Origin of the sequence: Photobacterium ganghwense (assembly GCF_003025595.1) — a bacterium.
Taxonomy (GTDB): domain Bacteria; phylum Pseudomonadota; class Gammaproteobacteria; order Enterobacterales; family Vibrionaceae; genus Photobacterium; species Photobacterium ganghwense.
In genome coordinates this window covers 57,672-115,342 of sequence record NZ_PYMI01000008.1, presented here as the reverse complement: position 1 = coordinate 115,342, position 57,671 = coordinate 57,672, and the positions used below count along the sequence as shown (strand labels likewise).

General features: G+C 46.5%; 54 protein-coding genes and 2 pseudogenes (1 of these 56 only partly in view). 25 read left to right on the top strand and 31 right to left on the bottom strand.

The features are described from left to right. Positions 1 to 146: 146 nt before the first annotated feature. The gene (locus C9I92_RS21815) at positions 147 to 611 is read right to left on the bottom strand and encodes a MamS/MamX family magnetosome protein (RefSeq protein ID WP_047884332.1); all 465 of its coding nucleotides are present in this window, start codon (positions 609 to 611) and stop codon (positions 147 to 149) included. Positions 612 to 803: 192 nt separating this feature from the next. Further along, positions 804 to 1,310, bottom strand: a complete 507-nt coding sequence (locus C9I92_RS21810; RefSeq protein ID WP_047884331.1) for a c-type cytochrome — start codon at positions 1,308 to 1,310, stop codon at positions 804 to 806. 668 nt (positions 1,311 to 1,978) lie between these two features. Between C9I92_RS21810 and C9I92_RS21800 the strand changes: the two genes are divergently transcribed. The 12 genes from C9I92_RS21800 (at position 1,979) to C9I92_RS21740 (ending at position 12,979) form a co-directional block, all read left to right on the top strand. Beyond that, complete coding sequence (locus tag C9I92_RS21800) at positions 1,979 to 2,737, top strand: hypothetical protein (RefSeq protein WP_047884330.1); 759 nt, start codon at positions 1,979 to 1,981, stop codon at positions 2,735 to 2,737. A 38-nt stretch (positions 2,738 to 2,775) separates the two neighbouring features. Continuing rightward, a complete protein-coding gene (locus C9I92_RS21795) occupies positions 2,776 to 3,081 on the top strand; it encodes a hypothetical protein (RefSeq protein ID WP_047884329.1) in 306 nt (101 codons plus the stop codon). A 3-nt stretch (positions 3,082 to 3,084) separates the two neighbouring features. After that, a complete protein-coding gene (locus tag C9I92_RS21790) occupies positions 3,085 to 4,425 on the top strand; it encodes an ATPase domain-containing protein (RefSeq protein ID WP_047884328.1) in 1,341 nt (446 codons plus the stop codon). Between the two features lie 144 nt (positions 4,426 to 4,569). Beyond that, positions 4,570 to 5,688 (top strand): hypothetical protein, encoded by a 1,119-nt coding sequence (locus C9I92_RS21785; RefSeq protein ID WP_211263823.1) that lies wholly within the window; start codon positions 4,570 to 4,572, stop codon positions 5,686 to 5,688. Positions 5,689 to 5,774: 86 nt separating this feature from the next. Next, positions 5,775 to 6,608 carry a hypothetical protein gene (locus tag C9I92_RS21780; RefSeq protein WP_047884327.1) on the top strand — a complete coding sequence of 278 codons (834 nt, stop codon included), beginning with the start codon at positions 5,775 to 5,777 and terminating at the stop codon, positions 6,606 to 6,608. Then, on the top strand, positions 6,593 to 7,087 hold the full coding sequence (locus C9I92_RS21775) for a hypothetical protein (RefSeq protein WP_053061751.1): 495 nt from the start codon (positions 6,593 to 6,595) through the stop codon (positions 7,085 to 7,087). The genes C9I92_RS21780 and C9I92_RS21775 overlap by 16 nt, the downstream gene beginning before the upstream one ends. Before the next feature lie 284 nt (positions 7,088 to 7,371). Continuing rightward, positions 7,372 to 8,073: a helix-turn-helix transcriptional regulator gene (locus C9I92_RS21770; RefSeq protein WP_047884326.1), complete on the top strand. Its 702-nt coding sequence runs from the start codon at positions 7,372 to 7,374 to the stop codon at positions 8,071 to 8,073. 64 nt (positions 8,074 to 8,137) lie between these two features. Then, positions 8,138 to 8,497, top strand: coding sequence for a VOC family protein (locus C9I92_RS21765; RefSeq protein WP_047884325.1), 360 nt, complete (start codon positions 8,138 to 8,140; stop codon positions 8,495 to 8,497). 208 nt (positions 8,498 to 8,705) lie between these two features. Further along, positions 8,706 to 9,806: a PIN domain-containing protein gene (locus tag C9I92_RS21760; protein ID WP_047884807.1), complete on the top strand. Its 1,101-nt coding sequence runs from the start codon at positions 8,706 to 8,708 to the stop codon at positions 9,804 to 9,806. A 1-nt stretch (position 9,807) separates the two neighbouring features. Further along, positions 9,808 to 10,767, top strand: coding sequence for a bacteriophage abortive infection AbiH family protein (locus tag C9I92_RS21755; protein WP_047884324.1), 960 nt, complete (start codon positions 9,808 to 9,810; stop codon positions 10,765 to 10,767). A gap of 362 nt (positions 10,768 to 11,129) precedes the next feature. Beyond that, the gene (locus C9I92_RS21750) at positions 11,130 to 11,885 is read left to right on the top strand and encodes an abortive infection family protein (protein ID WP_047884323.1); all 756 of its coding nucleotides are present in this window, start codon (positions 11,130 to 11,132) and stop codon (positions 11,883 to 11,885) included. 134 nt (positions 11,886 to 12,019) lie between these two features. Next, on the top strand, positions 12,020 to 12,979 hold the full coding sequence (locus C9I92_RS21740) for a hypothetical protein (protein WP_047884322.1): 960 nt from the start codon (positions 12,020 to 12,022) through the stop codon (positions 12,977 to 12,979). 533 nt (positions 12,980 to 13,512) lie between these two features. Here C9I92_RS21740 and C9I92_RS21735 read toward each other — a convergent pair. Further along, on the bottom strand, positions 13,513 to 13,815 hold the full coding sequence (locus C9I92_RS21735) for a hypothetical protein (RefSeq protein ID WP_047884321.1): 303 nt from the start codon (positions 13,813 to 13,815) through the stop codon (positions 13,513 to 13,515). A 241-nt stretch (positions 13,816 to 14,056) separates the two neighbouring features. Here C9I92_RS21735 and C9I92_RS21730 point away from each other — a divergent pair, with 241 nt between their 5' ends. After that, the gene (locus C9I92_RS21730; RefSeq protein ID WP_047884320.1) at positions 14,057 to 14,998 is read left to right on the top strand and encodes a universal stress protein; all 942 of its coding nucleotides are present in this window, start codon (positions 14,057 to 14,059) and stop codon (positions 14,996 to 14,998) included. A 510-nt stretch (positions 14,999 to 15,508) separates the two neighbouring features. On the opposite strand, the gene acnA is transcribed toward C9I92_RS21730, so the two are convergent. The 4 genes and pseudogenes from acnA to C9I92_RS21710 form a co-directional block, all read right to left on the bottom strand. Further along, a complete protein-coding gene (gene acnA / locus C9I92_RS21725) occupies positions 15,509 to 18,232 on the bottom strand; it encodes an aconitate hydratase AcnA (RefSeq protein WP_047884319.1) in 2,724 nt (907 codons plus the stop codon). Positions 18,233 to 18,458: 226 nt separating this feature from the next. Further along, positions 18,459 to 18,629 (bottom strand): annotated as a pseudogene (locus C9I92_RS21720) (cold-shock protein). 862 nt (positions 18,630 to 19,491) lie between these two features. Next, positions 19,492 to 20,255 (bottom strand): annotated as a pseudogene (locus tag C9I92_RS21715) (amino acid ABC transporter permease). 255 nt (positions 20,256 to 20,510) lie between these two features. Next, positions 20,511 to 21,248, bottom strand: coding sequence for an amino acid ABC transporter ATP-binding protein (locus C9I92_RS21710; protein WP_047884318.1), 738 nt, complete (start codon positions 21,246 to 21,248; stop codon positions 20,511 to 20,513). A gap of 287 nt (positions 21,249 to 21,535) precedes the next feature. Between C9I92_RS21710 and aroG the strand changes: the two genes are divergently transcribed. Beyond that, on the top strand, positions 21,536 to 22,594 hold the full coding sequence (gene aroG, locus C9I92_RS21705) for a 3-deoxy-7-phosphoheptulonate synthase AroG (protein ID WP_047884317.1): 1,059 nt from the start codon (positions 21,536 to 21,538) through the stop codon (positions 22,592 to 22,594). A 124-nt stretch (positions 22,595 to 22,718) separates the two neighbouring features. On the opposite strand, the gene C9I92_RS21700 is transcribed toward aroG, so the two are convergent. The 15 genes from C9I92_RS21700 to C9I92_RS21630 all read right to left on the bottom strand — a co-directional run bounded on the left by C9I92_RS21700 (position 22,719) and on the right by C9I92_RS21630 (position 37,248). Continuing rightward, positions 22,719 to 23,807: a tetratricopeptide repeat protein gene (locus C9I92_RS21700; RefSeq protein ID WP_047884316.1), complete on the bottom strand. Its 1,089-nt coding sequence runs from the start codon at positions 23,805 to 23,807 to the stop codon at positions 22,719 to 22,721. Positions 23,808 to 23,828: 21 nt separating this feature from the next. Further along, on the bottom strand, positions 23,829 to 24,788 hold the full coding sequence (locus C9I92_RS21695; RefSeq protein ID WP_242551970.1) for a type II secretion system F family protein: 960 nt from the start codon (positions 24,786 to 24,788) through the stop codon (positions 23,829 to 23,831). Positions 24,789 to 24,801: 13 nt separating this feature from the next. Continuing rightward, a complete protein-coding gene (locus C9I92_RS21690) occupies positions 24,802 to 25,773 on the bottom strand; it encodes a type II secretion system F family protein (RefSeq protein WP_047884314.1) in 972 nt (323 codons plus the stop codon). Further along, entirely contained in the window at positions 25,773 to 27,221 is a 1,449-nt protein-coding gene (locus C9I92_RS21685) for a TadA family conjugal transfer-associated ATPase (RefSeq protein ID WP_047884313.1), read from the bottom strand. Before C9I92_RS21685 ends, C9I92_RS21690 begins: the two co-directional genes overlap by 1 nt. A gap of 2 nt (positions 27,222 to 27,223) precedes the next feature. Next, on the bottom strand, positions 27,224 to 28,462 hold the full coding sequence (locus C9I92_RS21680; RefSeq protein ID WP_047884312.1) for an AAA family ATPase: 1,239 nt from the start codon (positions 28,460 to 28,462) through the stop codon (positions 27,224 to 27,226). Between the two features lie 8 nt (positions 28,463 to 28,470). Then, the gene (locus C9I92_RS21675; RefSeq protein ID WP_242551971.1) at positions 28,471 to 29,079 is read right to left on the bottom strand and encodes a TadE/TadG family type IV pilus assembly protein; all 609 of its coding nucleotides are present in this window, start codon (positions 29,077 to 29,079) and stop codon (positions 28,471 to 28,473) included. Beyond that, positions 29,076 to 29,681, bottom strand: a complete 606-nt coding sequence (locus tag C9I92_RS21670; RefSeq protein ID WP_248827366.1) for a TadE/TadG family type IV pilus assembly protein — start codon at positions 29,679 to 29,681, stop codon at positions 29,076 to 29,078. The genes C9I92_RS21675 and C9I92_RS21670 overlap by 4 nt, the downstream gene beginning before the upstream one ends. After that, a complete protein-coding gene (locus C9I92_RS21665; RefSeq protein ID WP_047884311.1) occupies positions 29,681 to 30,991 on the bottom strand; it encodes a VWA domain-containing protein in 1,311 nt (436 codons plus the stop codon). The genes C9I92_RS21670 and C9I92_RS21665 overlap by 1 nt, the downstream gene beginning before the upstream one ends. Positions 30,992 to 31,057: 66 nt before the next feature. Beyond that, complete coding sequence (locus C9I92_RS21660; RefSeq protein ID WP_047884310.1) at positions 31,058 to 31,306, bottom strand: hypothetical protein; 249 nt, start codon at positions 31,304 to 31,306, stop codon at positions 31,058 to 31,060. 43 nt (positions 31,307 to 31,349) lie between these two features. After that, a complete protein-coding gene (locus tag C9I92_RS21655; RefSeq protein WP_047884309.1) occupies positions 31,350 to 32,858 on the bottom strand; it encodes a type II and III secretion system protein family protein in 1,509 nt (502 codons plus the stop codon). Between the two features lie 17 nt (positions 32,859 to 32,875). Further along, positions 32,876 to 33,652, bottom strand: coding sequence for a Flp pilus assembly protein CpaB (cpaB, locus tag C9I92_RS21650; RefSeq protein WP_047884308.1), 777 nt, complete (start codon positions 33,650 to 33,652; stop codon positions 32,876 to 32,878). Then, complete coding sequence (locus tag C9I92_RS21645; RefSeq protein ID WP_047884307.1) at positions 33,639 to 34,979, bottom strand: ATPase AAA; 1,341 nt, start codon at positions 34,977 to 34,979, stop codon at positions 33,639 to 33,641. The genes cpaB and C9I92_RS21645 overlap by 14 nt, the downstream gene beginning before the upstream one ends. Before the next feature lie 31 nt (positions 34,980 to 35,010). After that, positions 35,011 to 35,514, bottom strand: a complete 504-nt coding sequence (locus C9I92_RS21640; protein ID WP_047884306.1) for an A24 family peptidase — start codon at positions 35,512 to 35,514, stop codon at positions 35,011 to 35,013. Between the two features lie 57 nt (positions 35,515 to 35,571). Beyond that, positions 35,572 to 35,760: a Flp family type IVb pilin gene (locus C9I92_RS21635; protein WP_084712496.1), complete on the bottom strand. Its 189-nt coding sequence runs from the start codon at positions 35,758 to 35,760 to the stop codon at positions 35,572 to 35,574. A gap of 957 nt (positions 35,761 to 36,717) precedes the next feature. After that, the gene (locus tag C9I92_RS21630) at positions 36,718 to 37,248 is read right to left on the bottom strand and encodes a DUF4136 domain-containing protein (protein ID WP_047884305.1); all 531 of its coding nucleotides are present in this window, start codon (positions 37,246 to 37,248) and stop codon (positions 36,718 to 36,720) included. A gap of 559 nt (positions 37,249 to 37,807) precedes the next feature. On the opposite strand from C9I92_RS21630, the gene C9I92_RS21620 reads away from it, so the two are divergent. The 4 genes from C9I92_RS21620 to C9I92_RS21605 all read left to right on the top strand — a co-directional run bounded on the left by C9I92_RS21620 (position 37,808) and on the right by C9I92_RS21605 (position 40,216). Beyond that, positions 37,808 to 38,299, top strand: coding sequence for a hypothetical protein (locus tag C9I92_RS21620; RefSeq protein WP_047884804.1), 492 nt, complete (start codon positions 37,808 to 37,810; stop codon positions 38,297 to 38,299). Between the two features lie 121 nt (positions 38,300 to 38,420). Beyond that, positions 38,421 to 39,227, top strand: a complete 807-nt coding sequence (locus C9I92_RS21615; RefSeq protein WP_047884303.1) for a crotonase/enoyl-CoA hydratase family protein — start codon at positions 38,421 to 38,423, stop codon at positions 39,225 to 39,227. A 71-nt stretch (positions 39,228 to 39,298) separates the two neighbouring features. Further along, complete coding sequence (locus C9I92_RS21610; RefSeq protein ID WP_047884302.1) at positions 39,299 to 39,865, top strand: rhomboid family intramembrane serine protease; 567 nt, start codon at positions 39,299 to 39,301, stop codon at positions 39,863 to 39,865. After that, positions 39,866 to 40,216 carry a DUF1840 domain-containing protein gene (locus tag C9I92_RS21605; protein WP_047884301.1) on the top strand — a complete coding sequence of 117 codons (351 nt, stop codon included), beginning with the start codon at positions 39,866 to 39,868 and terminating at the stop codon, positions 40,214 to 40,216. A gap of 78 nt (positions 40,217 to 40,294) precedes the next feature. On the opposite strand, the gene C9I92_RS21600 is transcribed toward C9I92_RS21605, so the two are convergent. The 4 genes from C9I92_RS21600 to C9I92_RS21580 all read right to left on the bottom strand — a co-directional run bounded on the left by C9I92_RS21600 (position 40,295) and on the right by C9I92_RS21580 (position 46,291). Next, positions 40,295 to 40,936, bottom strand: coding sequence for a DJ-1/PfpI family protein (locus tag C9I92_RS21600; RefSeq protein ID WP_047884300.1), 642 nt, complete (start codon positions 40,934 to 40,936; stop codon positions 40,295 to 40,297). Positions 40,937 to 41,308: 372 nt separating this feature from the next. Continuing rightward, positions 41,309 to 43,234, bottom strand: coding sequence for a bifunctional metallophosphatase/5'-nucleotidase (locus tag C9I92_RS21590; RefSeq protein WP_047884298.1), 1,926 nt, complete (start codon positions 43,232 to 43,234; stop codon positions 41,309 to 41,311). A 392-nt stretch (positions 43,235 to 43,626) separates the two neighbouring features. Continuing rightward, positions 43,627 to 44,799 (bottom strand): endonuclease/exonuclease/phosphatase family protein, encoded by a 1,173-nt coding sequence (locus tag C9I92_RS21585; protein ID WP_047884297.1) that lies wholly within the window; start codon positions 44,797 to 44,799, stop codon positions 43,627 to 43,629. A gap of 223 nt (positions 44,800 to 45,022) precedes the next feature. Continuing rightward, complete coding sequence (locus C9I92_RS21580; protein WP_047884296.1) at positions 45,023 to 46,291, bottom strand: O-acetylhomoserine aminocarboxypropyltransferase/cysteine synthase family protein; 1,269 nt, start codon at positions 46,289 to 46,291, stop codon at positions 45,023 to 45,025. Positions 46,292 to 46,948: 657 nt separating this feature from the next. On the opposite strand from C9I92_RS21580, the gene C9I92_RS21575 reads away from it, so the two are divergent. Further along, positions 46,949 to 48,571, top strand: coding sequence for a peptide ABC transporter substrate-binding protein (locus C9I92_RS21575; RefSeq protein WP_047884295.1), 1,623 nt, complete (start codon positions 46,949 to 46,951; stop codon positions 48,569 to 48,571). A 172-nt stretch (positions 48,572 to 48,743) separates the two neighbouring features. Here C9I92_RS21575 and rodA read toward each other — a convergent pair whose 3' ends face one another. Further along, positions 48,744 to 49,829 carry a rod shape-determining protein RodA gene (rodA, locus tag C9I92_RS21570; protein WP_047884294.1) on the bottom strand — a complete coding sequence of 362 codons (1,086 nt, stop codon included), beginning with the start codon at positions 49,827 to 49,829 and terminating at the stop codon, positions 48,744 to 48,746. Between the two features lie 88 nt (positions 49,830 to 49,917). Continuing rightward, the gene (locus C9I92_RS21565; protein WP_146149714.1) at positions 49,918 to 50,394 is read right to left on the bottom strand and encodes a hypothetical protein; all 477 of its coding nucleotides are present in this window, start codon (positions 50,392 to 50,394) and stop codon (positions 49,918 to 49,920) included. Positions 50,395 to 50,802: 408 nt separating this feature from the next. Here C9I92_RS21565 and C9I92_RS21560 point away from each other — a divergent pair, with 408 nt between their 5' ends. Further along, a complete protein-coding gene (locus C9I92_RS21560; protein ID WP_107193922.1) occupies positions 50,803 to 51,267 on the top strand; it encodes an outer membrane lipoprotein in 465 nt (154 codons plus the stop codon). A 320-nt stretch (positions 51,268 to 51,587) separates the two neighbouring features. Beyond that, complete coding sequence (locus tag C9I92_RS21555; protein ID WP_047884291.1) at positions 51,588 to 52,250, top strand: alpha/beta hydrolase; 663 nt, start codon at positions 51,588 to 51,590, stop codon at positions 52,248 to 52,250. Positions 52,251 to 52,533: 283 nt separating this feature from the next. Here the strand turns inward: C9I92_RS21555 and C9I92_RS21550 are convergent, their stop codons facing one another. After that, on the bottom strand, positions 52,534 to 52,956 hold the full coding sequence (locus C9I92_RS21550; RefSeq protein WP_047884290.1) for an Hsp20/alpha crystallin family protein: 423 nt from the start codon (positions 52,954 to 52,956) through the stop codon (positions 52,534 to 52,536). Positions 52,957 to 53,163: 207 nt separating this feature from the next. Beyond that, positions 53,164 to 53,322 carry a hypothetical protein gene (locus C9I92_RS25490; protein WP_157038308.1) on the bottom strand — a complete coding sequence of 53 codons (159 nt, stop codon included), beginning with the start codon at positions 53,320 to 53,322 and terminating at the stop codon, positions 53,164 to 53,166. 79 nt (positions 53,323 to 53,401) lie between these two features. On the opposite strand from C9I92_RS25490, the gene C9I92_RS21545 reads away from it, so the two are divergent. Then, a complete protein-coding gene (locus C9I92_RS21545) occupies positions 53,402 to 53,854 on the top strand; it encodes an AraC family transcriptional regulator (RefSeq protein WP_047884289.1) in 453 nt (150 codons plus the stop codon). A 314-nt stretch (positions 53,855 to 54,168) separates the two neighbouring features. Here the strand turns inward: C9I92_RS21545 and C9I92_RS21540 are convergent, their stop codons facing one another. After that, the gene (locus tag C9I92_RS21540; protein WP_047884288.1) at positions 54,169 to 55,554 is read right to left on the bottom strand and encodes an MATE family efflux transporter; all 1,386 of its coding nucleotides are present in this window, start codon (positions 55,552 to 55,554) and stop codon (positions 54,169 to 54,171) included. 78 nt (positions 55,555 to 55,632) lie between these two features. On the opposite strand from C9I92_RS21540, the gene C9I92_RS21535 reads away from it, so the two are divergent. From C9I92_RS21535 to C9I92_RS21525, 3 genes are all read left to right on the top strand, one after another. After that, on the top strand, positions 55,633 to 56,535 hold the full coding sequence (locus C9I92_RS21535) for an AraC family transcriptional regulator (protein WP_047884287.1): 903 nt from the start codon (positions 55,633 to 55,635) through the stop codon (positions 56,533 to 56,535). A gap of 145 nt (positions 56,536 to 56,680) precedes the next feature. Further along, positions 56,681 to 57,244, top strand: a complete 564-nt coding sequence (locus C9I92_RS21530; protein WP_047884286.1) for a GNAT family N-acetyltransferase — start codon at positions 56,681 to 56,683, stop codon at positions 57,242 to 57,244. A gap of 102 nt (positions 57,245 to 57,346) precedes the next feature. Further along, positions 57,347 to 57,671, top strand: partial view of a GNAT family N-acetyltransferase gene (locus tag C9I92_RS21525; protein ID WP_242551973.1) — the 5' portion only. It continues 215 nt past the right edge of the window; 325 of the gene's 540 nt are visible here — the first part of the coding sequence; its start codon is at positions 57,347 to 57,349; its stop codon lies beyond the right edge, outside the window.

The window sequence follows — 57,671 nt, the reverse complement described above, 5'->3', positions numbered from 1 at the left end:
GTTGCAAGCCCGCAAGCTTATAAGTTTGCGGGCTTTTTGTTTGCCAAATAACCAAAAGACAAGTGAGCGCAGGTCTGATTACGTTCCTGACCACCGCTACGAGGACTGAGGGATTGATAAGCAAACACTTGGATTTTAGCTGTAGGCTACTGTCGTTGTCGCCAACCACTCCAGACAGGAATACCGTCCGAATCCCGAAGTATTAATACTTGGTCTCCCTTGCGAATTTCCGCGGCAATCAACGTTGGCTCATCGTCAAAGGTGATTCGGGATCCTTTAATAGTCACCTTGTCTCCAGGCATGATTTTGACATCCTGTTTCTCAAGATACCAAGCCGGACCTAGATGAACGGAGAGGGTATCCTGACCAGCTTTAACTGTCAGGTGGACCCCTTGTTGTTGCATCTGATGCATCATAGAGATTTTATCCACGGTCACTACTTCACCGCTAGCTTCCTCCATAGTCTGGTTGTTATACATCATCCCGTAAGGTGAGTGGGGACCCCAACCACCGCTCCCATGCCAAGTCATGCCTTGTTGAGCTGATACATCATGGATGGCAGCTAAATTTAGTAACGTCACCAGTGGGATGATCATGATGTGTGTTCTCATCCTAAGCCTCCTTTTTTCAGCAAATGGATGTGTTTCAGGTTGGTCTCGGTAAAACCTTGGCTGATGCTGTGTGTTACCAAGTCTGTAAATGCGGATTAAGCCCTTACAATATTAGTGGGTTTTCCGCATGGTATGTGGTTCATATATGGCAGAATGGTAAAAATATCTAATTTCCACCGAGACGCTGAACCTCTATTGCTCATGCTTTACTGTTTTCAAAGTTCCTTCTGCAAGATAATCAACCAAATCTTCTAAGTCCGATTCACTCATCTGCCAACGGGGCATCGTCGAATCCAACTGCTCTCCGGATGGGTCAACACCTGCTGTGATAGCTCTTTTAAGGCTGGATAGGGTATAAGCATCATGATCATCATCGTGCGTGCCGAATAAGGCATCGCTTGTTAGCGGAGGAGCTGTCAGCCAAAAAAATGGATACATGCGCTGACCTCCTTCACGCCTTATACCATGGCAATCAGCACATGCCGTGAGATGCATCTGCGCATGCATATGACCGCCTCGGTAAATAATCTGGCTGCCTGACTGATTCCGGCCAGTGAAATAAATTTGTTCACCATTGGTTGGATAGGTGCGACTTTTATCGACTGATGTATACATGTGATTGATGGATACATCACAGCCGCTTAGGATGAGAGTCGTTAGTAACCATCCGCAGTGCTGTTTGATAAATTGTCTTGGCATGTTTAGCGATTCCTGATTTTAGGAAGCACACTGTCTCAATTCTCTTGCCTGAAGGGCTTAGCCTGAGATCCGTTTGACATTCAGTGTGACACCGTGGACAGAGTTCACCTCAACCCGTTCTCTAGGTTGCAGCACTTCATCTGAAAGGGCATTCCAACATTCATTGTTCAATGATATCTGATAAAAGCCATTTTGATATCCGATTACCTGACCTACTTGGTGATGGAGTGCTTCGGATCCTGTTTCAATTGGTAAGTGCATCGCTCGATACGTAAGCCAGTAGATGACTGCGGAAACGATAACAATAAAGAAATAGAGCGGTATAGCGAACGAGAATGGGGTCAGCCAGAATAATGGTAGAGCTAAAATAGGAAGGAGCAATATCAGGTGGCACATAACTATCGGCTCACAGAGAAACGTTGTAGAGTTCGATGTCGTTGCAGGCAGAGCTCTATATCACATGAATTGATGATCCTTAGATAGCTTAGTTGGCGATACCCTATTTTTCATGTCTTTAATTTTTCTATGCTCACGGTCTTCGGAAACACCTAAGTAGCTATATGAAGCTAAGGCAGAGTATCCCGCACATTGTATTACTATTTCACTTTTTCTTAGTCGCGGATTCATGTATTTTACTTGTGAGTGATAAGTCAGTGCTTAGTTAGGTTATGTTTCCGCATCAGTTGAAAAACTTAAAAGCCGTTTTTGAGGAAAACGAGCGACTTTTACCACTCATCGACACAACAGCGAGAGACAAGGACGAGATCACTTCAAAAATCGTCGGGATTTCGCGCTGTAAGGACGATGGTGAGCTTTTCTTTCGTAAGTGGTATGACTATCGCTTTCTACATCCCCTCGACGCTACAGCGTATTTTGCAGAGTGCTACATGAAGGCTTACTCGCAAGTGATGTTGATGCGCGGTCGTGAGGATTACAAATCCGCACCATTCAGAACAGGCATTAAGCGCAAAGCCATTTGGGAACAGTCTAGCCGGACAGTGACCTCGCTGTGGAAGGCAAGACAGATGGCCGACAAGCTACGCGCACCCTACGATCTGTTTTGTTTCTCAATCATCATGGATACGGAAGGGCGAGGACGATTGCACCTGGCTACTCCGGCACAGCTATACCAAGCCGAGCTGATTGACAACTTCAAGCAAGCACTGGCGAGTAAGCTGAGAACTGGCCTAATGGTATCAGAAGAGCCTTACTTCAAGGTTTCCAACTTTTGCCAGTGTCCGGTTCTAGAGGAATATCAAAAATTCGTCATTGCACAGATCAAGATGCGCGGAGAGGCAAACCAAGACTTGTCCCTGCGGAGTGCCATCTACACACACGAGGCCATTCCTCGTCACCTAGCGATGAAGCACTTCCCCGAGGCAACAGTATTGGCAGCCGACAAGCTCCAATTATCATGGAATCTGTAAACGCAATGCACATGAATTAGCAACAAGGAAATCAAATCATGAATACTGAGTTAACTACTCGCAATCGCCGCAACGTCAAGCCTGCAATGGCTGTGACCACCCGTTCATCTTCACACATTGAGCGTCGATTGGGCTTTCTAAAAACCAATGAGGTGGAGTGTGAGATCGCGACGGTATCCGGTGCGAGTTTCTTTGGTCGAGTAGTGTCTTTTGATGAAACGGCAATCGTGCTTCAGCCAACCGGCACTATCAGCCCAAGTGACTTGGTTACGGTCGCCATGCGTGGTTTGGAATTTCTTGCCCCAAGCAGCGGCAGAAAACAGCCATACGTAATTGAGGGGTAATTCATGACAACTGAGTTTGAGGTAACTTCTGTTCCGCTTTCAGAGAAGTTTGACTCAGGTTTTCAGCTACGTTTGGCAGCCTATTACTGCCGTGATACGAACTTCCTGACGATGACAAACGACTTAGTCTCTCCGGAGCAATTCGAGAACAAAGCCGTTGCCAGCCTCGTGATGATCGTAAACAAGCATTTTCGCCTTTACTCGCAGGCACCAGGTAAGAAGGTGCTTGTTGATCTGGTGAAAAAGGCCATTGAGTCAAAGCGCATCCGTGAGGAAATGAAGCCGGATGTGCTGGTATCACTCAAAGAAATTCTGTCTGAACCTTTGACAGACAGCAAATACATGCTCGACCAAGTAAGCACGTTCGCCCGTAATAACGCGCTGGACGAAGCCCTAATGAAAGCCGTTGAGTTGAAAGAAAAGGGCGACTTTGAGGGTGCGGTAGCGGTCGTTCAAAAAGCGATGCTGGTAGGGGCTTCTGACTCGAACAACTATTACGACTACTACGAAGAGGTAGATACTCGAACTGAACGTCGTGATGCTCTGGAGAAAGGCGAGGATGTTCCGACAGGTATTACCACGGGTATTCGCGCACTGGATGCGATCCTTTACCACAAAGGCTGGGGTCGTCGCGAAATGACGCTGATTATGGGTGGTGCAAAGGCGGGTAAGTCTACTGCTTTGGGTGACTTCTCCATTGCTGCCTCCGATGCCGGCTACAACGTTCTGTATGTCACGCTTGAGGTTCATGCGCGAATCATTTCGGACCGTGCGGATGCGCGTGTTTCGGACACCTCAATGGATGACTTGGTGAAAGCGCGTGAGGCGGTTCGCTCCGCTATTCTGGCTAAGCGCTCAGGCGGGGTTGGGAAGCTGATCATCGTTGAGCGTCCGGCAGGCACTTTCACTCCGAACGAGCTTAATCGCTTGATTCATGACTTCCGAGCCAAAGGCGTGAAGTTTGACATGGTGGCGTTGGACTACCTTGACCTAGCTCGCTCAAACCGTGTGACCAACGATCGCCGCGCAGACGAAAAGGACATGTATACCGACTTCCGTGGTCTGGCGGACAAAGAAGACTTCGCGCTGCTTACCGCAACACAGACTAACCGTGATGGTATGGGTTCGGAGACAGCGGGTATTACGCACGTTGCGGATAACATCGAAAAAATCCGTATTGCCGACTTAACAATCTCAATCAACAAAACGGATGAAGAGAAAGCGAAGGGAGAGGCGCGACTATTCCTTGCTGCTTCTCGTAACCAACGTGGCGATATTACCGTTCGCGTTAAACAAGACCTCGATAAGATGAAGTTTGTCGATAAGGTTCTGGATGTTTTCTAACTATAGTTTAGGTAAGCGGTGACTTATGTATTTGCCTAAAACCACAGCGAATGCGGCCATCATTACTGCATTCGCTGCCATTACAGCAAGCAAGTGACGAGCAACTTCTGGCGGTAATCGCAGAGCAAGTAAGAGGTAAATAGTGTGGCATTTGAAGATATCAGAGAAATGCTTGATGGCCTTGATTTTGAGGCTTGGCTTGATTTGGAGGGCGTTGATTATCGCGTGACTACTGGCAAATCAGGTCGAGAGCTGAATATCCGCCATTGTCCGATGTGCGGAGGAGACTCTTGGAAAGTGTATTTCAATCCGATGCGAGGACAGGGAGTATGCTTTCACGGTTCACACCCGCAGGACAAGCAATACAACGTATTCCGCTTTCTACAGGCGTTTACAGACAAGCGAGGGAGAGAACTTGCTGATTATATCGAGCAAGTTAGCTTAGAGCTGGGCTATATGCCAAAGGTGAAAACGGAAATCAAATCCGACGTTAACCTTTTGCAAGAAATTCGCCTGCCAGCATCGCTTCATATCTCAAGGGAAATGGAGACGCTGCCCGAATATTTGCTCAACCGAGGACTGAGTAAGACATTGTGTGAGTATTTCGATTTACGCTGGTCTGAATCCGGCGTTCATGTCTTTTGGGACTCCGAAGCGCAAGAGGGCAAAACTCAAGACTTTTCCAAGCGAGTCATGATTCCTGTTTACGATCTTGAAGGCAAACTTGCCACGTTCCAAGGTCGTGACGTGACAGGTGAGGCTCGCAGAAAGTATCTCTTCCCACAAACACTCTCTGCTTCCGGTCGATACCTATACAACGGACACAATGCCGTTGGCAAAGAGACGGTAATCGTTGGCGAGGGTGCGTTTGACGTTATCGGAGTTAAGCGAGCGCTACTCAGCGAGCCAACGTTGTTCCCGTTTGTAGAGCCAATAGGGACGTTTGGTATGCACTTGTCCGGAGGACTGGAAGAATCAGCCCAAGACCAGATAGGGGCGTTCTTAAAGCTCAAGGCCAAAGGACTTAAGAACATTGTCCTAATGTGGGATACGGAGCAGAAAACCATTCCCGTTGTGATTGCGTCGGCCAAGAAGCTCATTGGTTGCGGCTTTAACGTCCGAATTGCTGCATTGGGCGAGGACGAAGATCCCGGCGAAGCACCGCCAGAGAAAATCATCGCGGCTTACTACCGTGCCAAAAAATTCGATAACCAGTTAGCCATGATGCTCAAGCTGAAAGGCTGGAGTGCAATCAGAAACTAACCTATCAATCAGTCACCAATTACTTAACTGCCGTAATCACTTGCTTATTATGGCAGTCATACTGCGACAAGTAAGGAGCAAAAGCAGTGAAACTTGAGCCTCTAGTTGCCAGTGTCATGAGCAATCTGAAAAAGCACAAGGGCTATAAAAACCTTGGCGAATCCGAGATTGCAGACATAAAAGCTGGTGTTATCGAGACGCTTAAAGACAGCGTTTCGGAAGTAGCGGCTGACATGCCATTTGTAGCCAAAAACGAGTTCATTTTCGAACAAGAAATTTCAGTGCTGCAAGTGACCGTCAAAAAGATAAATTTGGTTGATCGCCCGTTTTACATCGTGGAAGCAAACAGACCTTATGCAGATATTACCGGAGATACAGTATCCGGCGGTGTTTGGGGACGCTTCTACGGGCTGATTGACGCTGAAACGGATAAGTATGTTGCGGGGCTTGGTATCGACTCCCCACAGCATCTATCAAAATCCAAGTGTCTTCCGGCTGAGTTCTACAAAAACGTGGTTGAAGGCTTATTTGGAGTTCTGGACGACTTCAACGGCGAAGAGGACTTAACGGATGAGCAATTCAAAAAGGCTTATTCGGAAGCGGTTATCGACAATGAGGGATTCCAGTTCCTTAGTTTCGCACTGAGTGACCTGATGAGCAGTGATGCCATTGTCAGTATTCGCGCTCAGACAGATGCGTTTTTCACTCGCCTTGAGGAAACATATGGCTCGCTAATCGACGTTTTCTCAATGCGTTCGGGAAACATTCTCTACTGCCACTCAGGAACGGCAGAGAAATACATCAGCACATTTGCACAGCGTTGCGAAGCATTGGTGGCTAACGCAACCGAGTTAATGAAAAAAGTAATCGACGATTATCAAGTAAAAGCAGAGGTAGGTGAGTCATGGGGCAGTTGGTAATTTCAAAAGAGGCAAAAGAGAAGGTTATTCCACTTTCAAAAAGCCGCTCAGGGTGCAACATGCACAGTTTTTCCTGCGAAAGCACCGGTCGCATCGCCAACTATGTCGTTTGCCAGCACACGGTTTTGGCATTCAAAGATAAACGCTTAGGCGCTAATTCATTTGTTGATTGTCAGGGCTGCATTGGTTCAAGCAAGTGCCTGGCTGTTCGAATGATGATTGCGGAGAGAAAGGCAGGTCGAGCGCTTTTCTACGAAGAATACGTGCCGAAGACCGTAGAAGTGGATGTTCAGCCGGTTGTCGTTAGCAAGAGCTGGCGAAGCATCGGCCGTCAAACCAACAAGGTGTCGAGTGCCAACAAGGTCAACAAGGCAAATAACACCAACAAGGCCAGTAAGCCCAATACCTTACATAAGGACGATAAGCCAAATATCGACGCCTCCAATATGTTTGCCGATATGGTTTCGGCAACAGATTAAAGATTCGAAGGGGGCGAAAGCCCCTGTATTATTTGTAGCTGAATGGAGATTGATTTACCTGAGTGAATTAGTCTGAGTGCAATCTGTCAGTTTCGTTTTCCCAATGTGACTAGAACTTACAGGTTGCCTTAAATCGGTTCTTCCCATTCTGGGTTTCGAGATTCAAGTAAGTGAATAACTCAACTCAATGCAATTATTGGGTCGCTTACACAAATTATTCTTGAACAGAACGGCTGATTCATTTTTAGTGCATTATATGTACTCATTATTTTATGGATTTTGTTATGTCCCGAAGTCAACGCCTACTAGATTTACTCCAACTACTTCGACGGTATAGATATCCAGTCTCAGCTGAGGAACTAGCTAGTAGGCTTAATGTTAGTGTGAGAACTATCTATCGAGATATTGCAACTTTGCAAGCACAAGGGGCAGATGTCGAAGGAGAAGCTGGGCTTGGGTATGTTTTAAAACCGAGCTTTGATTTACCTCCTATGATGTTTAACGTAGAAGAGCTTGAAGCCCTTAGATTAGGAGCTGAATGGGTGGTAAAGCAAGCAAACGGAGAGTTTAGTGAGGCTGCTATTAATGCGCTTGCTAAGATTTCAGCAGTTTTGCCTTCTGAGCATGAAGCTAAGCATACTGAGAGTGTCATTAGAGTTGCTTCAGCCTTCAAAGCACCAGAACTGATAGTTAAGCTAGCTGAGCTGAAAATAACGATACAGAAAGGGCATAAAGCAGAAATACTTTACGAAGATGCAAAAGGAGCTATAAGCAAAAGGGTTGTGTGGCCAATACTCATAGGTATGTTTGAGCAACACAATATTTTAGTTGCATGGTGCGAAAAACGAAATGAGTACCGTAACTTCCGTCTTGATAGAATTCAGTTTTTCTTACCGCTTGAATCTAAATATGAGCGTTCTCGTCATGCTTTACTTTGTGAGTGGGAAACTCTGGAAGGAATTGATCACAAGTGTTTTCACTACTGACAAAAACTGTCAGTGCCTTCGGTTACACTTTTTTCACCAATTCAAAAAGTGAAGATTTAAAACTATGTTAACCATTGATTCCATTGTTTTTTATGTAGAAAATGTTCAACTCAGCATGGCTTTTTATGCGGAAGTATTTGAGTGTGAGCCAAAGCTTTTATCGCCAACTTTCGCGGTGGTCGAGTTTGCTAAAAACGTAAAAATCACCCTAAAACAAGCTGACGCGCTAACACCAAGTAGCCCCATTCGAGGTGGAGGTGCAGAGCTTTCTATTCCTGCAACTAATAGCGTCGAGCTAGATAACCTATTTGAAAAGTGGAAGCAGCAAGGTGTGACCTTTGCTCAAGAGCGTGAAGAGTCTGTATATGGTATCAACTTCGTTGCATTAGACCTTGATGGTCATCGCTTGCGCGTGTTTGCTTAACGTTACTTTCTTTTACTTACAAGCCAACGTGACATGTTGGCTTATTTTTGCCCCAAAAGCATTTAAAGCAATCCCTCATCACACCTTGCTAACTCGTTACTTGCCCGAATTTTTGTAATGAACCAATATGCCATTAGTTTGTTATCCACTTAATTATTTTATCAATTTATTTGATGACAATTTACACCATGTGTTCAAGGTATTGATTATGGAATTGCAGACAAGGCTAGTTTTTATCGATACAAGCGCTTTTGAAAAGAAAAACTATCAATTTGGGCAACACGCTCTTGGTCGTCTTCAAGAACTAATTGAGGATGAGAAAATCCACTTGCTCATTACTGATGTGACAAGGAAAGAGATCGACTCCCATCTCAAACGCAAATCTGAAGAAGCAGCTTCTATGATAAAGAAGATGCAAAGAGATGCGATGTTCCTAAGAAACACCCCCGACCTTGATTGTCATGGCATCTTCACCAAGGTTAAAGGTGATGATATTTATGCTGTTATCAGTGAAAAATTTGATGATTTCGTCGAAAACGGCTACGTCGAAACAATTGATGTAAGCACTGTTAACCCTCAAGTTGTATTTGATGCTTACTTCAACAACCTTCCTCCTTTTGGCAGAGAATCAAAAAAGCACGAGTTTCCTGATGCATTTTCGCTAGAAGCTATTAAACAGGTGAGCTTGGCTAGAGGATATTCAGCCTATATCGTTAGTGACGACGGCGATATGAAATCATTCTGTGAGAAAGAAGATAACTTCATTCATCTTGAAAACGTCGATGACCTAATTGACTTGATTGTTCGAAGCGACAAAGCGTACGAAGAACCAGCCAAATTTGCTGATGAAATATTCGAACAACTCCTAGAAAAAATCAAAGCGGATGCCCTGCAAGCTCTCGAAGATGGCGAGTTCAACTATGAAAACGCAGATCCTTTCGATGAGATTATCAATTCTATAAAAATCTACTCGGTGAATGTTGGGAAGAAAAACTTACAGAATGTCGATGCCGAGAGGGCTGAATACGAAGTAGAATTTGAGGTGGTTGTTACGGCAGATTACCGATTCTCAGATTATGACCGTTCACCTTGGGATCCTGAAGACAAGCAATATGTATTCGTCTTGAGTAATGAGTCAACAGTAAAACACAAAGAAACATACACTGCCCACATAACACTTGCCTATACCGATGGATTAAAAGCTAACGCATACATTGAAGAGTTTTACTTCCAAGATACATATTTTGAGCTGACTGATGATGACTCCGAAGTCATTAGCTTCAAAGAACTAGATATCAACGGTGAATGACATGAAGCTATATGTAATAGGTAATGGCTTTGATGTTCATCATGGCCTTGACACTAGGTATACATCTTTTGGGCTTTATCTCAAAAATAACTACTGGGAAACTTATGAGCTATTGCTCGACTATTACGGGTTTGCTGACTTAGACCCAGATTTTCCAACAACAATGTCAGATCCTTTATGGTCTGAATTTGAAACGAGTATGTCACTGCTTGATCAAGATTCAGTTTTGGAAGCAAACATGGATGCAATGCCAAACTATTCTTCAGATGACTTTCGAGACAGAGACCGATACACGCTTGAAATTGAGATGGAGCGAATACTTGGCCTTCTAACCACTGAACTGTATAAAGCATTCAAAGAGTTCATTTTGGCTGTACAGTTTCCTCAGTTTGATCACAGCCGATCAGTAAACATTGATAGAAACGCTGTTTACCTCACATTCAACTACACAGATACGCTTTCTCAATACTACGCAATCCCCGATGAGAACGTGCTATTCATTCACGGGAAAGCCGATGAACATATTGATGAGTTAATTCTCGGTCATGGTGTTGATCCTGAAAATTTCAAAGAGAAACCTGCCGAACCACCATCAGGATTGAGTGATGAAGATTTAGAACGTTGGATGGAATATCAATCTGATCAATATGACTACTCATTCGAGCGTGGTAAGGATGCGATCAATCAGTATTTCTCAGCAACTTTCAAGGGAACAGACCAGATCATAAAAAACAATGAAGACTTCTTTGCAAAGCTCGGCAATATTGATGAAGTATATGTTCTCGGTCACTCATTAGCTGACGTAGATTTACCCTACTTCAAGAAGTTGGAGCAATCAGTCAGACCTGATGCTAAATGGGTTGTGACTTTTTATGACCCTGATGATGAGAAAGTACACGGTGACACTCTAACAGGACTTGGAATAGCCAACGTCGCAGTTGTCAGAATGGAACAGATCTAAGCAAAAGCCTGAAATATCATTAGCGATTGCGGTGGATTCTAACATTGTTTTTTCTAAATTTTTCTTATGCGAAGAATTCAATTTTGAACATCAGCTCTAACTCGAAATTGCCCCAAAGCAATTCAAAGCAAAGTTCTTGCTTAATTCGAGCCTAGTAATTTCCCCTACCAAAAGTTATCCGAAGGAGTTTGAAGTGCGCCATTTTTTAAAAATGGCATCATGCAATCTAATCTCTATCAACTTTCATTAACCTATTGCTTACACGTTGATGTGGTATTAAAAAGGTTGCATTATATGAGTATGAAAGGCGACTAAAAGCTGTATAGAAAGCGTTATGTTTTATAGGCAATTTCGAGAAGTAAATGAGTGAGTTAGATCATTTGGAATCCCTATTCGATAGGGTTGAATATCTTCAGAATTTGTTAGTTGCGCAAGCAACTGGAGGAACTGGAGATAACAGTGATTACCAAACTATAAGAGCAGAGTTACTGGGTAATCCTACCGTAGCTCAGATGATTCCTCGATTTGTGAAAACCAATCGTAATCTAGAGCAATTTTGGCAGTTTATAAAATTTGAGTATGGAAGTTATGCTGAGCGTCGTCAGTTCCTGTGGCAAGAGTTTAATCCACTCCTAGAGTTCTTAGAAAAAGATCCGTCTCATCCAGCTCAACAATCAATATCTGAAGTTCTACAGAACTTTGATTCTGAAAGTATCCATCATGCATGGACTAAAGCTTTAGAGCGAAAAGTTAGAGATCCAGAGGGAGCAATTACAATTGCAAGAACCATTTTAGAAAGTGTTTGTAAGCATATTCTTGACGAAAAAGGCGTTGAGTATAATAGCACTTCCATTGAACTCTCCGAGCTGTATAAGTTGACGGCAAAGGAATTAAATATGGCACCAGAACAGCATAATGAGTCTATATTTAAACAGATTCTTGGTGGATGCTCAGGAATAGTGAATGGTTTAGGAACCCTACGGAATAAGTTGGGTGACGCTCATGGTCAAGGTAAGCGTCCAGTAAAGCCACAAGCAAGGCATGCAGAGCTTGCTGTAAACTTAGCTGGGACAATGTCACTTTTCTTAATCTCTACGTATGAGGCAAATAAAACATAACAATCTGTTTAAGAGTGATTCGCAACGCTTGGAATTTTTACTATGCGGTGCTTATGTGATTAAGGCGCCGTGCTGTAGCTTTTGTATTGCGTTACTCACACCTTAATACGGCGTTTTATTCTTAGGAGACTTCAGTGGATCACAAACTTAAAATAGAAATCGGAAAAATTGAAAAGCTCAAGAAAAACAAAAAGTTTGAGTGCCTTTTCCCAAATTGCTCCAATATGTCAATTGGCTCTCATTCACAGCAGCGCGGTGGACAACTCAAAGTCATAAGTAGAAATGACGAAGTCTATGCGATGAACTTCAATATGTACGAAGTCTTAACTAAAGGCGAAAGTGCGTTCACCTTAGTTAAAACTCGAATTAAGAATGCCTCGATATATCCAGGCTTTTGCCAAAATCATGACGGTCAGGTGTTTGCGCCCGTAGAAAAACATCCGCTCAAGTTAGGTGACTCACTGCAAGCGGCAACGCTATTCCTAAGAACAATCACATATGAAGTCACAAGGAAAAGGTTGGCGTATTTCAAAACACAGAAAATAATTGAAAATTGTTCTAAGTTGTTACCTTTAGCTGTATTGGAAAATTTTAAGCTTCAAAATTTAGGTCGCAAAAAGTTCATTGAGAATGACCTACCGTTCTACCTTAGTAAAGCATATTCTGCCTATAACTCACCTGACTCAGGAGTACTTAAAACCAAGTGGGTTGTTGTAGATAAGATCATAAAAGCTTCTAGCTGCACGGTGTTTTCACCGATGCGAGATACCAATGAAAGATACCACCATCAAGCTATAGCATGTCCTCAAGTAATGTCTACTTTCAATCTAATTCCAACGGATAACGAAACTCATATTGTTGTATCTTGGTTAGCCGAACATCATGATGATAACCTTTGGATTGATGGTGCAATGGAAACTGAACTAGAAAAGTTCATCAATTATATAGCTATTTGTGAGTCAGAGGATATTTGTTTGGGACCAGACCTTTGGGAATCCATTGATATCTTCACTCGGGAGAGGGTTCATGAAGCGATCCACCATGAATTACATCGTGGTCCCCTTTATGAAATACCGAACATAATAAGAATATAACAAGCGTTTAAGGTTTCAAGATACTTTTGCTAATCTGAGATAAGCGGCTTTATCAGATTTCGCGTAACTCGCTTCTGTCCAATTGTGAGTTACGATACCAGCGGATGTGTAAGATCGAGTATGAGCTACTACACCTGAAGCGCTTTGCTCCGAAATTATTTTTCATCAGCAGCCGAAGCGGATAACTATATCTAAAAAAAGCCTCGCACTATGTGAGTGCTCGATGATTATTCGCCATCTAAGCATGGTAGCTAATTGAATCTAAATAGTTTTTAATTGTTGGCACTCAGAAGGCTGCCTTTCATCATCGACCACTACAATGAAAACTCTAGCAAATGCAGCTTTTTTAATTTCTTGTTCAGTGGCCGAAGGAGACGCTAGGCGCATATGTTGACAAATCGGTGCTTCAGCCTGAGTGCGATTTAAAGTGATAATATGAGTTACTTCTTGATCTATCTGCAATTTTGTAAGAGCTTACAACTGAGCTCGCCCGCCATTACAAGATATGTTTCATATTCAGTTGCTATTTTTATCTAAAGATCGCGCATTAAGATCTCAAATTCATCCTCGGCTTCATTTATCAGCCGGGTGAGCTCTTTCGCATCCTCATCCGATAACTCTATGCGCCAGCAATGCTGTTTTTGTTTGCTGTGTTTCTGACAAACAAGAATGGTGACTTTACCATTCTTTTGAAAGGATAAATCTTCAAAATCACCATCCAGTGCCTTCTTCTCATCTTTAACATCAATGTGAATATTCCCCGTTGGATTGATTGTAACCTGAGCCTTTGGACGTTTCTTTTTGGCTAGAACATAAGCGCGATGTTTAGCGAACATGTTACCTCTCTCGTGCTGCGAGCTTGAAAATGAACATTCAAATTATAGAGCCAAGTAACATCGCTGCCTGACAAAATCATAGGAGATTGATTGAACTAGCCAGGGTAACTAAACGAGTCAAATTCCGGATTATCCCCTATCATTGATACTAATCTATGCTTTGAAGCAACCATTTTTGTCTTCAGCTTCGCTGATTTTTAGCGGCAAATTGTCCAGTTGATGTTACATCCTAGGAGGAGCCATGAGTTTTCAACATCTTCTGCTTCCTGTTTCCCCTGAGCAAACGCTGGGGGATGCTTATCATGAAGCGCTGCAAATTGCCGATACTAAGTCGGCCAAGGTTACTTTGGTCACGGTTATTGAAAATATTGATGAATTAAAAGAAATTTCGCATTATTCCTGCACGGCTCTGAGCCTTTTGGATAAAGTAACAAAAGTATCTCATCAAGCCTTGGAAAGGCATGTCCATTGTTTAAAAGTCAAATACCCAAGTATAAAGTTCTCCGTCATCGTCCGGCTGGGGATACCTTTTGTTGAAATCATCAAAGTAGCCAATGAGTTTAAGGCCGATTTGATTGTGATTGATACCCGCTGCCAGAATAAAACGCAAGCTTGTCAGCGGGGGAGCACCATTCGCCATTTAATGCGTAAGTCGGCAATCCCTATCTGGTCCTGTGCCATTCACCATACACCGATCCGCCGGATAGGCGTGGCTGTTGATGTCTCTTCTTCGGAGCATTCCACCTTTAATGAAAAAATCCTGTCGCTAGCATTAGAAGTCTGCGTATCCACCAGAGCTGAGATGATACTACTGCATGCCTGGCGTTTAGATCTTGAGGGGTTTTTTCGTAAATGGGGGAGTTACCGTGACCTTGATATCGACTTAATTGCGAAAGAAATGCGATCAGATCGTGTCAAACGCATGAAATCGTTGCTGGCACCGTATAAAGACTCATCAGTGACACAGCAAATCAAAATATTGGAAGGAGAAGCCAAAGTGGTTATTCCTCGCTTTGTAATGGAACAAGAGATCGATATGATGATCATGGGCTCACTGTCTCGGACTGGAATTGCCGGTTTTTTGATGGGAAATACCGCAGAATCCATGCTCGATAAGCTTACTTGTTCAGTGCTCACGCTCAAACCCGATGCGTTTCATTCTCCAGTCTTAGGCAAGAAATAATATGTTGGCATATTAGAGAGATGTGTTAGAGGTTAAACCTCTGGCGGATTGATTACATCATCCGCCTTGTCTATGCGCTCTCCTGTGGCACTACGCCGCACTTTCATTCATTTTCAGCCTTCATAATGGGTAGCGTTCGTGAGTTGCACGCCGCCTTACTAAGTCCAAATTATCATCAACAAACTTCCCATGTTACCTAGTCTGTGACCAAATTTTCCTAATTCATAGAATCTTGCTCTTTAAATGATCAATCGTCATAACTGCGAGTAATGGTGAGGTGAATTTGGCAACGTGAATCCGTTGTTTGTCTGGGGCCTTTTTGGGGCGTAGAGGTAGTGGATCCAGTGGCGTCGTTCACACTTTAGTGGCGTCATTGGTTGGCAGGTGAGCGATTACGGTTTTTCTCTGTGAGAGAAAAGCTGAGCAACAAATGAAATGTATAGGTCGGCAGCCTGCGGTGATAAACTACCGCAGAAGCTGCTACCCCGTCACCTAAGAGGTGATATCTCACTATGGCATTTTAGGAATATTTGCTTTCAGTTGCTTAAGAACATACTGAAGAATACCTCCCGAGTTAAAATACTCGAGCTCCTTCGGGTTGTCGATACGTGCAATAACGGGAACGGTATGCTCCGAACCTTCAGCGGTTACGACGATAATGTTGAGCTCTAGTAAGGGCTTAAGAGGTTCATTTGGAGCGATAAACACAGTCTCATTACCTTCTAGAGTTAGTGAATTTAATTCATCTGGTCGCATCAGTTGAAGAGGCAATACGCCCATACCAACTAAATTACTACGATGAATCCGTTCAAACGATTCCGCGATTACTGCTTTTACATTCAATAACAAGCATCCTTTTGCCGCCCAATCACGACTAGAACCTGAACCATAGTCTTTGCCAGCAAATATTACCAAAGGAACTTGAAGTTTGATTGACGTCCTGCTCGCGTCGAAAATAGGAATGACTGGAGGCGCTTTCTCATTAGTCGACATGTTACAGTCATCCAGTTTGGTATCGCCGTAACATCGAGTGACACCGCCTATAGTCGGGGAGGCTATTTTGTTTTCCAAACGTACATTTGAAAAAGTCCCACGAACCATGACGTGATGATTCCCTCTGCGTGATCCATAGCTGTTGAACTCTTCTGGGGCGATGTTTTTTGAAAGCAAATATTGACCCGCCGGACTATTTTCTGAAATGAGACCTGCTGGCGAAATATGGTCGGTTGTAATCGAATCCCCCAAAATTGCTAATACACGCGCCGATTGGATAGGAAAAGTCGGTGGTGGTATTTCCAAAAATGGAGGGCGTTGTATATAAGTAGAGTCTTCGTCCCACGGGTAGCAGGGACTGTCTTTCATCGACAATTGTTCCCACTCTTCATCACCTTCGCTAATGTCTTTGTAGCTCAATCTAAAGTGGCTCTCATTTACTTGATTCAGCATTTCATTCAGCATGGTTTGGCTTGGCCACAGATCTCTTAGATATACAGGCTCATTGTTACTATTGATACCAATTGGGTCGCTATCTAAGTCAATACAGGTCGTCCCTGCTAATGCAAACGCGACGACTAATGGTGGTGAGGCAAGCCAGTTTAGGCTAACAGATGGGTGTATTCTACCTTCAAAGTTCCGATTACCTGATAATACTGCCGATACGTTCAGGCTGTTCTCCAAGATCTCTGTTTCAAGATTATTTTTCAGTGGGCCAGAGTTACCAATGCATGTTGTGCAACCGTATCCAACTCGATGAAATCCCAATAGATCGAGGTAGTGTTGCAAACCAGTATCATTGAGATATCGAGCGACAGCTAATGACCCGGGTGCGAGAGACGTTTTGACGTAGCTAGGAACGGTCAACCCTTTTTTTACTGCTGCCATAGCAACCAAACCCGCAGTCAGCATAACGGCAGGGTTCGACGTGTTAGTGCATGAGGTGATGGCTGCAATAACGACATCACCATGGTTTAAGTGCTTATGTGAGTCTGGGCGGTCTGAGTTTGAGGCACCTACAATAGAACATTGATCAAAAGTTGCTTGCTTGATTGCACTGATGTTAAGTCTATCTTGCGGTCGTTTTGGGCCTGCTATTGAAGTGACAATATCAGATAAATCCACCACAACAGTTTCATCATACTCAGGTGAAGGGCTGTTTGAATCCCACCATAGTTCTTGCTCTTGAGCATAAGCACGAACTCTTTCAACTAGTGAAGATGGTCGGTTTGTAAGCGTTAAATAGGCAATAGTATTTTCGTCAATCGGGAAAAAACCACATGTGGCGCCATACTCTGGGGCCATATTAGCAATTGTAGCACGGTCGGCCACAGATAATTGCGCTAAGCCACAACCATAATACTCAACAAATTTACCGACCACTCCGTGCGACCTTAACCTTTCAGTAATCGTCAAAACCAGATCAGTCGCTGTAACACCGGGACGTAATTGTCCGTCAAGTCGCACACCAACAACACGTGGGACAGCGATATTGAGCGGCTGACCTAGCATTGCTGCTTCGGCTTCTATGCCGCCCACACCCCAACCCAACACACCTAATCCGTTTACCATAGTCGTGTGACTGTCGGTTCCTATAACAGTATCTGGTGTTAACACTCCATTTTCGTCTTCACGAACAACTTGCGATAGATACTCTAGATTTACTTGATGGCATATACCCTTACCGGGCGGTATCACGGTCAAGTTATGGAAATTTTTTTGTGCCCATTTTAGAAATGTGTAGCGCTCTCTATTTCGTGCCATTTCATGTTTACGATTCGTATCTATCGAGGATTCTGAACCTGACTGATCAACAATTAACGAGTGGTCTATGACAAGGTCTACCGGGCACTTAGGGGTGACATGGCTTGGGTCTCCGCCCCCTTGGGCTACAGCGTCTCTTATAGCGGCTAGATCGACCAAAGCAGGTATTCCGGTATAGTCCTGCATCAGCACTCTGCTAGGATAGAAACTAAATTCTGATGAGTTACTGTTGCTTTCGGAATCGAACGTCGTCTTTTTACAGAACAATGCATCAATGATCCGAGATGACTCTTTTAAATCAGAGGTTTGTCGGATTACATTTTCAATAAGCAGGCGTTTAGTAAAGGGAATTTTGCACAGGCTTACTTGATAATCTTGTGCAAGTTTTTTTAATGACCAGTATCTATATTCAGTGCCGTTTACATCCAGTGACCTTTGATATGTTTGGCACCATGATTTTTCGCTGGTAGGTATCATGATTTGTTTCCTTTCAATAGTGGTTGACCTTTGTAAAATGAACCTCCATGTCATATAGATGTTTTTTGGGCATTTTTATATCTCCCATATCCAAATAGCTTTAATCAGCTGAAAACCTAGAATCTGAAAGGATCAGAGTTGAAGTTCTAAAAGAAGGAATAAGTTGAAATGGACTTTTGCCAACAAACAATAACTAGACTCAAAAAAATGTTGGCAAAGCTTGTAATTACTGTGCCTTCAACCATATCTCGATGAGAACTACATTTGTTGCTTGCCGAACTTTCTCACCAGGCTCAACTTCAAAACTGATTTTTTGCCCTTCCAAGGACGTTAAACCCATCAGATGAAATCGAACGGAAATAGACAAAATGTCCTTGTTATAAATATCTTTGGCGATAAAACCAAAGACTTTATTTTAGTTAACCCATTTTACTGTTCCAGTTACTCTGTCGGACATATATACCTCGACTAATATTACAGCGTAAGGCTATGATATATATAACTATATTATATTCACTCAAGAGGGCTGTCGACGAAGTTAAACGAAAAAAATTCGAGAATTACTGTGCAGAAAACTTGTTTTATAATGAAAATAGAACTTAAATTGACGGATCTACTTTAAGTATAAGTCTTAATTTCAAAATAGTTACTTTATCCCTAGGTCATATATTATTTTATTTATAAGTTTATGATTTCATGAACAAATATCAGCAGGTTTTAACGTTTTGGTTAATTGTGATAGCTTCATACATCGTAGCTCTTAGGTAGACACTGACTTGATGCCCATTTTGTGGACAAGCAGTCTAAGTTGCGGTGAGCTGGGATTTGTCATACTAACAGTATTTCAAAATTTACTAATTTAGCAAGTGCTGTAACTCGCTTCCTTCCAGTTACGATTTACCACTACGCCTCCATTTTCCTTAGCTGATTTATGTGTTACGCGGTCACTTAAAGTGATCTGTTTCACAAACCGACGAATTTCTCTCGTCGGTTTAGCCCCCTCAAAAAAACATTTTATTGGTGCTACGAAAGGCTCAAAAAAGTAAGTTTTCTTCCTTGATTTGTCCAAACCGACGGGACTTTATTGTAAACCGACGAAATCGGGAAATTTCGTCGGTTTGAACCGACGAAGAGCCAAAAACCGACGAGATTGGTCTGCTCGTCGGTTTGAGAATAGGAAAAAATGAAATCCGTCGGTTTGAGAATAGTTATCATCTGGAAATTGGTCTAAACAAAAAAAATTGCATTACCAATGGCTGTTAGTGACTGCTACCATTTTGGCCTGCTTTAAGCCTATGTTCTAACCATGCAGCCAGTGTTGAAAGTAAAAGTGTCACGCACAAATAGATGGCCGCGACGGTAAACCAGATCTCAAACGGCATGGCGGTATCAGCCACAATATTGCGTCCTTCGGTGGTCAGGTCAAAAATGGCCATTACACTGACAATCGACGAATTTTTTACCAGCGACACAGCTTCATTGGTCAAAGGTGGCAAGATGCGGCGAATCACTTGCGGCGAATGATAAACCTGTAACTGTCGGTTTGGTTCAAACCAAGACTGTCGGCTGCTTCAAATTGGCCTTTATCAATACTCAGCAATCCGGCACGTAAAATCTCTGCGGTGTAAGCGCCCTGAAACAGTGACAGGGCTAATACAGCAGTGGTAAATCGCTCCAGGCCCAATACCGGACCAAACACAAAATAGAGTAGGTAAATTTGTACCAGTAATGGCGTGTTGCGAATGAGTTCGATGTAAGCACGAGCGATGCCACGGCCCACCACTGAATCTGAGCGGCGGAGCAGGGCAGTAACCAGCCCGATAACCAGGGTACACAGCAGGCTGACCGCCGAAATCTCCAGTGTAACTTTCAGTCCTTGCAGTAACTCTGCGGCATACCATTCCCCATCTTCCGTAAACCAGAGGTATTGCGGAATGCGGTACCATTGCCACCGATAGTTCATAGATTCGGCACCTTGCTCAAGCAACCAGAGCAGAAATACACTGACCAGAGCAATCTGCATCAGTCCGCTGAGTACAGGGCTGATTACCTTGCCGGTGGTTGACCGCCATCCTGCCTGTGGTAACAACGGGTTAGTATTTGCTGTTCGTGCTGTTCGTGCTGTACGGAAAATTTTCACTGTTTTTGTCTGGCTACTTTTTTATCGCGAATGAGTTGATTGACGCCGAGTCTGTGTATCTATTGATCTGTGTATCTATTGATTAGGTGCAGCTATCCGATACTGCCAACCTGCATTCTTTGCAGGGTAGTTTTAATATCAGTAACTTAATATCTGGTCGAGAAACTGTCGGGTACGAGGGTGTTGCGGCCTGTCAAACAATGTGGCGGGTTCAGCGACCTCAACAATTTCCCCTTCATCCATAAACACCACCCGATCGGCAACCTGGCGAGCAAAGCCCATTTCGTGTGTGACACAAACCATGGTCATTCCGCCTTCAGCCAGTTCTTTCATAACATCCAGTACCTCACGGATCATTTCAGGATCCAACGCGGAGGTCGGCTCATCAAACAGCATGATATCCGGCTTCATGCAGAGTGAGCGGGCAATCGCCACCCGTTGTTGTTGTCCACCGGAAAGCTGTCCGGGATATTTGTTTGCCTGATGGGCAATATGCACCCGTTCCAACAGGCTCATGGCTAAGACTTCCGCATCGGGGCGGGACATATTCAGCGTCCGGCGGGGGGCCAGCGTTAAATTGTCCAGTACTGTAAGGTGAGGGAATAAATTGAAATGCTGAAAAACCATACCGACTTTGCCGCGAATTGCTTTTAAATGGCGACGGTTTAAAGGATGCCCTGAAACTTCAAGCTGACCTTGGTCAAATGACTCCAACCCGTTGATGCAGCGGATCAGGGTTGATTTTCCTGAACCTGACGGGCCGCAAATCACTACTCGCTCGCCGCGGGAAATGGTCAGATTTATGTGCTTCAGGGCATGGAAGTCACCATACCATTTTTCGAGTTCACGGAAGGTAATAACCGCATCCTGCGTCATCGCAACGACCTTGTTCATTCGATAAGTGATTGAAGTTATGTTATTCGTTGCGTAGTCAGAATTCAAAGCCTTGTTCAAAATATCATCATTGTGATGTCTTTCACTGCACGCCAAACGTTTGGCGGATAATTATTAAACGGCAGAAAAAAAATCGTATTTGATCGTAAATAGCGTTTGCACTACCAGATAAAGAAGGATAAGTTAAAGTCAAATAGAAGTGAAAAATACTGTCAACCAAATCTGTAAACTTTTCGTTGCGGTTGGCGGGGTAACCTCAGGAAGTAGCAATGCATAAAACCGATGATGTCCGAATTCGCGAAATTAAAGAACTTCTCCCACCTGTTGCCGTACTGGAGCGTTTCCCGGCAACTGAGCAGGCGTCCGAAACGGTTTACCAGGCTCGTCAGGCCATTCACAACATCCTGAATGATGAAGATGATCGACTGCTGGTTATCGTAGGTCCATGCTCAATCCACGATACGAATGCTGCGCTGGAGTATGGCCAGCGCTTAAAAGCTTTGCGTGAAGAACTCAAAGACGATCTGGAAGTGGTGATGCGTGTTTATTTTGAAAAACCGCGCACCACTGTGGGCTGGAAAGGGCTGATTAATGACCCGTACATGGATAACAGTTTCCAGCTGAATGATGGCCTGCGTCTGGGGCGTAAGTTATTGCTTGACCTGACCGACATGGGTGTACCGACTGCCGGTGAGTTTTTGGATATGATTACGCCGCAGTACATGGGGGATCTGATCAGTTGGGGTGCGATTGGTGCCCGTACAACAGAATCACAAGTACACCGTGAGCTGGCTTCGGGCCTGTCTTGTCCGGTTGGTTTTAAAAATGGTACCGACGGCAATATCAAGATCGCGACGGATGCCATTGGGTCTGCCAGCGCACCGCACCATTTCCTGTCTGTGACCAAATACGGTCACTCGGCCATTGTTTCAACAGCCGGAAATGAAGACTGCCACATTATTCTGCGTGGCGGTAAAGAACCGAATTACAGTGCAGAGCAGGTTAACGACATTACGTCCAAACTGGACTCAGCGGGTCTGCGCCAGAAAGTGATGATCGATTTCAGCCATGCAAACAGCCTGAAGCAGTTCAAACGTCAGTTGCTGGTATCAGAAGATGTTGGGCAGCAAATTGCGAATGGTAACAGTGCAATTTTTGGTGTAATGATTGAGAGCCATTTGGTCGAAGGCCGTCAGGATATCGTTGATGGTCAGGAGCCAACTTACGGTCAAAGCATCACTGATGCATGTATCGGTTGGGCTGATACCGAGACTGTGCTGCGTCAGCTGGCCGCTAGCGTGAAGCAACGTCGTCAGGCTCGCGATTAAAACAGCTTTTTTCTGAAGATGAAAGCCTGGCAATCGCCAGGCTTTTTGTTGCCTTCGTCCCTGAATAGGTCAGCGGCAAATGGTGAATTCAGCCAGCATCAGAATCAAACTGACTCCTCATCTGTTAATGACTGGTATCGGCAATATTGTAAACCGTTGCCTGCGATTTATAGGGGTAGTTGCCGGACAGTTTTACTGGCGGTGCCTGAATCTGCAGTTTTCTTGCCCGTTTCAGGTTTTCCTGGGCTTTTGCGTAAAACATCGGGCTTTCATTGACGGCACGTTCCAGATAATCGACGGCAGCTTCGTAGTCACCTTCCAGCATAGAAAAATACCCGATGTCATTGAGCGCTTCCTGACGAGGCATGGCCCGTGACAGGGAGTCGAGCGCATCCTCGTACCGACGAGATTTAATGTAAGTCAGCCCCAGATTAGACCATGCACGCTTGTCGTTTGGATACAGTGTAGCTGCACGGCGGTTAACCGCTTCTGCCTCATTCAGGTTGCCGGCAAGATAGTAGGAGTAGCCCAAATTGGTCATGGCTTTGTGCGAGCGGTTATCAACCTGAAGCACTGAACGATAAATCCGCTGCGCTTCGTTATGGCGGGCATCTAAATCCGCCAGTATGCCCAGTCCGACATAAGCATTTAACGGGGAAGAGGTGTCCAGTTTTAATGAGCTGGCGAACAGATCATGTTGCGGTTCCCAACTGGTATTTCCCTGACGCTTTTGATCCATTTGTACAGTGTGGATCAGGTGTTTTCTGGCGGTATCCGATTCACCCATTTTAAGCTCGATTATACCGAGTGATGCAGCATATTGAATATTCTCCGGTTCGATTAGCGAAGCTCGAGAATAGGCCAGTTTGGCCAAATCGTGATTACGTCGTTGTTGATGGATGTAGCCAATTTTGTAGTACGCCTGGTCAGCATGCTTTTGGGATGGGAAACTCAGGGCGCGAATGTATTCAAACAGAGCGAGATCCGGTTCGTGGGCCAGATAAGCTTTGTCACCGCGTTGAATGGCTTCTTCCGGTGATTCCGGTGGAAAATCATTGGATAAGCCCAATGTGGGTTTGCCGTCATATAACTCGTGTTCAAATGAAACGCCTTTTTTGTTGGCAACATCTTCTGAGTTACTGCAACCCATTGTCATGAATGCCATCGTGCAGGCCATTGCGGCCATTACATAGAGCGAGTATGAATGTGACATATATAAATTCCTTCTTGTCGTTTATCTGCCCGCGAACATGTCCAGTACCTTGACGACAGCCGGGCCGACTGCCACCGCGAAAAATCCGGGCCAGATACAGGTAACGAGTGGGAAGATCATTTTAGTGCCGATTTTGGCGGCTTCTTCTTCCGCTTTCTGCTGACGTCTGTCGCGAAACTCTTCAGCATACTCCCGCAAGGTATCTCCCATACTGGCGCCTAATTTGATGGACTGATTAATGATACTGATCAGTCCCTGTAGCTCTTTCAGGCCGGATCGGGCAACAAACTGATTCAGCGCCATCGGAATAGAGGCGCCGACCCGGATTTTCTGACAAACCAGCTGTAATTCATGGCTGAGCGCCGGTGACGACGCGCCGATTTCAGTCGCTACCCGGTTGAGTGCGGCCTGAAAACCTAGCCCGGCTTCAGAGGCAACAACCAGCAGATCAAGGGCATCAGGAAATGCGTTACGCAAGGCTTTGATCCGGCGGTTGGCCATTCGTTTGAGAACGAAATTGGGGAGGAACGTGGCAATGGCAATCGACATCAGGGTGTAAATCAGCGTCTGTTGTGTTGTCACTTCGGGTAAAAATCGGGTTACTACCAGAGTGCCCAATGCCAGCAGCAGCGCAAGAATGATTTTAATAGCGTAAAAAGAAGCTACTGCTTTATGGTTTTCAAACCCGGCGTGCATCAACATTTGCTTAACGTTAAATTGCTCCGTTTTGGATTTTGGGGTGACATACTTTTCCAGCGATTCCAAGGTCTTGTTGAGCTGCCGGTGAGAATGCGGCATGCCATGGCTGCCGCCATGTGTTTGATGAGAAATAAACTCTAACTGCTTTTTCAGGGGATTACGGGCGTTGACAACCAGAATCCAGACACTGACGGTCAATGCCACAGTGCTGATAAAAGCAAACCCCAGAAACAGCCAGTAGGCATGCTGCTCATTGTCTACAACGGAATTAAACAGTGTCATCAGATAATCCATTTCACACCTCGATGCGCAGGATTTTACGGATCCACAGTAAGCCCAGGAACATGGCGACCCCGGTTCCGGTCAGAACCGAATGGCCACGCTCAGACTCAAGCAGTGGGTTGATGTAGCCCGGATTGCTGAGATACAACAATAAAAACAGGACAAAGGGCACCATCATCAGCACCCAGGCTGACATTCGGCCTTCGGCGGACAAAGTGCGGACTTTGCGCATTAAGCGGAAGCGTCCGCGAATCACGTCAGACAGTTTCTCTAGGGTTTCGGCCAGGTTGCCGCCGGTTTCTTTTTGAATAATAACGGCACTGTTAAAGGCCAGTACGCTGATCGACGGGTTACGATGGGCAAGATTAGCCAGAGCGACTTTCAGGTCGACCCCGAAGTTCAGCTCTATAAACACCTTGCCAAATTCTCCGGCAATGGGCTGGGGCATTTCTTCACTGACGGTTTTCATCACGTCGGTGAACGGATAGCCAACCAACAGGGCACGTTTCATGACATCCAGCGCTTCGACAAATTGCTCTTCAAACAACTGGAGGCGTTTTTCCATTTTCAGCCGTAAATACATGACCATAGCCAGTAATAACACGAAAGGAACGGCCAGCATGATTTTCGGGCTGAGGGTGAGCAGGTAGACCCCGGTCATGGCAAAAACGGTGCCTGCGAAAAACCAGAGTGCAACTTGGTAGGCTTTCCAGTTGAGCCCGGCCAGTGACAGCCGCTCCCCCAGAACTTCACCAAAGGCATTGTTTTCAAGCCAACGTTCGGTGGGGGAAAGCTGATCCAGATAATTTTTTCGTAGTAACGACTGTTGATTGTTTTTGCCGGTTTCCGCAATCGCGTCCAGTTGCTTTTTCAACAATCGGGAGCGGCTTGCCCGGGTCCCTGTAACGGATATCAGCAGGGTTTGAGAGATCACCACGACTGCCACAAACAGGATGAGCAGATAGAGTTGCAGATTCTGATCCATTACGCCCCCTCATGCTGATTGGAAAAATAGGAGTACGGTAAATCAATACCCATATGTTTGAACGTATCGATGAACGAAGGCACATTTCCTGTTGCCTGATAGGCGCCCAGTACATTCCCGTTTTCATCAATGCCAGCGCGTTTAAAGCAAAACAGCTCGGTCAGGGTAATGACGTCCCCCTCCATGGTATTGACTTCGACAATACTGGTAATTCGCCGTTTACCGTCTTCCATACGTCTGAGCTGGACGATAACATTCAGGGCAGAAGCAATTTGCGATCTCACATTTTTAATCGGCATATTCCAGCCTGCCATTGCAAACATATTCTCGATTCGACCCAGAGCATCGCGTGGGTTGTTAGCATGGATGGTGGTCATTGAACCATCATGGCCGGTATTCATAGCAGCCAGCATATCAACCGCTTCAGCGCCACGAACTTCCCCTACGACAATACGGTCAGGCCGCATCCGGAGTGAGTTAATCACCAGTTCACGCTGGGTAATTGCGCCCCGGCCTTCGATGTTGGGCGGACGGGTTTCCAGTCGCACGACGTGAGGTTGCTGCAGTTGCAGCTCCGCGGAGTCCTCAATCGTAATGATTCGCTCGTTGGCCGGAATGAAACAGGAGCAGATATTCAACGTCGTGGTCTTCCCTGAACCTGTTCCTCCTGAAATCAGGATATTCAAGCGCCCGCGCACAATTGCATGCAGGAAATGTGCCATATTCTGGTTGAGGGTGTCATATTTGAGCAGCTGCTCGATATCCAGCTTTTCAACGGCAAAACGACGAATGGATAACGAAGGGCCATCAATGGCGAGGGGCGGGATCACGGCATTGATCCGTGACCCGTCTTTGAGGCGGGCATCAACCATCGGTGAGCTTTCATCAATTCGCCGACCAACCTGCGACACAATGCGGTCAATCACATTCAACAGATGGCGATCATCACGAAATGTCGCGTAGGTAGGTTCCAGTTTGCCTTTGCGCTCGACATAGATCTGGCTGCTTGAGTTCACCAGAATGTCAGAAATTGTTTTGTCTTTTAGCAAAGGCTCCAGTGGGCCGAGCCCCAGAATTTCATCACCAACTTCTTCAATCACCCGTTGGCGACTTTCCGCATTCAGGGGAACTTCTTTATCCAGCAGCAACATGGCGGCCATGTCAGCAATTTGTGACCGGGCTTGATCTGCCGGCATACTTTCCAGTACTGCCAGATCCAGCGTGGTAAACATAGCGTCCAGCAGATCATTTTTGATGGCCTGCTCCTGAGGATTCGGCGCGCTATAAGAGCTGGAATGGCCGTCATCCGGTGGTGAAAATTGCTGAGCAGACTGCATCGCATCTGGCATATCAATGTCTGACAATACCGTCTGATCTTGCTCAGCAATAGGGGGCTCGTTGAGATGACGCTGCGAATCGGGCTGTTGAGTGCGTTTTTTCAGAAACATATTCAGCTCCTCAGAAACGTAAAGAAGCGGCGCAGGCCTTTGGATTCCTCCACGCTTTGACCGGCAATGATATGAGTGACATCTCTCAGTGCTTTCACCAGTTGCGTTTTTTCAAAATGGGTCGCTAAGAGTTCCCCTAAATTACTGGATGCACTGACGGTCGTATAATCATTGGGTACCAGAAGCAGCTGGTCAGTATGCAGGGTGGCCTTAATTTCCTCAGGTTTGATGTTGATGCTTTTGGAGTACCGGTTGACGATCACTTTGATCTGCTGATGCTGGTAGCCGAATAAGTGTCTGAGCTGTTTGATTAAAACAGCGGCTTCCCGAATGGCCGGGATACTTTGCTGGACGACAATGAAGACATGGTCAGCCATGGTCAGCGCTGGGGAACTCCAGTTTTCCAGCCCTCGGGACATATCGATGATAATGTGGCTGTGAGTGCTTCTGGATTGCTCCAGAAAGTGGTGAAAAGCATTGGCACTGAATTCCGGCACACTGTTAAACAAAGCGTCCGACCGGCTGGTGATAAAACGGAGCCCGGAAGAGTGTTTTGTCAGAACACCATTGAGTGCATATTCATCCATGGTTTTCACCTGCTTCAGCGCATCGTTCAGCAGGAATTTCGGCGGGGTAGAGAGCAGCCCGGAGACACAACCAAATTGAGCATCGGTATCAATCAGCACTGTCGAATATTTTTCCAGTGTGAGCAGGTGTGCCACAGTGGTCGACAAAACGGATGATCCCATACCGCCTTTGGCGTTCATGAAAATGCTGACTTGTCCTTGTTTTTGATTCGCTTTTTTGGACTCAGCACATTCAAACAGGATCTGATCAAGTTCTTGCTCGTCAAATGGGATGGTCAGTACATCTTTCACCCCTTTTCGCAGTGCCTGACGCAGCAGGTTGGTGTCAGAGTTTCCTGTAACCAGAATGATCGGGCAGAGCGGCTTCATGGCGTCCTGAATCAATGTCATCGCGACGTTCCAGTCGCATTCCCCGTCAATGAAAATGACATCCGGCTGGCCTGTCTGCTTCAGGTTGTTTAACCCGGAACGTAACTCAAATTCGCCCATTGGGTGAAAAGAGGTATTTGGCCAGAGCGCTAGATAGTCGCTGAGCGGCTGGATGAAGTCGCTTTGATTACTGACAATCCAGCCGTCTACTGTGGTCAATAAGGGGGGCTTCTTCTGTGTAGACGCATCCACCTGATCTGACTGGCAATATGTATTGATAGTCATAACGCACCTTAACAATCAGTAAATCCGGTTCGGGTGACCCCGAGGCTTTCTCGTGGCATAAGCGTTGAGAATGCGGGAGCCGTAAAAGTGAGGCCGAGTGGGGATAGCGGGATCATGAGTTGGAGCTGGTAGTTGATGATCCGGGCTTCAATGAATTCGATTTGGTTAAATGTGGCGCTGGCCATGAGATCTGCAGTAATCGGCGTGCCGGTTTTATCCAGATAGCGCACATCGAGATTGTCGACAGAGAAATTGGGTAAAGGCACAGAACCGATCAGGCTGGCAATTTTGGCATCCTGCTGTTCGGTGGTTGAAACTTGGCAAACCACCGCAATGCGAGCCGCTCGGCGACTGGTTTCGTTGAGCAGGTGCCAGGTAAACAGCAGACGCCCGAATTCGATGATGCCGAACAGCAGAATAAAAAACAGCGCGCTGATGATCGTAAATTCAACCAGGGTGTTGCCAGCTTGTGTTTGCGGGCCGGATTTTTTTATGCGGCTTTTATTTAAGGCACCAATGTTTAACGCGCCTGTTTTTAAAGAACTTATTTTTAAAGCACGTTGAGTGGATTGCCCTGCATAAGGGGAGCGGTGATGGCAATGGGATTTAATCATCATAACACCCTCATCGAATAGCTGGAGACCAGCTTGAAGTGCATGTTAATGGCATCGCCACCTACCAGTGCGGGGATGTCGCCAATAACGGGCTGGTAGGGGTAGGCGATCTCAACTTTGATGTAGTTATCCACCAGGGAAATATTCACATGGCTGGCTTGCAGGTTGTCAATTACCGGGTTGCTGCCACCATTGATTGACCCGTATACCGCCAGGTTTTTGGCATAGACAATGTTCTCGGTTGTCAGGGCATAATTCCCGCTGGTGCCTTTAATGATCTCACCAGACAGGTAACGAGCACTATCGCGGCTGACTTTTTCGATTTCGGTGTAGGTATAAATAGCCCGCCCGATTTCGCACAGTGAGAGAAACAGGAACAGCAGAAACGGCAAAACAATGGTGAATTCCACGATGGCAATACCCTGCTGCCGTTGCCGCATGACAAATAATGAGCGACGTTCTGCATGCCCGCTGAACGAGGAGATGCCAGGTTTTATCCGATTATCTTCACAATGGATAAGTTCCGACGGGATGTGCCCGCAATGATGAAGCCCGGTACGGGCACATTCCGCTGTTGGATGAGGTGTCAGGTCAGAAGGCGTCATCATGAATCCTCGCTGTCAGGATCGTCAAACAACACGATTTTGTATGGACCATTTTCACCCGGCTGGTTACTCGCGTTGCCGCTGTCATTGCGACATTGAGAAATGAATTCACCAATAATCCAGGAACCCTGGCCGCTTCCGGATTTGTCATCGACGGTTGTGGTAACGCTGACGGGTTGTACCAGATAGAAGCACCCCAGACCTTTGAGGGGAATATCCATGCGTCCACCGGTTTTGGTGGCTTTGTCGCAGTCGAGAATTGGCACGGTGACAATTCGGCGGAAAAAGCCGCCGCTCTGACAGGTGGAAGAATTCATGCAGCTTTCGTAATCGCCGTTTTCATACGACGCCATGTATTTGTCGTAGTTGTATATCTGGTCGTAGGTTTTGTTGGTGGAGTAGTGGGTACTGGTCTGGCCGTCAGCGCCAGCAACCGTGGTTTCCTCAACAGCCGCATAGTTGCTGTCATAATAGGGGTTGATGTCACTGACATACTCAGAAGCGCGGAGTCCCCCGGAATAGATGCCGAAGCGGGTATCAACGGCGAGCGTCGGGCCAACCATGTTACCGGTTTCGGTGGTGATCATTTCGCCTTCAGTGGCGTTGAGGCAGCTGTCGTATTTACCCGCCAGCGCATCCCGGTAGGCATTAGCCCCTGTTTGTGAGTTGCCATCGGCATCTGTCAGGGTAATTGCCATAAAATTGCCTGAACCTACTTCGCTATTGCTGCTGGTGGAGGCTTTCAGGACATGCAGCGAATGCTGACTGTAGCCGGAGATGGTGCTGGGATCAGAATCGCCCTCGCAGATACTCAGGGGTACAATATTGCAGGTTCGGGACAGGGTTGTGCTCGGACCGGCAACCGCTGAGGCTCTGGCGATCATATCGATGTTGAAAATGGTGACTAAAAAGTCGGGGATATCCACCCCTTCAATGCGCACTCTGACATAAGTGGCATCTTCAGAGGTGGTTGTTGGGTCAAAAGGCAGTTGTTCTGAGAATTCAAAGATGATGTCGGTATATTCGATAGAAACTGACCGGTAGTTATCACTGGCCAGATTATCGGTAATCGCCTGAGTGCCAGCGGCAATGGCTTCTGCCTGTGTGCCGCCGAGATCCAGTGTTTTTGCGGCACTGAGTGCCGCAGAATCAGCCAGATTTTGCAGTTTACCTTTGGATAACAGCATATTGCCGACATCCAGTGCCAGCGCGCCGGCCCCGATAAGCACGGCCATCGCAATGGTTGCAAATATCGCGACGATACCTCTTTGCCGTCCGGGAAAAACGGGTTGAGTATGAAGCGCTTTCATCCTGAACCTCTCAGTGCCGGCCATCAGAGCCAGCTATCAGAATCAACAACAAGAGCCAGGCAGCGTTTAGTTTTTGGCAATTAAATCTTGCCGCTTAACGCTTTCCTGCTGTTTACCGCTTTCTTCAGATTTCATTGATTTGACGGCTTTTTTGCCGCTAAAACCGGGCGAACTCAGTGGAATACGGTTTTCTGCTGCTGGATCGATGGTTTGTAGCTGTATCAGGCGATTTCGACTCTGGCCCAGCGGGATATCTTCTGCCAGTACCGTGCCGGTCATACCTACCGTCAGGGCGGTGATAATCACATACTTCATGTTTCCTCCCATTACATTTTTCGGCCATTACAAACATGGGTTATCAGAGGCTGTGGCCAAATTTGCCTTCGGTACCGGCAACGACAGAAGGAATCGGTGCCGATGCCTGAGTCGAGTAGGTACTATAGCTGTTTGGTGCTTTGGCTTTGAGTTCACTCATACGCCCCAGCAGGTAGTATTCCCAGTCGTTCGGTTCAACAAAGTTATCAGTGGGCAGGGAGACATCCTGACGGCGTACGGGTTTAGCAAGGCGAGGGGTCACCAGAATGACGAGCTCGGTTTCGCCCTTGCGAAACGCCTGGCTGCGGAAAAGCTGGCCGATGATAGGGATGTCCCCGAGTCCGGGTAAGCGGTCGACCACATCGGTAACACTTTCATTCAGCAGGCCTGCAATGCCGATTGTTTGACCATTGCCCAGAGAAACGGTGGTTTTGGCGCTGCGTTTCGTCAGAGAAGGGACAAAAAACTGGGTGCCGGAACCTGATGGAGTGACGGTAACGGCATTTTGATTGGCAATTTCACTGACCTCGATATTCAGAGCCAGGTTAATGTTGTCTGCCGAAGAAACGGTAGGGATGAACTGCAGACCTACCCCGAATTCCTTGAATTCAATGGTCACATTTTCATTGTTAGGTACAGGTACTGGAAATTCGCCACCGGAAAGGAACTCTGCTTTTTCACCGCTCAGAGCTGTCAGGGTAGGCTCTGCCAGTACCTTGGCCAGACCGTTTGTTTTGGCAATATTGAAGGCCGCCGTAAAGAGGGTATTACCACTCATAAAGCTGGCAAACAGACCGTTGTCATCAATATTCAACGGATTTGGCGCAATTTCATCAATGACCGGGCCAATGACGCCTCCGTTACTGCTATCAAAAACCGGAAAGCGCGTGCCGCTGTCGGAAATGGCGTCCGGGAAACTGGCGCCGCCGTTAACGCCACCCCAGGTCCAGTTACTGCCGTTCCGGGCAAAGATGAATTTCGAATCAAACTCTCTGACCAGCGAGCGCTGTACTTCTGCAACCGTTACTTCCAGCATGATCTGGTGTGATCCGCCGACTTTCATCATATTGATAACGCCTGCGTTTTTGCCGGTATAGGTGCTGGCAATTTCCTCAGCCATCGCGATGCGTTCTGCGCTGGATACATCTCCGCTGAGCACCAGTCTGTCCTGACTGGTGTACACCGAAATGCGCTCTTCAGGCAGAAACTCGTAGAGTTTGGCTTTCAGGGCGTTTAAATCGTGGGTGACTTCCACATCCAATACCGTGATCAGCTTGCCCTGGTTGTCCCAGATGATGACATTGGTTGTGCCTTTCTGTTTACCCAGTACGTAAATGCTGTTCGATCGCATGATGAGAATATCGGCGACGTCAGGATTACCCACCGAAATTCGCCGTGCGCTGCCGGGAATGGTCACCAGACGTGACTTATTCTGTGGCACAGTAATTGACTGAGTGCGCGTGGCAAACGTCTGTGTACTGAAACAGATTCCAAACAGCAGCACGACACAGCTGACGATGGAAAGGGATAAACTAGCAATGGGCGTTTTCATACCATCAGCTCCTTTTGCTATATGCGGACATTAACCCGGCTGGTGTCTGTCCCTTTAATGACAGTGACACTCTGGTTGGTGCGCGGGTAGATGCGGGACGGTTTTTCCATCGGATCATTCGGATTTCGCAGTGACAATTGCAGCTCACCTTTGGATTTCGCTGTGATCAGCGATTCCGCTTGTTTCGGGGTAAGCTCCAGTGTGACCGCGCGTACGATGATAGGTTTGGAGTCATCGGTTCTTGCCGTCTGGTCAACGGCCAGAATCTTGATTTTCTTCAGTACAGTGCGTGCCTGCCCGATTTTTTCTTGGGCGTAAATGACATCAACAAAGTCACCCGGCAGCAGGAAGCCTGCGACACCGATAACGTCGTTGACCCGGATTGTCACAGCCCGCATATTGGGTGAAATCAGGGCAGCCAGGGTGGTGCCTTCACCGGGAGTCACAATGCGTTCCTGGCGCAGGATGTCACCGGCAAAAATTTCATTGCGGGCAATCAGTCCGATAACCTGTTCCGTGGTTTCAAATCCGGTACCTTGAACCAGTTCTTCTGGGTAATAGGCCAATTTCAGGTGCTTTGCTTCCAGTTGCGTCCCCAGTGGAATATCTTGCTGGGCGACGACCCTGGAGACTTTAGGTTCGGGCTTAATCACTTCAACCTGCACCGTGGGCTGACTGGTTTGCGCGGGTAACGTGGCTTGCTGTTGCCTGATCCATTTGTTGGCCATAATCAGTGCACCAACCCCCATGGAAAGGGAGATCACAAGCATGATGAGGATTTTACCTTTCGTCATGGTTAACTCCGGTTGACTGATCGTCGACAAAATAACAATGCCAGACCAGCTCGATCAGCGACTGGTCAATAACGGGCGATTGTTCAGTAAATTGAATTTGGTTATGGCACATTGACACCAAATCCCGTGGATAGCAGGGCAACAAAGGGATATGTTGACGCTGATGTAACGTATTAATCACGAAGTTCAGCGTTTCAGTGCTGGTCGATAAGCCGAATTGCTGACAGTGTTGCTGCCAGAGTTGGCAATAATCTTCCCGGCTGATGGGGCCAAATTCGATTTTGTAACCGATACGGCGTAAAAAGGCATCGTCAGCCAATTTGGCAGGATGAATATTGGATGAAAAGACAAGTATCTGTTCAAACGGAATATCAAAATGTTCCCCGGATGCTGTTGCCAGATAATCAATCCGCTCTTCCAGTGGAATGATCCAACGGTTAAGAATGGCATCTACTGCTACTTTCTGGCGTCCTAAGTCGTCAATCAGCAAAATACCGTTGTTAGCTTTCATTTGTAACGGTGCACGGTTTATACGGTGGGTGGCATCAAACGTAATTTCCAGCATTTCAGCCGTGAGTTCACCGCCTACAACGACCTCAGGCCGTTTGCACCGGATCAAACGTTCATCATGGCCTTCATCAAGGCGCATTGTAGCCGCGGTTGATGTATGAACCGCCTTGTGCAAAATCGGGTCATATACCTGAATGATTTGATTTCCGACGCAAACGGAGTAAGGAATAAAAATGTCGTTGTTGAATAAAGACACCAGCCGTCTTGAAACGTAAGTTTTCCCGGTGCCGGGCAGGCCATATATAAATATGGCTCTGCCCGAGTTTAGCGCAGGCCCGACTTTAAAAATAATATTTTCAGGAAGAACAAGTTGATTTAACCCTGAACGGAGTAATTCAGGTGTTACGCGTTCCTTGCTGGAAGATTGATTCAATACCAGGGACTGGTAGTGTGTTAATGATATCGGGGCAGGGCCAATATATCCATCCCGTTGTAATTCGTGCTGTGCAATTTGTCGCCCACGTACTGTCAGGCTATAGCGCAAAGAACGGCTATATTTTCCGTCAGAGAATATTTCTATTAATGCTTCTGATTTCAGTTTTTGTAAAACAGGATCAACAATATTACCGGTTAAACCTAATTTATGTGAAAGTGTAATGGTATCTTCATCCGTTGATTGCATGAGATGCTTAAGCAACAAGCTTTCAATTACTTTACTGGGTATGCCACTTTCTTTAATTGAAATAGGTTTGTTGGTGAGTTTTGCCTGATTATCTGATGCTTTATTTTCAGAGAGACAGGACGCAAACGTGTCCATAATACGTACCCCTGTATATTAAATGAAAGCGTTATATATAAAGATAGTAATAGGTTGTTGCTAATAATATTGCACCACCCATAGGCATACCACTGGCTGCTACTGATAGCTGACTAGGCCGAATATACACACCATACCAGAATGATTGAATCCAGCGTTTGATAAAGGATAATAATTCACCAGAGCAGGCGAGACGAAGCACACAAATGATGCCAGAGAAAACCAGAGTGATTGCGATTAAATGAATAATGTTCGGATAACCGATGATGATACCGAGAGATGCTAAAAGTTTAGCATCCCCGGCACCAAACATACCTAACGCGTAAAACGGTATGCAGATAAACAAACCAACAGCAAAACCGAGCAGGGTTTGAAAGAGTGGCACCGGAATAAGGTTATGAGTCTCTGTTATATTCAGTGTGGCTTGTGTTAACCCAAGGATGAGGATAGCAATTATTGATTTGTTTGGTATTTTAAAATACATCAAATCAAAAAACGCAGCATAGGTGACAAGACCAATGATAAAGAGGTTCATAATTTATCCACTACTCCATTTAATAATATTATATTTTTTATTTTTTATTTTTATATTTTAAGTTGTAGGTTTACCGCCAAGACTTGTAATAAGTGTATTAATTGTTGTTTTTACAGTTGTACCTAATTCTGAAAATGCTGTAACAACTCCAGCAGCTACAAGTGAACCCGCTACTGCATATTCTACCGTGGTTAATCCTTCTTCATCACGACAAAATTCGATAAAAAGTTCTTTAACCGATTTCATTAGACCACTCCTCGAATGAAAGTATTTTGTGTAAAGCATTTGTGTCAAAAGACAATATAAATTTAGACAGATGTCATAAAACCTCAAGCCGAAAAATGTCAATTCAGAATGTTTTTAAAGTCAGACACTTTCTCTTTAGTGATAACATTATGAATAAACATGACTTTTATGGTTGAAAAATTTTTTGAAAAAGTGTCCGATGTTGAGACTTTATGGATATCCTCATGGCTGATTCTTGACAAATTAATACGGATGTTTTGTGCCTACGGCAGGGCGGTTTTTAAATTTAACATTTGAGAATTGTTATTATTAACATTTGTGATAAATATAATATTAATGATGTTTTAATAGGTTGGTTGTTTTGTTGTACATGCATGCCTTAAATAAAAGGCATTGCGGTGTGGTCTTTAGAAAGCGATTTTGCTGGCGAGGTCTTGTTGATAACAGCTTCGAATGACAGCTATAAAGTGACAGTGTCGAATGCTCGCTTCTGACGTTAGCCACAAACGTTAGCTTCTGGCGATAACATCGTGCGTTGTTCTCTCTCCATTCGGCATCAATAACCCAGTGTTAGATGTCAGGGCTTTGCCCATGCTTTGCCTAGCATTCTTTGTCAATGTAGTGGGCTTGGTGTAGGTATGATCAGAATCGTTGTTCTGAGTGTCTGTATGCGCAATGCTTGTGTAGCAGTAGCAGTAGCAGTAGCAGTAGCAGTAGCAGTAGCAATAGAAGAAGTGAGCACCAGGTGTCACTGAAAGGCAAAGGAGGGCGATACGTGATTGATGAATACGTCAATGTTTTAAATACGATCTATTACAGCGAACTCCTTTAACCCGATCCACTGAACTCAGTTTTTTTTTTGCTCAGACTGGAAACTCAGCTTAAAACCTAGGCATTATTCAAACCGTGACTTTCACGGCTTTAAACTATCTCTTTAACTTAACGACATTTTCAATGTTAATTGGGCGGGTAGCCTTTGAACATCTCATTAATCTGGCCATCGATGAAGCTGCGCCGAGAACTCGGTGTCATGGTTTCGGTCAGTTTTCGTTGTGAAGTCGCGCGCCACACAACCTGATTGCTCTTATTGTCAATCAGCTCAACCACCAGCTTGCCATACCGATATTCACGAATCTGTGTGGGGGTAGTGTAGGCTACACCTAAATGGCTGTGGCTTAAACCGTACCCATACCCGAAACCGAGGCTGGTACCGTAAGAGCGGTAGTCAGTTTGCTCGACAATCGCATGTCGGACAGTTAAATCAGCGTTGCTGTCCACTTGCTTCATCCCTTTGCTGTATAACTGGGTAGAGATCGCATCTTGTACTCGTGCTGCATCAAGAGAAATGGCATCGTTCTGCGGCTCTTTAGAAAAGGTATAAGTCTGGTATCGACTGTAATTGGCGGCAGTATTGTAGTCTCTTGAAACATCGGCGCTACAGGCGGCAAGCAATGATGAAAGCGCTAATACGGTCAGGGTAATACGCATAAGAATTACCTGTGAGTCAATTGAGCATCATTATCCCAGACTGTCCGCTATTTCGAAGGTTCTGAGATAACGGTTCCGTCATTGAACTCAATCGATAGTGGGAGGTGTCTGCCTATTATTACATCCATTTGGATACAGTGGGGAAACTGGCAATAGATCTGGTACTCATGGTGGAGTCCGTTCTCAATAAACGCCTGTAGAATCTCTGCCGTATCGGCAATCAGCAATCGACTATGTGTATCTAAATACATAACCTGCTCTTACAACTATTGAGTTCATCAATAAAAGCGTAGCTGATCTTCAGTTTATTGGGTTGCAAGTCTGAGAGACATTGCTGAGTCATTTGCTGGCCTGATTAAGACGCACAATGAGTACGTGTCACCACTCATTAGCCATTTCCTCACCTGTCATTTCCCCTCTTGTTATTCCCCCGCTATGATGAAAAGAATAACGAAATGAATGCATGTCTCTGGCAACGAGCTTGAATCGTAATGAAATTTTTCTCATTGAGCCTGATTTCGTTGCCACAGGTGTTGTTCAGCGTCTCGAATGGTGGCCCATGAAGATTTCACGTTGGATAATTTTGCTGGCAGTCAGTCTGTCTGCAGCCTGTATGGGGAATCTCTATTCCAAACCCACACCGAGTACCAGTGAGGATGTCGCCACACTGTCAGAACAATACGTCAAAGCCACGCGGGCGGGGATGTGGGACTTTACAGCGGTGATTCCGTCTAAGGTCATTCACCCCAAAGATGGCTATATCGATTATGAGCGATTGTGGTGCCTCGATAAATCAGTGGGTTCTGTTGACGATTATTTGTCCTTAATTGAGAAAGTCTGTGAACTTCGCAGCGGTGCAATGCAGGGTGAGTGGTGTGTCGGTGTCAGAAGCGGGTTGCCATTGTTTAGTGCAACGATGGAATACAGTGGCGCTCAATGTACCGGCGGTGACCCTGCAGCTGTTATACATACTCTTGAGCCGATATCTTCTCCCTCTGCTTTTGAATGGCGGTTGTTTGCCGAGATGATGGGGTTCAAGAAACCGTCTTAAATCAGTCTTTTCCCTGCGGTAACCGTTATATGTTGTGTTAATGTTATAAGGGTGCTGGACAGACCAGATGGTCTTTTACAGATGCAACCTCAACGGATACGAAATAAAAAGGATTTTCCCGATGGCATGGACACGGTTAAGGGTTGAAGAATCACAGGGCATTGTCACCGTTACGCTGAATCGCCCGGATAAACTGAACGCACTAGATATGGAGATGTTTCAGGAGCTGGATACAGTCAGCCGACAATTAAAGAAACGCAGTGATGTCAGGGCTGTGATTCTGCAAGGCGCAGACGGTAATTTCAGCAGCGGGCTGGACATTAAAAGTGTCGCAACCTCAAAAAAGAAAGCCCTGTCATTGCTGACAAAATGGCTGCCCGGCAATGCCAATCTGGCGCAGCGAGTGTCTCGAAACTGGCGGCAGTTACCGTTTCCGGTTATTGCCGTTATTGAAGGCAAGTGTTTTGGTGGCGGTATGCAAATTGTACTGGGTGCGGATTTTCGATTCGCGACGCCAGACAGTGAACTTTCAATCATGGAAGTACGTTGGGGGCTGGTGCCTGACATGGCCGGGTTAATGTCGCTACGTGAGGTTGTCGCCAAGGATGTGGCGTTGAAACTGACAATGACGGGCGAAATCATTGATGGCCAGACAGCAAGATCACTGAATCTGGTTACAGAAGTCAGTGACGACCCATATCTTGCGGCACAATTGTTGTGTCAGACACTACAGGCCCAGTCTCCGGATGCACTGGCTGCCATCAAAATGACCACCAATCGCTGCTGGAGCCGTTCTGAGCGCTTTTTGCTGGCACATGAAACCTTCAGCCAGCTTAGGTTGTTGCTGGGGCGCAATTTCTCTATCGCTGGGAAACGGCAGCGCAGTCAGCCCGAACTGGAGTATCAAAAACGTCAGTCATTCTGGTAAGTGATATCAGGCAGGGACGTTTCGGTGTATGCTGAAAACAGAAATGATTCAGGATGATACCGGAGGCCTGCATGCAGCAGAAAGATAAGGACGCGTTCAAATTCATTGCGTTGATAGTCGTCATTTGTGTCGTGGCACACATTGTAAATGTCATGACGGGCGGCTATCTGTCTGGCTTCGGTTTGTTACCACGTCACTATACCCATTTTACAGGTATGGCGGCGTATCCCTTCCTGCATGGATCCTGGCAACACCTGCTCAGTAATATGCTTTCCTTCTCGGTACTGGCTTTACTGGTTTCACGGTTTGGTCTGGCCAGGCTGATCAGCGTTTTTATGATCAGCTGGGCGGGGAGTGGATTAGGCGTCTGGATTTTCGGGCGAATGCATTATCACATTGGGCTGAGTGGGATCATTTATGGTCTGTGGGCTTACTTGTTGGTTTATGCTGTTATGTATCGCAGCGTTAAAGCATTGTTGATCGCTGTGGTTGTTATCTTCCTGTATGGCTCGATGATTTGGGGATTTGTGCCGGTGCATGAATGGATAAGCTATGAAAGCCATTTGTTTGGCGGGCTTTCCGGTGCATTGGCAGGTCTCTGGTATGCCAAACGTGATAAACGATTTAAGGAGCGATAAATGCTGGTAACCTTTAAATGTAAAGCCTGTGGCAATGTACTGATGTTTGGCGATGTCGCCAGGCAGATGCTGAGTATGATGGGACACTGTGAAAACATTCCCGGAGCGCTTGAAGCGGAAGAAGTACCGGATGCGCTGGCCAATTTGAAAGCGGCGGCACAGAAAATTCATCAAGATGAACAAGCGATGAAAAATCAGGGAGACAACCAACAACCTGAGACGGAAGTGGATGATGTAGGATCACTGGACTACGAACCTGTGGTCAGCTTGCATACACGGGCGACCCCGTTGATTGAAATGCTTGAGATTGCCGCGCGCGAAAATTGTTATGTTATGTGGCAGGAAGGCTGAATATCGGCTCTTTGTGAATAACCGTTATTCTCTAAATAGCTTTGACTTAATGAATAACAGCGACTTAACGAAGAACGGCTACTGAACGATATGTAACGGTGCGAACGGATCATCGCTGGGATCACTGAGCCAAATGTGTTCCAGCCTGATCGCCGTTTTCCGTGCGGTTTCTTCGTTAAGCAGTTCTGCTAGCAAAGCGAGGGACATATCCAGGCAGGCGATTCCCCCGGAGGCGGTGAATATATTGCCGTCCTGCACCCAGCGGGCAACAGGAAACCAGTCTACTTCATCTCCGAAACCGGTCACCCAACGGTAAAGCCGCTTGTTGGTGGTGGCCGATTTACTCGTCAGTACCCCCGCATTCGCCAGTAAGGCCGTGCCCGTGCAGGATGCGCACAGATAATGCTCTGGTTGGTGTTGCTTTTCTATCCATTCGCAAAGGCGTGGGTTCATGGCTTGCTGCTCTACACCATTTCCGCCCGGAATGTACAGAACAGACAATTCTGACAGCGTATAGCAACTTTGATCTACGCTCAGGGTATAGCCTTGCTGGCTGGTCACAGCCTGACCATGTTCAGAGATCAATTGAATAGTGAAGTTGTCCGGATAGAGAGAGAACACGCTCAATACGGATGAAACCTGTAACAAATCAAACTGGTTGTACAGCAAGATAGCAAGGGTAAACCTTGGTGGCCTGTCTTGCTGATGGGTCTCTGACATGAAACGCTAACTCCTTATACGGGTTTAAAAATAAGCATAGACCTGATAGAAGCGGCTTGTCATACCCAGTCAGACAAAGCGGTTTAGGAATGAGAAACCAGGTTGAATGGCAGTTGGGTGACGCTGTCACAGCTGATTGGCCACAGCCGTTTCGCCACAGTAGATTCGTCAAAGTAAATGGGATACGAGTGTTGAATTTTCGGAATACGAGTCAAATCAGCGCTGCTACTTCAATGTCCCGGTTACTGGCCAGCAAAGAAAAAGCCCGCCAGACAACAGGCGGGCTTTTTGTGGTCCCTTTTTACAGGGAAGCTAACAAATGAAAGGGAACAGGGCAGCCGCGGACTGCGTACTCATTTATCAGGTGTTAGTTCAGGCCTGATTAATGGCCTCAGCAATGATGATATTGCGTTTAATGGTCTGCACCTTTTGTTCATCCCGAACTTTCGCCTGCTCAGCCTGTTGCAGTTCAGCTTGTTGTGCTTTGACATAAGCCTGCGCTTGCTGCGGGGATTCAAATTTCAGCGCTTTAACATTGATAGACGCGATATTGGAGTAACGACCATCCGTACTGGCTGGCACATCAATTTTCCCTTCATTGATGAGCTGTGCAACAATTTTACATTCATTGTCATAGCCCTGCAGGCCGCTCAGTGTCCAGCGATGCATTGGCTTGCCTTCATACTGGCCTTTTTTCACCTCGGTCAGATATCGGATGGTCAGGTTACGAATCGTGCCGTCTTCTTCACCATATTCAGCCTCTGTATCAAACAGAACCGGGAATTGTCGGCCTTCAAGTACACCACCGGCTTTGGTCAGGTGTCCCATACGGTAGCTGTTCATACCAATGCGCACAGGGGTGTTTTCAGTAATCACGGTTCCGTCTGCAAACTGCAGGTTTTTGATGCGTTTTCCTGCTGGTTCGGTCAAATCAATGGTATATGTGACGCCGGCAAAGAAATCATTGGTGGAGTATTTGGACGCGCGGCGCTCAGGGTTAAAGCTGTACGTGACATCCCCCGCTTTTACACTGTTGAAATAACCGGCAGACCATTCCATGTAGGTTTTCAGTTCTTTGCCCGTCATTTGATAAACCGTGATTTCACCACCTGCATACTGGTAGTTGTAAGCGATATCTTTTGCCTTGATCTGACCAACATCCAGTTCAGCCTGATCGTTATCAATCTGCAGAGCAATGACGTTCGCTTTTGGCGCGTAGTACATGCTGGCTTCCTGGAACAATGCACTGATACCCGTATCCTGAATGTGTACCTGCGGGATCCCGCGGATCGCATTTTCAGGTACCAGATCCGTTCCGGTCAGGTTGGCAATAACCCGATTGGCATTTTCACGCAGGCGCTTGTGATAAGGTGCATACAGCGATTCCATTTTTTCATCTGAATGCACGCCATCGATTTGATAGGTAAAACTGTCTTTGTTGACCAGGCTAAATTTGCCGTTTTTCTCTTCAAACTGAAGATCAATCCGTGACAGCGCTCGACCATATTTGTCTGGCTCGGTGACAATTACGCCATTCACTACCGCTTTGTCGACTCGGGTGTGCATATGACCGGCCACAATCGCATCCAGCTCCGGATTGAGCTTAGCAATGTCTGTTACGCCGGTATCGGCCAGGTTGTTTTCGTTATCCAGCCCCATGTGTGCAACCAGAACAATGGCATCGACTTTATCATCAATTTTCTTGATAACTTTCTGCACTTCCAGAGAAGGGTTCGTGAAGGTTACGCCTTCCAAACGGTTGGTACCCTCTGCAAAGACCTGCGTCATAGGTGTATCCATACCAATTACGCCTATTTTCACCCCTTGTTTCTCGATGATGGTGTAAGCAGGAAGGAAAGGGTTGCCGTCAGGGCGCTTGATATTACCCGCCAGTGATTGGCCTTCAAACTGGGTCAGGGCACGGTTGAGTACCGGCAGACCAAAATCAAACTCGTGGTTTCCCAGCACCCAGACATCGTAATTCATTTCATTGAAGCCGAGCATCATAGGATCAACCTTCTCGTCTTTGAAGGTTTCCACAAAGTTACCCTGAATGGTATCGCCGGCATCAACCAGAATGACGTTACCTTGTTCATTTCTGATTGATTTTACCTTGGTGGCGATCTGGCTCAGGCTGCCGCGCATGTTCAGCTTATCCGAGGCGTAATCCCAAGGCATAAAATGACCGTGAATATCAGAGGTGCCCAGTATGGTGACATCAACACGATCACCGTCGGCGGCAAGAGCAGGCTGGCAGAGCGCAAAGAGGATGGTGGAGGCTAAAAGTGATTTTTTCATTGTTCATGGTTTTGCATAGAAAGGGTGTGCGCATAGTACGCTTCCCGGTAAAAATTTTCGAGATGTGTGTCACTGTTATATGTAATAAATAGCTTTCATTCTTATCTTTGTGGGATTTAATTCACCATTGGTAAGTCATCGCGCCGTGATGGGATAACGACGGGGCAATGGCGCAGGCAAATTAAAGTTACAAGGATATTTAGGCTACAAGGATATTGAGGTTACAAAGATATAAAGGTTACAAAGTTGATGAGGCCACAAGGATAAGAATACAAACTGGCTAGGATCAAGTGATTGCGGTCGACGTAAGCATTCTCAAGCGGAGCGAAGAACAAGCCCATCTCGTGCTAAGGGCGAACTAGCAAAGGCTTGAAAACACTTAACCAGAAATGTTACTCGCGAATCTGTATGGTGATCATGACAACGGCATGGTCAGTGCTGTGCCCGTCGGTGTCAAACGAAGGGTTGAGCAGGTGCCGATCAAAAACCTGAAAATGGGTTACTTCAGCCAGACTCTCTGTGTAGCTCGGGTTAAATTCGGCGGAGCACAAAATGTAGTCGAGCACCATGCCTTTCAGACCGTAATAGAAAGTAAATGGCTGACGCGAATTGGCTACCTCATCTGAGCCTTTTTGTTTGGACGTTCCCATCGGTTCAGGGGCTACTCTTTGCTCTGTTGCCGCTAACTGTTCGGATACCTCTCGTGATGCCTGAAATAATGACCAGCTATTGTAAAAGAAATAAGGTGCCAGTTTTTCTCTGGCTGGTTTTTCTTTGAGTTGCTTTTGTCTGAGTTGAGGCGTCGCTGGCAATCTTACTTCGTTACTCACCAGTTGCCCAAGGGCACTGTCGGTAAGGGTATCGTTGAAATCACCCATAATCACGGCAGGATTGCCCGTCTCTTTTTTCCTTGCTAATACGGCCTGCTGCAGTTGTGCAGCTTCTGCTGTGCGTTGAAGAGATGAGGCCCATTGTCCGGTAAGTTGTTGTTGCCATTCTGGCAGTACATCACTTGTCTGGAAAAGCATCGATTCGTCTTCTATTTCCGGTTCATTTTCCAGACCTGAAAAAATGGTAGGGCGTTTGGATTTGAGGTGAACGACATACATATCACAGGCACCCAGTATGGGATGAACGACTGTGGCTCTCAACGGAAGACGGCTGAAGGCAAAATCACGCTTGAGGCCAAGATGCAGTGACGTTTGTGAGTTTGTTGGCACCGCAGACCATTCAATAATGGGATATCGGGAGGCTAAAGCGACCACTGGCTTGTCATAAATATATCCCTCAGTGCAGCTGGGTGCCTCCACGGTACAAAAATAGCTATAACCCAATTCACGGGTTAATGTGGCCAGTGCGTCCGGTGTGAATACTTCCTGAAACCCAATGACATCTGGCTGATGAGTGTGTAAATAGTTACGAATCCAGCGTTGCTTCTTCTGCCATTGTTCTTCGGTGTAAATGTTGTCGAATTGGTAACAGGCATTAGGCGGTGCCACAAAATTGCACAGATTAAACGTGGTGATCTTGAATGTGGTGGGTATATTTTCGGTTTCTCTAGACATAACAACGTTTTTGTTTGGGTTCGCTTTTCCTGGTTTTGGTGCCGTAATTATTGCTGTCGTTACGATGGGTAGTTAGCAATCTGAAACGTGGGTCATCTGAAAGAATACAGCCTCTTACACAGAAGATCCTGTAAGAGGCTGTCATAAACTGTCATAAGCGCACAGTAGATTGAACTGCTAACTGCTAACTGCTAACTGACAACAGTTCAGCGCTGAGTGATACTCAGGCGTTCAACGCTTGTTCCAGATCAGCAATAATGTCATCAATATGCTCAATCCCCACAGACAGGCGGATCATTTCCGGGCTGACTCCGGCTTGACGTTGCTCTGTTTCACTCAGCTGACGGTGTGTCGTTGAGGCAGGGTGGCAGGCAAGTGATTTAGCATCGCCAATATTTACCAGACGTTTAAAAATTTTCAGTGCGTCATAGAATCGGACACCGGCTTCGTAGCCGTCTTTTAGCCCAAACGATAAAATGGCTGACGGCTTACCTGCCATGTATTTTTCAGCCAGAGGGTAATATGGAGAGTCCGGCAAGCCAGCATAACTCACCCAACTGACTTTATTGTGTGATTTCAGGTACTCCGCCACCTTGAGGGCGTTTTCGGTGTGGCGTTCCATTCTTAACGGCAGCGTTTCCAGCCCCTGCAGCAGCATAAAGGCGTTCATCGGAGACAATGCTGACCCGGTGTTGCGTAGCGGAACGGTACGAGCACGACCAATAAAAGCGGCATCACCAAATGCTTCGGTGTAAACCACCCCGTGATATGACGGCTCAGGCTGGTTCATTACCGGGAAGCGGTCTTTGTATTTCTGCCAAGGGAAAGTACCGCCATCGACAATAATGCCGCCTAAGGACGTCCCATGACCGCCAACATACTTAGTCAGTGAATGGACCACAATGTCCGCACCGAACTGAATAGGTTTACAAAGTGCCGGGGTAGCCACGGTATTATCGACAATTACCGGTACACCTTGCTGGTGGGCCAGTTCTGCAATGCGGGCAATATCGACAATGTTCCCTGCCGGGTTTCCGATACTTTCGCAGTAAACGGCCTTGGTTTTGTCATCAATCAATTCCGCCAGACTTTCTGGTTTGTCATCTTTAGCAAAGCGAACTTCAATACCTTGCTTCGGCAGCATGTGCGCAAACAGGGTATAGGTGCCACCGTACAGCTGTGGCGTGGAAACGATATTATCGCCTGCTTCAGCCAGAGTCAGAATCGCATAATTGATGGCTGCGCTACCGGCACTGACTGCCAGCGCGGCGATGCCACTCTCCAGGGCCGCCATGCGCTTTTCCAGCACATCATTGGTTGGGTTCATGATTCGGGTATAGATATTTCCCGGGACTTCCAAATTGAACAGATCAGCACCGTGCTGGGCATTGTCGAACTCGTAAGCGACGGTTTGGTAGATAGGTGTCGCAACCGCTTTTGTGGTTGGGTCAGTTTCATAACCAAAGTGAATCGATAGGGTTTCGTCTTTCATTGTCTTGTCCTTGGGTCTTCCATGAAATCAAGTTTGCCTGGATAAGTAGCGGGACAGGCTTTCCGGTAATCGATCCAGAAGAAGCCGTTGAAGTGTCAATACTTACCCAGACAGTTACCACAGAGTACTATGAATGCAGGCACCTATAAACGGGTTTTGAAAATCATTCTTTTCTTCTGAAACCGTTGGGTTAATTTGAAATTACGACAGAAAACACTGGGTAAATACGTACAGAAAGAGAGAAAACAAGCACACATTGATTAACGAATAAGTTGATTCAGTATTTCTGTGGGGTATAAAAAAGTGTCTGGTAGACGACAGTATGTACACCCGTCCGAGTATCAGGATTCAAAATGCAGGGACAAACAGGGATTAGTTCGCTGGCACCTTGTATACGTAACATGTTGCACACCTTTCTGTCACATTTTGAGAGATTTTCATCTGTATTACCGGTTGAACAAGTCTAAGTGCATGACATACGATGGTATGGCGGTTTGATAAAACGTTTCTGATCTCCGCACACAATAAAAATCGGTGCCTGAAGCTTCATTTTCATTCGATGAACTCGGGTACTTTCAAAATAAAGCAGAAGTTCATAGATTCACTTTGCTACACGTTCGTGTAGGTAAGTGGTGACGTGACGAAAAGGAATTTGCTGTGAAAAAATTGCTGCTTTCGACGGCGATAGCGCTTGCCGTTACTCTTCCCGCCACAACAGTTACCGCCGCAGAAGTGCCATCAGGCACTGTACTCGCTAAATCACAACATCTGGTCCGTGCAAACGGTGCTGAACCTAAAACGGTTGATCCCGGTTTTGTGGAATCAGGCGGGCCAGGGGATGTGATCGTCAATGATCTGTTTGAAGGTCTGGTAATCGAAAATTTGCAGGGCGAAACCATTCCGGGACAGGCGGAGTCCTGGCATATCTCGGATGATGGAAAAACCGTTTCATTTACCCTTCGTGACAATCTGCTCTGGTCTGACGGCACACCACTGACAGCGCACGATTTTGTTTATGCCTGGCAACGTGCTGTCGACAATAAAACCGGTAATGCCACCGGCATCAACATTAAAACGGCCAACGTGCTGAACGCTGACGCTATCCTTGCCGGTGAAAAAGCACCAGATACGCTGGGTATTCAGGCGCCAGATGATCGCACGCTCATCGTGACACTGTCACAGCCGACCCCTTATTTCATCAGCATGATGAGCATCAAAACGTTCTTCCCGGTGCCACGTACCACTGTTGAAAAATATGGTGACAGCTGGACGCGGGCAGCGCATTTTGTCTCGAACGGCGCCTATGTACTCAAGCAGTGGGTGCCGAATGAGAAAGTGGAAGTTGAACGTAACCGTCACTATCGCGACAATGATAAAACGGTCATTGATGGTGTGACCTACCTGGCGCTGTCATCACAAAACGCTGAACTGACCCGTTATCAGGCGGGCGAAATTCACATGACTAACCGTGTGCAGCTTGAATACTATCAAAAGCTGATCAAGGAAAGCCCGGAGCAGATTCAGGCACTGCGTTTGTTGGGTTCCTACGTTTATGCGTTTAACACGCGCACGGTACCATTCGATAACGCCGATGTCCGGCGTGCACTGAGCATGGTAATTGACCGTGATCTGCTGGTGGATAAAGTGACCGGTCAGGGTGAACCTGCCGCTTATTCTGTTGTGCCAGACATCATTGCCGGCTATGCCGCCGCGTTGCCATCTTTCACTGAATTGGACAGAAAAGAGCGGCTGACACAGGCGAAAGCTTTGCTGGCAAAGGCAGGTTTTGGTAAAGACAAGCCATTGACCCTAACGCTGACTTACAACACCAGTGAAAATCACAAGAAAATTGCTTTAGCCATTGCCTCGATGTGGAAACAACTGGGAGTGAAGGTTGAGTTGAATAACATGGAATGGAACGCGTATCTGGCGGCGAAAAGTGCCGGTGACTTTACCGTAGCGCGCTCGTTTGCGTTTGGTGATTTTGCCGAACCTTCTGCGGTACTCAGCAGTTTCACCTGTGGCCATGTCAGTAATGAAACCGGTTATTGTAACCAGAAGTTTGATGATCTACTGGCTAAGGCAGCCAAAGCCGGTGATCAGGCTGAACGTTATCAGCTTTACCATCAGGCAGAAGCATTGCTGGGCGAAGATGCTCCGATTATTCCGCTGTATCACTACAACCATACGCGCTTGGTAAAAGCGAACCTGAAAGGCTTTCCTGTCAATAACCCGAAAGGCAACATCTACGCGAAGGATATGTTTTTTGTCCAGCCTTAACAGGCTGTCTCTACGGAATGCAAAAACGTTGCAATTTCTTGGGTAACAAAAAGCTTCTTGGGTAACAAAAAGCGCGGCTTCATTGCCGCGCTTTTTTTAGGACTGCAGTATTGATGGATCCTGTATCTGTTATTCCTATAACTGGAGGAATCTGGAGCCCAATGAATCCGTCTTATTTTTGTTCCTTGTAAGGACGATACAGGCACAGTGACATGACGATACCGAAACAGACCCCCTGAGTGATCATCGCGGTGCCCCCATAACTGAAAAATGGCAGTGGGCTCCCCATGACAGGTAATACGCCGCTGACCATGCCCATGTTGATAAAGGCATACAGGAAAAAGCTTAGCGCCAGTGCACCACTTACCAGGCGATTGAACGGAAACTCACACTGACTCGCCAGCCAGATGACCCGCCCCGTGATAAACAGATACAGACCTAACAGCAATACGCTCCCGAAGAATCCCCATTCTTCTGCGTATGTTGAGAAGATAAAGTCGGTATGGCTCTCCGGAATAAAACCAAGGTGGCCTTGTGTGGCATGTGTCCACCCTTTACCGCGAACACCGCCAGAGCCAATCGCTATCAGGGACTGGATAATCTGGTAACCGGCACCGAGTGGGTCAGATTCCGGGTCCAGAAACTGGGTGACCCGTTTTTTCTGGTAGGCTTCCATAACAAAAAACCACAGCAGCGGGACAGTCGTGGCGATAGCCCCCAAAAAACCACCGATGATTTTCCAGCTCATGCCCGCGAAATAGAGGACAAACAGGGCGTAAATCATGGTGAAAATAGCCCCGTCCAGATCCGGCTGAATGAAAATCAGCCCGGCTGGAATACCCGCAATGAGCAGGCAAGTGAGGATTTTACGGCTGTCCGGGCGACCGGCATCGACCACCAGCATCCAGGCAACCATCATCGGGATTGCAACTTTCACTAACTCGGAGGGCTGAAACCGGATAGGGCCTAGAGCCAGCCAGCGTTGCGAGCCGTTAGTACTGTCACCCATGACAATAACCCCCAGCAAGAGTACAACGGCAACGCCATACAGATAGGGTGCCGCATGCTGGTATTTACGTGGTGGGATTGATGACATCACGACCATGCAAATGATAGCGGTGAGGGCGCGCATTAAATGACGCTCCATCATGGGTTCACTGAAGCCGCTGGCACTCCAGACCGTCAGGCTGCCGAGCAGCATCACCAGTGAAACAGCAAAAAAAAGCGGATAGTCAATTCTTGGTTTATATCGCAACATAATGATTTTCAATAAAAAAGAGAAATAGTGCTGCTCTGTCAATGAAGTCAGCGCAGTGTTAACCGTATTGGTTGAGAAAAATGAATCGTTATGTTGTGGTGAAACGCCAGTCCCGGTGTCGGAACTGGAGGTTAGAGCTCTTCCAGCCGCCCAGGTGATGGTTATCTATCAAATGCGGATGCAGGATTTCAGGGATCAGGACCACTTTGCTTGCCACCAGGCGCCATTGCATCGTACGAGTGCGTCGACACTCCAGCAGTGGTGCGCTTTCCGAATCAGAGAAAGAGGGGGCACGAAAATCACTGAAGACAGGCTGAGACGGTGGAGTAATTGGCTGAGAAAGCCAGCCAAAGTCTGCGTGCTGTTCAGAAAGCGCAGAAGTATCTTGTTGACGGCGTGACTCTTCCTGTCGGCGAAGTTCAGTCAGCTCTGAATCAATGGCCGGGTGATGGCCGACAAAATCATAACCGGGCAGTGCAAGGTGACTGATATAGGCTGACAGAGAAACCAGTGACAGACAAAACAGCATTGAAAGCCATTGTTGTTTTGAAAATAGTCTGTTCATGGTTTGCGGTCAGATCCCTGTTCCGGCTGATGAAAGTGTTATTGTTGAAACTGAACCTGCGTTCAGCTTGATGATATCGACGACGTAAAGTAACGACTCAACATAAAATTGCAATCATAAAACCGACAAAATCACACTTTTCTGAAAGAACTGGTCACAGACTGACCAATACTAATGAGTAGAAGTCTGGAAGGTTTCGGACATGAGCTGAAACTTGCCAGTGTGTACATTAGGGTTCCATGCTGGATTCTTATGTAGGAACCTCATGCTGGATGCGAAGAAGGCAGTATCACCTCCGCTTTACCTGGTTTTGCATAAGTTGACTCAGCTTTACCTGCGTTGCGCCGTCTACCTGATTTCTGCACCTATAATTAAACCATCACAAAAGTTAATGATATGAGAGGCACTATGATGCGACACATTTTGCTTTGCATTTGTATAGCCTTAGTGGGGGTGATCGGTTGTTCAAGTAACCCTTACGGGGACTCATACGGCGTGGCAGATACCCGTACCATTCAGCAGGTACGATATGGCACAATTGTGAAGACAGAACCGGTTTCGATCGAAGGTGAAGGCCAACTGGTCGGTGCCCTGGCAGGTGCAGCAGTGGGTGGTATTCTGGGGTCCAAGATAGGTGGGGGCTCTGGCTCTGATATCGCGGCCATTGGTGGGGGTGTACTGGGTGGTTATGCCGGCTCTAAAGCCGCTGAAGGGGTCAGTCGTCGTAACGGTGTTAACCTGACCATTAAAATGGACGACAACGGTGAGACCATTGCTATCGTTCAGGAAGCAAACCCGAACATGATGTTTCGGGTTGGTCAAAAAGTGCGTGTGAACATCGATGGCCGGAATGCGCGGGTCGTGCCTATGTGATGCCTGCCCATGCCTGAGTCTTTGTACATGTAGTATTTGCTTGGGCTACTTTGTTTTAGGCAACTTTGCTTTGAGTTACTTTGCTCAGATTAACGGGCTTGGATTTCTTTCTTTTGACAACTTTGTTGAATTTCTGGCCGCCAGTAACAAGTGGCATTCGTCCATGCTGAGCAGGGATGTTTTAGCCCGGCCGTATCATTGAGTGCGAATCACAGGCTCTGCAATTTGACAGATTTAAATCAGAAGTTTGGCCGTTACTGATGGTAACGGCCTTTTTAATTCGTTATGTTTTAGCCAAAGGTACTAAGAAAGAAGGACTTATGACGCGATTATCCTCTGTGGTCGTTGAGCCCAAAGTGGCTGCAACCGCTTCTGTGATTTGGTTACACGGACTTGGCTCTAACGGACATGACTTTGAAGCGCTGTTGCCAGAGTTGGGTTTACCGGAATCAGCCCCCGTTCGATTTATTTTCCCGCATTCGCCGTCGATTCCGGTGACTATCAATGCCGGAATGGTGATGCCTGCGTGGTACGACATCCTGGAAATGGGAGCAGGCAGAAAGCTGAATCGCGAGCAGTTGGTTCGTTCTGCTCAGGATATCGCTCGTATGGTTGATCATGAAATTGCGTGTGGTATTGCCAGTGAGCGGATCATCTTAGCCGGCTTCTCTCAGGGCGGGGCAGTGGCGTACCATACAGCGTTGACTTATCCTAAAACGTTGGGTGGGTTACTGACGTTATCCACCTATTTCCCGACCGCCGATGACATTGCTCTTAACCCGGCAAATCAGGCTTTGCCAGTAGAAGTGATGCACGGGGAATTTGACCCTGTGGTTTATCCTATGATGGGATACGATGCAGTCAAAGCATTGAAAAAACTCGGCTTAAGTCCAGAATGGCGAGTCTATCCAATGGAACATCAGGTTTGTTATGAACAGATAAAGGACATTGCCGCCTGGCTGCGTAAAATATTGGATTTGTAAACGAACAAATTCACCGTGTTTCGGAATGATATTGGCGCAAGGATCTTTTCACTGAGACATTAACACCAAGATCTTGGTGCCTGAATTTGGTTACGGACAGAAAAACAGCCTGCTGATGATGGCAGGCTGTGTGTCGCAGTTATTCTCGCGACGACTGACAGAAAGAGTAGCAGCTGAACAAAACAGATAATCTGGCTCTAATGACGCCTGGCTATCTGATTTTCTCGCTAAAACATTCCGTGTCAGATTTTTCCCTCTCAATTCGACACTAACTGTTTGACGACTATTTAATGTCTATCCGCTTTGAATCAGGCAGTGAAGCTTCCACTTTGGGTACCTGAATGGTCAATACGCCATCCGTAAAGCTGGCGTGAACATCATCTTCCTTAACGTTCTGCCCCAGATAGAAACTCCGCATGAATTTCCCTTCGTATCTTTCCTGGCGGATCACTTTGCCATTTTTTTCTTGTTCTTCGTTTCGCTTGCTGGTGGCCTCAATCATTAATGAACCATTCGCGAGCTGAACATTAATATCGTCTTTTTTCACGCCGGGCAGATCCGCCGTAATCTCGAATCCATCCTCTTTTTCAATGAGATTGATTCTTGGTGAGCAGACATCATTGTCAAACCTATGCCTCAGAGTCGGAAAGGCATGATCAAACATTTGAGAAAAGTCGAACCAAGAATCACGTGGGACTAAGCTCATAGACGCCTCCCTCTGTTTGAACCATGACGCGGTATTTACTTGTTGAATGACCACTAAGGTCGGCCAATAAAAGTGTAGAGCCTGAATGAAGGCTGTGACTTTAAAACTCAGGGTCGATTGATGTAAATCAACTTCTGCATCATCAGCCTTTTGCTACTCAGCGCCAACACTGTCTTTAAGGGGCTTAAAAACGATTCACAAGAGGGACTATTCATCCCCGCCGTCGGAATCTGCATCGGCAGGACTGCCTTTCGCATACTTCTCTCCACGTTCACGAAGCTCATCAGGTGTGTCTGACTGTTCGTCGCGAAGAGTATCTGAATCGGAAGGTTTTGGATGGATGAGGTTCTTTAGCCAATCAAACATGGGCTAACCTTAGTGGCAGGGCCACAGTAATCAATGACATTACTTGATGAGTGTAGTTGAACGATTGACAGGTGGTGAGATGAAAACGGAAACGATATCCCGGAAAACGCTGGCCTTTATAAGGGTAACAGGCCCTTACGGCGAAAATTATGATCAACCACTGGATCAGCTTTTTCAGTGGGCAGGCGAGCATGGCTTGCAAAATGGACAGTGTCTGTTTTTGTATCACGACGATCCGGACAAGATCCCTGCCGCTGAGTGTCGGACCGATTTGTGCCTGACAGTCCCAGCGGGGACGGAAGGAACCGCTGAAATTGGTATCCAAACTCTGCCGGAAGGGCGTTATTGCCTGGTCAGAAAAATCATCAAGCACAAAGACGAATACCCGATAGAGTGGCACCGACTGGGTAAACAGGTAAAAGAGGCCGGCTTTCTTTCTGATGACAGGCCATGCTTCGAGCTTTACCACAGTTATGATCTGGAAACGCAGGTCGCAGATGTCGGTTTTTACTGGCCGGTAAAAGATCGATGAAGATCTGACATTCTGCCATGATAGCCGTTGTTACGCTGCAAAGACGGATGAGAGACAAACGGAGAGCAAACGCAGTAAAGCGAGCCAGAATCCGACATTATGCGATATTCTGACCCCGCTTTCGACTGGCGCTCTATGTTCGTTGTGGTCACGGTTGCAGATAACATAACCGCAACGATAACCACAATGATGACCAGGAAGAGAACCTGGGCAGAGCGAAGTATCGGCCCGTTTGTTTTGTTGTAAAACCGCCTGAGGCATTGCAAGACAGAGCTTCAGGCACATGTCGGGCTCAGTAGTCAGGTTTTTCCTCGTTACACCGACGCGGGCTGAGGCTGAACTGTCAGGTTGTTCATCCAGCGCTTTTTCAGATAACGGTTAAAACAGAGCCAGAGTTTAACGACTTCTTCGGACAGCATAGCCAAATACACCCAGCCAAAGTCCCATTGCCCGATAAACGCGCCGTAGGTGGTCACCGGAATACCGACCATCCACATGGCGATAAAATCCATCCGCAGACAAAACATATTTTCACCACCAGCACGCAAAATGGCGTTGATAATGACCATGTTCATCATTTTGAGGCTGATACCAAGACTAATCACAATCATCGCCGGGGACGAATAGGCAAGCAGTTCGTTGTTGTCCAGGTTAAGCCAGTGAAGCACAAATTCCCGGTTGATAAACAGGCAAAAACCGATACCTATACCGAGGATTAATACGAACTTGATAAAGAATATTGTCATCGCCTGTGCCTGATCAAATTCATTGCGGCCAAGGGAGTGCCCGATCAATACGGAGCAGGCGACGGATATTCCCATGAAGATGGAGAACAACAGTCCTTCAAATGGCCCCAGCATGCTGAATACCGCCAATTCTGTGGTACCCATATGACCAAAAACGATCTGATACGTCAGGGTTCCCACAGCCCATAACAGGCTGCCCAGTGCCTGAGGAATTGCCAGTTTGCGGTAGGTGTACCAGAGGGTCTGATGGCGAGGAATCGCCCGGCTGACCAATAGCCAGTGACGGCGGTAGGCCAAAACTCCCCAAATCATCAAAACCTGTGCAAATCTTGAAATGGTAGTTGCTAATGCAGCACCGGCAACGCCCATGGCAGGGATTCCCCAGCCACCCTTAATAAACAGAAAGTTCAGGCCAATATTCAGAGCAATCGTCACCGTAGCCAGTAGCAGTGGCATAAAGGCATCACCACTGGCACGCATACTCGATTCAGCCGTAATAATGATATGCGTCAGAATTAATACTGGAAAGCTGTACCAAAGGTATTGCGCACCTTGAAAAATGACATCAGAATCATTGGTTTGAAGCTGCATGATCTGAAGCGCGAACACGGTAATGATGATCGTAACCGGTACCATGATCGCGCAGCCAAATTTCATGGCCTGCAAGGTCACTGTTTTCGCATGCACTTTGTCATTCTGGCCCCAGTACTGGGAAACCAGTACGCCGTTCGCGCCGGCGAGCCCAGCCATGATCATTATGGCCACAAAATGCCATTTCGAGGCGATGCCGACCGCCGCAGTAGCGGATTGGCCTAAATCACTCACCATCAGGACGTCGGCCAGTGCCAGAATAGCAACAAGGGCACTTTGAATAGCGACAGGGAAAGCCAGCCTGGTGATTTTGCCAAACAAACCCGGCGGCAGTGCGGACTGTTTTGAGTCTGTTGTTGTCATTGTTTTTCTCCGGTCAAACAGCAGGAACATTACGGCTGTAAGTGGAGGCAACTATAGCGAATCAGGGGTATAAGCGACATGTTAGAAATGCCTGAAAAGCTGTGTGAATCTGTCACGCAGGGAAAACGTCTGGTACAACCAAAACATGAATGGGTGGAAGATGTCTTTCTTGCAGAAGCCTGTAAAGAGCGTTTTCTGACGCAGGCAGAAATACCTGAACTGGGCATTAATGGCTTTTTCATGGCCGGGCTGGCGGAACTGGCAGAGGGCTATCATGTCGAACGATCGGTCAAAACCTGCCATACGTTGTTATGTACACTGGAAGGGAAAGGAAAACTCACCACGACTGATTTTGAGTACGTGCTGGGGCCGCATACTGTCACCATTTTACCGGCTGGATTGCCATTTCGGTTTGAGCTCGATGAGCAGGTCAACCACTGGAAAATGGCGTGGATTCTGCTCGACATCAAGGATAAATGGTTACCGTTAACCGCTCATGGCCAGCGAGTGGAGCAGAGCGGACGGTGCGAACAGATTTGGTCGCTGATGCAATTGCTTCATAGCGAAATTGGCGGACGGGCTGGCTACCGAACACTATACGCCAGTGAATTGTCACGCTTGTTATTGGGGACGGCTACGCTTGCCCCGACCAGTACTGTGCTAAGGGTGCAAAGTGTTTTCAATGAGATTGAGTCTCAGCTTCATCTGAACTGGACGGTGAAAGGGATTGCGGAGCGTTGTTACCTCAGTACCGAACAATTGAACCGCGTCACCAAACAGCTATACGGCTGCTCAACTCAACAGCGCCTTATCGCCCTGAGGATGGAAAAAGCGTTAGCTTTACTGCGTTATAAAGAGTGGCCGATTGGTGTGATTTCTCAGCGTCTTGGCTATCAGGACCCGTTTAATTTCACACACCGCTTTCGGCAGTATCACGGATGCTCGCCGCGAGAATATCGAAAACGTATTTTCCAGCCGTAATACCATCGCCAACGGGGTTGACCTGCTTCGACTCTTAAATCGCAATAGGTTATTGAGACACAAACAGCAACAAGTACTGTGAATCACGAAGACAAAGATAAAGAAAACATCGAAACAAAAATCAGAGTCTACAAGGAAAGAAAATATGGAAATTGTTGAAGCTCAGCATACTGATTTTGAACTGTTTTTCAGTTATCTGAAAGATCAACTATCAGAAAATGGTGCCGGTGATGTACCACTGTTCCAGCCGCTCCCAAAGGGACAGTGTGATGTATCTCAGGAATTAAAGCTGCGATTCCTACAGGGCAATGAAGTTGATCAGAGTGATGCCGCATGGCGCAAACTCTGGCTGGCAAAAGATGAGAGCGGGCGCATTAAAGGCCATATCGATTTACGTCGGCATGGAGACGATAGCTGTTTGCATCGGGTTCTGCTGGGGATGGGCGTTCACCACAGCTGTCGTAAGCAGGGCGTCGGGTCAAAGCTGATTGAAGTCGTCAGCCAATTTTGCACTACAAGCCAGACGATTGACTGGATTGACCTCTGCGTATTGTCAGACAATCTTCCTGCCCTGAATTTGTATCTTAAAAATGGATTTGTCGTTATCGGTGAGGTGACCGATCAGTACCGAATTGACGGCGAGTCGATCTCAGAAACCATGATGGCAAAGCCAATACATCAAATACATAAGAGCCAAGCTGTTACCTAATGTTCTTGAACGTCATCACATCAGATGGAAGTTAGAGGGAATGGGTTGTTAAAGGCAATTTAGCAGTAGGATCAGTGTGATGCATACTGAGTGGCTCGGCAAATGTTGATTAAAGGTGATATTCCTATTTGGTTCAATGCAGACTATGAGTACATGATCATGCCAATACAACCCATAGTGGAAACAACATGGCTAGAAATTCTAAGCCTGCAAGAAAAAGCGTATCTCCTTGTTGAACCTGAAAGCCTGGATGTGCTGAGAGATAAATGGTTAAGGTCCCCGTCAAGCTGTTTTATTTATCGAGATGGTGAGCAATTAATGGGGTACTTGTTAGCGCATGCCTGGAATAAGGATCGGCCACCTAAATTATTTCAGAAACTGCCCGAGGCAACGAACGGCAATATTATGTTTCTTCATGACTTGGCTG

Bases quoted from the DNA above. Each gene is read 5' to 3' on its own strand.
- C9I92_RS21815 (WP_047884332.1), bottom strand. From the start codon at position 611: ATGAGAACACACATCATGATCATCCCACTGGTGACGTTACTAAATTTA.
- C9I92_RS21810 (WP_047884331.1), bottom strand. From the start codon at position 1,310: ATGCCAAGACAATTTATCAAACAGCACTGCGGATGGTTACTAACGACT.
- C9I92_RS21800 (WP_047884330.1), top strand. From the start codon at position 1,979: ATGTTTCCGCATCAGTTGAAAAACTTAAAAGCCGTTTTTGAGGAAAAC.
- C9I92_RS21795 (WP_047884329.1), top strand. From the start codon at position 2,776: ATGAATACTGAGTTAACTACTCGCAATCGCCGCAACGTCAAGCCTGCA.
- C9I92_RS21790 (WP_047884328.1), top strand. From the start codon at position 3,085: ATGACAACTGAGTTTGAGGTAACTTCTGTTCCGCTTTCAGAGAAGTTT.
- C9I92_RS21775 (WP_053061751.1), top strand. From the start codon at position 6,593: ATGGGGCAGTTGGTAATTTCAAAAGAGGCAAAAGAGAAGGTTATTCCA.
- C9I92_RS21770 (WP_047884326.1), top strand. From the start codon at position 7,372: ATGTCCCGAAGTCAACGCCTACTAGATTTACTCCAACTACTTCGACGG.
- C9I92_RS21765 (WP_047884325.1), top strand. From the start codon at position 8,138: ATGTTAACCATTGATTCCATTGTTTTTTATGTAGAAAATGTTCAACTC.
- C9I92_RS21760 (WP_047884807.1), top strand. From the start codon at position 8,706: ATGGAATTGCAGACAAGGCTAGTTTTTATCGATACAAGCGCTTTTGAA.
- C9I92_RS21755 (WP_047884324.1), top strand. From the start codon at position 9,808: ATGAAGCTATATGTAATAGGTAATGGCTTTGATGTTCATCATGGCCTT.
- C9I92_RS21750 (WP_047884323.1), top strand. From the start codon at position 11,130: ATGAGTGAGTTAGATCATTTGGAATCCCTATTCGATAGGGTTGAATAT.
- C9I92_RS21735 (WP_047884321.1), bottom strand. From the start codon at position 13,815: ATGTTCGCTAAACATCGCGCTTATGTTCTAGCCAAAAAGAAACGTCCA.
- C9I92_RS21730 (WP_047884320.1), top strand. From the start codon at position 14,057: ATGAGTTTTCAACATCTTCTGCTTCCTGTTTCCCCTGAGCAAACGCTG.
- acnA (WP_047884319.1), bottom strand. From the start codon at position 18,232: ATGATACCTACCAGCGAAAAATCATGGTGCCAAACATATCAAAGGTCA.
- C9I92_RS21710 (WP_047884318.1), bottom strand. From the start codon at position 21,248: ATGACGCAGGATGCGGTTATTACCTTCCGTGAACTCGAAAAATGGTAT.
- aroG (WP_047884317.1), top strand. From the start codon at position 21,536: ATGCATAAAACCGATGATGTCCGAATTCGCGAAATTAAAGAACTTCTC.
- C9I92_RS21700 (WP_047884316.1), bottom strand. From the start codon at position 23,807: ATGTCACATTCATACTCGCTCTATGTAATGGCCGCAATGGCCTGCACG.
- C9I92_RS21695 (WP_242551970.1), bottom strand. From the start codon at position 24,788: ATGACACTGTTTAATTCCGTTGTAGACAATGAGCAGCATGCCTACTGG.
- C9I92_RS21690 (WP_047884314.1), bottom strand. From the start codon at position 25,773: ATGGATCAGAATCTGCAACTCTATCTGCTCATCCTGTTTGTGGCAGTC.
- C9I92_RS21685 (WP_047884313.1), bottom strand. From the start codon at position 27,221: ATGTTTCTGAAAAAACGCACTCAACAGCCCGATTCGCAGCGTCATCTC.
- C9I92_RS21680 (WP_047884312.1), bottom strand. From the start codon at position 28,462: ATGACTATCAATACATATTGCCAGTCAGATCAGGTGGATGCGTCTACA.
- C9I92_RS21675 (WP_242551971.1), bottom strand. From the start codon at position 29,079: ATGATGATTAAATCCCATTGCCATCACCGCTCCCCTTATGCAGGGCAA.
- C9I92_RS21670 (WP_248827366.1), bottom strand. From the start codon at position 29,681: ATGACGCCTTCTGACCTGACACCTCATCCAACAGCGGAATGTGCCCGT.
- C9I92_RS21665 (WP_047884311.1), bottom strand. From the start codon at position 30,991: ATGAAAGCGCTTCATACTCAACCCGTTTTTCCCGGACGGCAAAGAGGT.
- C9I92_RS21660 (WP_047884310.1), bottom strand. From the start codon at position 31,306: ATGAAGTATGTGATTATCACCGCCCTGACGGTAGGTATGACCGGCACG.
- C9I92_RS21655 (WP_047884309.1), bottom strand. From the start codon at position 32,858: ATGAAAACGCCCATTGCTAGTTTATCCCTTTCCATCGTCAGCTGTGTC.
- cpaB (WP_047884308.1), bottom strand. From the start codon at position 33,652: ATGACGAAAGGTAAAATCCTCATCATGCTTGTGATCTCCCTTTCCATG.
- C9I92_RS21645 (WP_047884307.1), bottom strand. From the start codon at position 34,979: ATGGACACGTTTGCGTCCTGTCTCTCTGAAAATAAAGCATCAGATAAT.
- C9I92_RS21640 (WP_047884306.1), bottom strand. From the start codon at position 35,514: ATGAACCTCTTTATCATTGGTCTTGTCACCTATGCTGCGTTTTTTGAT.
- C9I92_RS21635 (WP_084712496.1), bottom strand. From the start codon at position 35,760: ATGAAATCGGTTAAAGAACTTTTTATCGAATTTTGTCGTGATGAAGAA.
- C9I92_RS21630 (WP_047884305.1), bottom strand. From the start codon at position 37,248: ATGCGTATTACCCTGACCGTATTAGCGCTTTCATCATTGCTTGCCGCC.
- C9I92_RS21620 (WP_047884804.1), top strand. From the start codon at position 37,808: ATGAAGATTTCACGTTGGATAATTTTGCTGGCAGTCAGTCTGTCTGCA.
- C9I92_RS21615 (WP_047884303.1), top strand. From the start codon at position 38,421: ATGGCATGGACACGGTTAAGGGTTGAAGAATCACAGGGCATTGTCACC.
- C9I92_RS21610 (WP_047884302.1), top strand. From the start codon at position 39,299: ATGCAGCAGAAAGATAAGGACGCGTTCAAATTCATTGCGTTGATAGTC.
- C9I92_RS21605 (WP_047884301.1), top strand. From the start codon at position 39,866: ATGCTGGTAACCTTTAAATGTAAAGCCTGTGGCAATGTACTGATGTTT.
- C9I92_RS21600 (WP_047884300.1), bottom strand. From the start codon at position 40,936: ATGTCAGAGACCCATCAGCAAGACAGGCCACCAAGGTTTACCCTTGCT.
- C9I92_RS21590 (WP_047884298.1), bottom strand. From the start codon at position 43,234: ATGAAAAAATCACTTTTAGCCTCCACCATCCTCTTTGCGCTCTGCCAG.
- C9I92_RS21585 (WP_047884297.1), bottom strand. From the start codon at position 44,799: ATGTCTAGAGAAACCGAAAATATACCCACCACATTCAAGATCACCACG.
- C9I92_RS21580 (WP_047884296.1), bottom strand. From the start codon at position 46,291: ATGAAAGACGAAACCCTATCGATTCACTTTGGTTATGAAACTGACCCA.
- rodA (WP_047884294.1), bottom strand. From the start codon at position 49,829: ATGTTGCGATATAAACCAAGAATTGACTATCCGCTTTTTTTTGCTGTT.
- C9I92_RS21565 (WP_146149714.1), bottom strand. From the start codon at position 50,394: ATGAACAGACTATTTTCAAAACAACAATGGCTTTCAATGCTGTTTTGT.
- C9I92_RS21560 (WP_107193922.1), top strand. From the start codon at position 50,803: ATGATGCGACACATTTTGCTTTGCATTTGTATAGCCTTAGTGGGGGTG.
- C9I92_RS21555 (WP_047884291.1), top strand. From the start codon at position 51,588: ATGACGCGATTATCCTCTGTGGTCGTTGAGCCCAAAGTGGCTGCAACC.
- C9I92_RS21550 (WP_047884290.1), bottom strand. From the start codon at position 52,956: ATGAGCTTAGTCCCACGTGATTCTTGGTTCGACTTTTCTCAAATGTTT.
- C9I92_RS25490 (WP_157038308.1), bottom strand. From the start codon at position 53,322: ATGTTTGATTGGCTAAAGAACCTCATCCATCCAAAACCTTCCGATTCA.
- C9I92_RS21545 (WP_047884289.1), top strand. From the start codon at position 53,402: ATGAAAACGGAAACGATATCCCGGAAAACGCTGGCCTTTATAAGGGTA.
- C9I92_RS21540 (WP_047884288.1), bottom strand. From the start codon at position 55,554: ATGACAACAACAGACTCAAAACAGTCCGCACTGCCGCCGGGTTTGTTT.
- C9I92_RS21535 (WP_047884287.1), top strand. From the start codon at position 55,633: ATGTTAGAAATGCCTGAAAAGCTGTGTGAATCTGTCACGCAGGGAAAA.
- C9I92_RS21530 (WP_047884286.1), top strand. From the start codon at position 56,681: ATGGAAATTGTTGAAGCTCAGCATACTGATTTTGAACTGTTTTTCAGT.